The 54,561-nt window shown below is 64.6% G+C and carries 63 protein-coding genes, 1 tRNA gene and 1 pseudogene (2 of these 65 cut by a window edge); 10 read left to right on the top strand and 55 right to left on the bottom strand.

The genetic code is table 11. From position 1 onward, the window contains the following. On the top strand, positions 1 to 427 hold the 3' portion of the coding sequence (locus tag JQ573_RS28530; protein ID WP_212314558.1) for a Na/Pi cotransporter family protein. The gene continues 1,256 nt to the left of window position 1, outside the view; the window shows 427 of its 1,683 coding nt (coding positions 1,257–1,683); its start codon lies beyond the left edge, outside the window; its stop codon occupies positions 425 to 427. A gap of 19 nt (positions 428 to 446) precedes the next feature. Here JQ573_RS28530 and JQ573_RS28525 read toward each other — a convergent pair whose 3' ends face one another. The 7 genes from JQ573_RS28525 to JQ573_RS28495 form a co-directional block, all read right to left on the bottom strand. Next, complete coding sequence (locus JQ573_RS28525) at positions 447 to 2,189, bottom strand: M23 family metallopeptidase (protein ID WP_212314560.1); 1,743 nt, start codon at positions 2,187 to 2,189, stop codon at positions 447 to 449. A 261-nt stretch (positions 2,190 to 2,450) separates the two neighbouring features. Further along, positions 2,451 to 2,789: a lipid-A-disaccharide synthase N-terminal domain-containing protein gene (locus JQ573_RS28520; RefSeq protein WP_212314562.1), complete on the bottom strand. Its 339-nt coding sequence runs from the start codon at positions 2,787 to 2,789 to the stop codon at positions 2,451 to 2,453. Continuing rightward, positions 2,789 to 3,565, bottom strand: coding sequence for a glycosyltransferase family 2 protein (locus JQ573_RS28515; protein ID WP_376711618.1), 777 nt, complete (start codon positions 3,563 to 3,565; stop codon positions 2,789 to 2,791). The genes JQ573_RS28520 and JQ573_RS28515 overlap by 1 nt, the downstream gene beginning before the upstream one ends. 66 nt (positions 3,566 to 3,631) lie before the next feature. Beyond that, positions 3,632 to 4,477, bottom strand: a complete 846-nt coding sequence (locus JQ573_RS28510) for a phosphatase PAP2 family protein (protein ID WP_212314571.1) — start codon at positions 4,475 to 4,477, stop codon at positions 3,632 to 3,634. 1 nt (position 4,478) lies between these two features. Then, positions 4,479 to 6,224: a glycosyltransferase family 39 protein gene (locus JQ573_RS28505; protein ID WP_212314573.1), complete on the bottom strand. Its 1,746-nt coding sequence runs from the start codon at positions 6,222 to 6,224 to the stop codon at positions 4,479 to 4,481. A gap of 61 nt (positions 6,225 to 6,285) precedes the next feature. Continuing rightward, a complete protein-coding gene (gene pbpC, locus JQ573_RS28500; protein ID WP_409334706.1) occupies positions 6,286 to 8,307 on the bottom strand; it encodes a penicillin-binding protein 1C in 2,022 nt (673 codons plus the stop codon). Positions 8,308 to 8,492: 185 nt separating this feature from the next. Beyond that, a complete protein-coding gene (locus JQ573_RS28495; protein ID WP_212314575.1) occupies positions 8,493 to 13,700 on the bottom strand; it encodes an alpha-2-macroglobulin in 5,208 nt (1,735 codons plus the stop codon). Positions 13,701 to 13,991: 291 nt separating this feature from the next. On the opposite strand from JQ573_RS28495, the gene JQ573_RS28490 reads away from it, so the two are divergent. The 3 genes from JQ573_RS28490 to JQ573_RS28480 all read left to right on the top strand — a co-directional run bounded on the left by JQ573_RS28490 (position 13,992) and on the right by JQ573_RS28480 (position 15,054). Next, positions 13,992 to 14,068: transfer RNA gene (locus JQ573_RS28490), tRNA-Arg, on the top strand. A gap of 192 nt (positions 14,069 to 14,260) precedes the next feature. Next, positions 14,261 to 14,710: a hypothetical protein gene (locus JQ573_RS28485; RefSeq protein WP_212314577.1), complete on the top strand. Its 450-nt coding sequence runs from the start codon at positions 14,261 to 14,263 to the stop codon at positions 14,708 to 14,710. Beyond that, the gene (locus tag JQ573_RS28480) at positions 14,707 to 15,054 is read left to right on the top strand and encodes a hypothetical protein (RefSeq protein ID WP_212314579.1); all 348 of its coding nucleotides are present in this window, start codon (positions 14,707 to 14,709) and stop codon (positions 15,052 to 15,054) included. The genes JQ573_RS28485 and JQ573_RS28480 overlap by 4 nt, the downstream gene beginning before the upstream one ends. A gap of 55 nt (positions 15,055 to 15,109) precedes the next feature. Here the strand turns inward: JQ573_RS28480 and JQ573_RS28475 are convergent, their stop codons facing one another. The 3 genes from JQ573_RS28475 to JQ573_RS28465 are packed head-to-tail and all read right to left on the bottom strand — an operon-like array spanning position 15,110 to position 17,544. Then, complete coding sequence (locus JQ573_RS28475) at positions 15,110 to 16,213, bottom strand: MBL fold metallo-hydrolase (protein ID WP_249132409.1); 1,104 nt, start codon at positions 16,211 to 16,213, stop codon at positions 15,110 to 15,112. A 9-nt stretch (positions 16,214 to 16,222) separates the two neighbouring features. Continuing rightward, positions 16,223 to 16,846: a hypothetical protein gene (locus JQ573_RS28470; RefSeq protein WP_212314584.1), complete on the bottom strand. Its 624-nt coding sequence runs from the start codon at positions 16,844 to 16,846 to the stop codon at positions 16,223 to 16,225. Then, positions 16,843 to 17,544: a hypothetical protein gene (locus tag JQ573_RS28465; protein WP_212314586.1), complete on the bottom strand. Its 702-nt coding sequence runs from the start codon at positions 17,542 to 17,544 to the stop codon at positions 16,843 to 16,845. The genes JQ573_RS28470 and JQ573_RS28465 overlap by 4 nt, the downstream gene beginning before the upstream one ends. A gap of 474 nt (positions 17,545 to 18,018) precedes the next feature. Between JQ573_RS28465 and JQ573_RS28460 the strand changes: the two genes are divergently transcribed. Further along, positions 18,019 to 18,258: a hypothetical protein gene (locus JQ573_RS28460; RefSeq protein ID WP_212314588.1), complete on the top strand. Its 240-nt coding sequence runs from the start codon at positions 18,019 to 18,021 to the stop codon at positions 18,256 to 18,258. A 105-nt stretch (positions 18,259 to 18,363) separates the two neighbouring features. On the opposite strand, the gene JQ573_RS28455 is transcribed toward JQ573_RS28460, so the two are convergent. From JQ573_RS28455 to JQ573_RS28235, 45 genes are all read right to left on the bottom strand, one after another. Further along, complete coding sequence (locus tag JQ573_RS28455) at positions 18,364 to 18,783, bottom strand: hypothetical protein (RefSeq protein ID WP_212314590.1); 420 nt, start codon at positions 18,781 to 18,783, stop codon at positions 18,364 to 18,366. Beyond that, the gene (locus tag JQ573_RS28450) at positions 18,780 to 19,043 is read right to left on the bottom strand and encodes a hypothetical protein (protein ID WP_212408760.1); all 264 of its coding nucleotides are present in this window, start codon (positions 19,041 to 19,043) and stop codon (positions 18,780 to 18,782) included. Before JQ573_RS28450 ends, JQ573_RS28455 begins: the two co-directional genes overlap by 4 nt. Positions 19,044 to 19,092: 49 nt before the next feature. Then, positions 19,093 to 19,494, bottom strand: a complete 402-nt coding sequence (locus tag JQ573_RS28445; RefSeq protein WP_212314594.1) for a hypothetical protein — start codon at positions 19,492 to 19,494, stop codon at positions 19,093 to 19,095. Next, on the bottom strand, positions 19,491 to 20,744 hold the full coding sequence (locus JQ573_RS28440; RefSeq protein WP_212314596.1) for a peptidoglycan-binding protein: 1,254 nt from the start codon (positions 20,742 to 20,744) through the stop codon (positions 19,491 to 19,493). The genes JQ573_RS28445 and JQ573_RS28440 overlap by 4 nt, the downstream gene beginning before the upstream one ends. A 42-nt stretch (positions 20,745 to 20,786) precedes the next feature. Beyond that, positions 20,787 to 21,077, bottom strand: a complete 291-nt coding sequence (locus JQ573_RS28435) for a hypothetical protein (protein ID WP_212314598.1) — start codon at positions 21,075 to 21,077, stop codon at positions 20,787 to 20,789. 77 nt (positions 21,078 to 21,154) lie between these two features. Next, positions 21,155 to 23,014: a hypothetical protein gene (locus tag JQ573_RS28430; protein WP_212314599.1), complete on the bottom strand. Its 1,860-nt coding sequence runs from the start codon at positions 23,012 to 23,014 to the stop codon at positions 21,155 to 21,157. Positions 23,015 to 23,032: 18 nt separating this feature from the next. Continuing rightward, the gene (locus JQ573_RS28425; RefSeq protein WP_212314601.1) at positions 23,033 to 23,515 is read right to left on the bottom strand and encodes a phage tail assembly chaperone; all 483 of its coding nucleotides are present in this window, start codon (positions 23,513 to 23,515) and stop codon (positions 23,033 to 23,035) included. Next, entirely contained in the window at positions 23,512 to 27,399 is a 3,888-nt protein-coding gene (locus JQ573_RS28420) for a host specificity factor TipJ family phage tail protein (RefSeq protein ID WP_212314603.1), read from the bottom strand. The genes JQ573_RS28425 and JQ573_RS28420 overlap by 4 nt, the downstream gene beginning before the upstream one ends. 1 nt (position 27,400) lies before the next feature. Further along, complete coding sequence (locus JQ573_RS28415; protein WP_212314605.1) at positions 27,401 to 27,817, bottom strand: hypothetical protein; 417 nt, start codon at positions 27,815 to 27,817, stop codon at positions 27,401 to 27,403. Positions 27,818 to 28,002: 185 nt separating this feature from the next. Next, positions 28,003 to 28,530 carry a Cache 3/Cache 2 fusion domain-containing protein gene (locus JQ573_RS28410; protein ID WP_212314607.1) on the bottom strand — a complete coding sequence of 176 codons (528 nt, stop codon included), beginning with the start codon at positions 28,528 to 28,530 and terminating at the stop codon, positions 28,003 to 28,005. A gap of 371 nt (positions 28,531 to 28,901) precedes the next feature. Beyond that, positions 28,902 to 29,393 (bottom strand): hypothetical protein, encoded by a 492-nt coding sequence (locus tag JQ573_RS28405; protein WP_212314609.1) that lies wholly within the window; start codon positions 29,391 to 29,393, stop codon positions 28,902 to 28,904. 241 nt (positions 29,394 to 29,634) lie between these two features. Further along, positions 29,635 to 30,159: a DUF1833 family protein gene (locus JQ573_RS28400; RefSeq protein ID WP_212314611.1), complete on the bottom strand. Its 525-nt coding sequence runs from the start codon at positions 30,157 to 30,159 to the stop codon at positions 29,635 to 29,637. A gap of 2 nt (positions 30,160 to 30,161) precedes the next feature. Further along, the gene (locus JQ573_RS28395; protein WP_212314612.1) at positions 30,162 to 30,533 is read right to left on the bottom strand and encodes a hypothetical protein; all 372 of its coding nucleotides are present in this window, start codon (positions 30,531 to 30,533) and stop codon (positions 30,162 to 30,164) included. A gap of 4 nt (positions 30,534 to 30,537) precedes the next feature. Beyond that, the gene (locus tag JQ573_RS28390; RefSeq protein WP_212314613.1) at positions 30,538 to 32,742 is read right to left on the bottom strand and encodes a hypothetical protein; all 2,205 of its coding nucleotides are present in this window, start codon (positions 32,740 to 32,742) and stop codon (positions 30,538 to 30,540) included. Next, positions 32,742 to 33,110, bottom strand: coding sequence for a hypothetical protein (locus JQ573_RS28385; RefSeq protein ID WP_212314614.1), 369 nt, complete (start codon positions 33,108 to 33,110; stop codon positions 32,742 to 32,744). The genes JQ573_RS28390 and JQ573_RS28385 overlap by 1 nt, the downstream gene beginning before the upstream one ends. Further along, complete coding sequence (locus JQ573_RS28380; protein WP_212314615.1) at positions 33,107 to 33,568, bottom strand: hypothetical protein; 462 nt, start codon at positions 33,566 to 33,568, stop codon at positions 33,107 to 33,109. Before JQ573_RS28380 ends, JQ573_RS28385 begins: the two co-directional genes overlap by 4 nt. Before the next feature lie 107 nt (positions 33,569 to 33,675). Then, positions 33,676 to 34,896 carry a phage tail tube protein gene (locus JQ573_RS28375; protein ID WP_212314619.1) on the bottom strand — a complete coding sequence of 407 codons (1,221 nt, stop codon included), beginning with the start codon at positions 34,894 to 34,896 and terminating at the stop codon, positions 33,676 to 33,678. A 22-nt stretch (positions 34,897 to 34,918) separates the two neighbouring features. Next, positions 34,919 to 35,374 (bottom strand): hypothetical protein, encoded by a 456-nt coding sequence (locus JQ573_RS28370; protein WP_212314621.1) that lies wholly within the window; start codon positions 35,372 to 35,374, stop codon positions 34,919 to 34,921. A gap of 12 nt (positions 35,375 to 35,386) precedes the next feature. Beyond that, on the bottom strand, positions 35,387 to 35,854 hold the full coding sequence (locus JQ573_RS28365; protein ID WP_212314623.1) for a hypothetical protein: 468 nt from the start codon (positions 35,852 to 35,854) through the stop codon (positions 35,387 to 35,389). Beyond that, positions 35,854 to 36,144 carry a hypothetical protein gene (locus JQ573_RS28360; protein WP_212314625.1) on the bottom strand — a complete coding sequence of 97 codons (291 nt, stop codon included), beginning with the start codon at positions 36,142 to 36,144 and terminating at the stop codon, positions 35,854 to 35,856. Before JQ573_RS28360 ends, JQ573_RS28365 begins: the two co-directional genes overlap by 1 nt. Then, complete coding sequence (locus tag JQ573_RS28355) at positions 36,144 to 36,521, bottom strand: hypothetical protein (protein ID WP_212314627.1); 378 nt, start codon at positions 36,519 to 36,521, stop codon at positions 36,144 to 36,146. The genes JQ573_RS28360 and JQ573_RS28355 overlap by 1 nt, the downstream gene beginning before the upstream one ends. After that, the gene (locus JQ573_RS28350; protein ID WP_212314630.1) at positions 36,518 to 36,910 is read right to left on the bottom strand and encodes a hypothetical protein; all 393 of its coding nucleotides are present in this window, start codon (positions 36,908 to 36,910) and stop codon (positions 36,518 to 36,520) included. Before JQ573_RS28350 ends, JQ573_RS28355 begins: the two co-directional genes overlap by 4 nt. Before the next feature lie 7 nt (positions 36,911 to 36,917). After that, the gene (locus JQ573_RS28345; RefSeq protein ID WP_212314631.1) at positions 36,918 to 37,274 is read right to left on the bottom strand and encodes a hypothetical protein; all 357 of its coding nucleotides are present in this window, start codon (positions 37,272 to 37,274) and stop codon (positions 36,918 to 36,920) included. Between the two features lies 1 nt (position 37,275). Beyond that, a complete protein-coding gene (locus JQ573_RS28340; RefSeq protein WP_212314634.1) occupies positions 37,276 to 37,983 on the bottom strand; it encodes a hypothetical protein in 708 nt (235 codons plus the stop codon). Between the two features lie 39 nt (positions 37,984 to 38,022). Next, positions 38,023 to 38,373, bottom strand: a complete 351-nt coding sequence (locus tag JQ573_RS28335; RefSeq protein ID WP_212314636.1) for a hypothetical protein — start codon at positions 38,371 to 38,373, stop codon at positions 38,023 to 38,025. A 90-nt stretch (positions 38,374 to 38,463) separates the two neighbouring features. Further along, complete coding sequence (locus tag JQ573_RS28330) at positions 38,464 to 39,708, bottom strand: phage major capsid protein (RefSeq protein ID WP_212314638.1); 1,245 nt, start codon at positions 39,706 to 39,708, stop codon at positions 38,464 to 38,466. A 78-nt stretch (positions 39,709 to 39,786) separates the two neighbouring features. Then, positions 39,787 to 40,569: a head maturation protease, ClpP-related gene (locus JQ573_RS28325; protein ID WP_212314640.1), complete on the bottom strand. Its 783-nt coding sequence runs from the start codon at positions 40,567 to 40,569 to the stop codon at positions 39,787 to 39,789. Beyond that, entirely contained in the window at positions 40,566 to 41,894 is a 1,329-nt protein-coding gene (locus JQ573_RS28320) for a phage portal protein (RefSeq protein ID WP_212314641.1), read from the bottom strand. The genes JQ573_RS28325 and JQ573_RS28320 overlap by 4 nt, the downstream gene beginning before the upstream one ends. Beyond that, positions 41,891 to 43,756: a terminase large subunit gene (locus JQ573_RS28315; RefSeq protein ID WP_249132408.1), complete on the bottom strand. Its 1,866-nt coding sequence runs from the start codon at positions 43,754 to 43,756 to the stop codon at positions 41,891 to 41,893. Before JQ573_RS28315 ends, JQ573_RS28320 begins: the two co-directional genes overlap by 4 nt. Beyond that, positions 43,680 to 45,104, bottom strand: coding sequence for a site-specific DNA-methyltransferase (locus tag JQ573_RS28310; protein WP_212314642.1), 1,425 nt, complete (start codon positions 45,102 to 45,104; stop codon positions 43,680 to 43,682). The genes JQ573_RS28315 and JQ573_RS28310 overlap by 77 nt, the downstream gene beginning before the upstream one ends. Continuing rightward, positions 45,088 to 45,558, bottom strand: a complete 471-nt coding sequence (locus tag JQ573_RS28305) for a P27 family phage terminase small subunit (protein WP_212314645.1) — start codon at positions 45,556 to 45,558, stop codon at positions 45,088 to 45,090. The genes JQ573_RS28310 and JQ573_RS28305 overlap by 17 nt, the downstream gene beginning before the upstream one ends. Before the next feature lie 98 nt (positions 45,559 to 45,656). Beyond that, positions 45,657 to 46,010 carry an HNH endonuclease gene (locus JQ573_RS28300; protein WP_212314648.1) on the bottom strand — a complete coding sequence of 118 codons (354 nt, stop codon included), beginning with the start codon at positions 46,008 to 46,010 and terminating at the stop codon, positions 45,657 to 45,659. 243 nt (positions 46,011 to 46,253) lie between these two features. Further along, positions 46,254 to 46,916 carry a transcription termination/antitermination protein NusG gene (locus JQ573_RS28295; protein WP_212314649.1) on the bottom strand — a complete coding sequence of 221 codons (663 nt, stop codon included), beginning with the start codon at positions 46,914 to 46,916 and terminating at the stop codon, positions 46,254 to 46,256. Beyond that, positions 46,850 to 48,079, bottom strand: a complete 1,230-nt coding sequence (locus tag JQ573_RS28290; protein WP_212314650.1) for a helix-turn-helix domain-containing protein — start codon at positions 48,077 to 48,079, stop codon at positions 46,850 to 46,852. Before JQ573_RS28290 ends, JQ573_RS28295 begins: the two co-directional genes overlap by 67 nt. Positions 48,080 to 48,136: 57 nt before the next feature. Next, positions 48,137 to 48,433: a hypothetical protein gene (locus JQ573_RS28285; protein ID WP_212314652.1), complete on the bottom strand. Its 297-nt coding sequence runs from the start codon at positions 48,431 to 48,433 to the stop codon at positions 48,137 to 48,139. Next, entirely contained in the window at positions 48,420 to 48,899 is a 480-nt protein-coding gene (locus tag JQ573_RS28280; protein ID WP_212314654.1) for an SANT/Myb-like DNA-binding domain-containing protein, read from the bottom strand. The genes JQ573_RS28285 and JQ573_RS28280 overlap by 14 nt, the downstream gene beginning before the upstream one ends. Then, positions 48,896 to 49,108: a cytochrome C gene (locus tag JQ573_RS28275; RefSeq protein ID WP_212314656.1), complete on the bottom strand. Its 213-nt coding sequence runs from the start codon at positions 49,106 to 49,108 to the stop codon at positions 48,896 to 48,898. Before JQ573_RS28275 ends, JQ573_RS28280 begins: the two co-directional genes overlap by 4 nt. Then, positions 49,105 to 49,287 carry a hypothetical protein gene (locus tag JQ573_RS28270; RefSeq protein WP_212314658.1) on the bottom strand — a complete coding sequence of 61 codons (183 nt, stop codon included), beginning with the start codon at positions 49,285 to 49,287 and terminating at the stop codon, positions 49,105 to 49,107. Before JQ573_RS28270 ends, JQ573_RS28275 begins: the two co-directional genes overlap by 4 nt. Then, entirely contained in the window at positions 49,284 to 49,652 is a 369-nt protein-coding gene (locus JQ573_RS28265; RefSeq protein ID WP_212314660.1) for a hypothetical protein, read from the bottom strand. The genes JQ573_RS28270 and JQ573_RS28265 overlap by 4 nt, the downstream gene beginning before the upstream one ends. Then, positions 49,649 to 49,843: a hypothetical protein gene (locus JQ573_RS28260; RefSeq protein ID WP_212314662.1), complete on the bottom strand. Its 195-nt coding sequence runs from the start codon at positions 49,841 to 49,843 to the stop codon at positions 49,649 to 49,651. Before JQ573_RS28260 ends, JQ573_RS28265 begins: the two co-directional genes overlap by 4 nt. Further along, positions 49,840 to 51,354, bottom strand: coding sequence for an MT-A70 family methyltransferase (locus tag JQ573_RS28255; protein ID WP_212314664.1), 1,515 nt, complete (start codon positions 51,352 to 51,354; stop codon positions 49,840 to 49,842). The genes JQ573_RS28260 and JQ573_RS28255 overlap by 4 nt, the downstream gene beginning before the upstream one ends. Then, positions 51,351 to 51,833 carry an HNH endonuclease gene (locus JQ573_RS28250; RefSeq protein WP_212314665.1) on the bottom strand — a complete coding sequence of 161 codons (483 nt, stop codon included), beginning with the start codon at positions 51,831 to 51,833 and terminating at the stop codon, positions 51,351 to 51,353. Before JQ573_RS28250 ends, JQ573_RS28255 begins: the two co-directional genes overlap by 4 nt. Beyond that, positions 51,833 to 52,093, bottom strand: a complete 261-nt coding sequence (locus JQ573_RS28245; protein ID WP_212314666.1) for a DUF2312 domain-containing protein — start codon at positions 52,091 to 52,093, stop codon at positions 51,833 to 51,835. Before JQ573_RS28245 ends, JQ573_RS28250 begins: the two co-directional genes overlap by 1 nt. Continuing rightward, on the bottom strand, positions 52,090 to 52,242 hold the full coding sequence (locus JQ573_RS28240) for a hypothetical protein (RefSeq protein ID WP_212408758.1): 153 nt from the start codon (positions 52,240 to 52,242) through the stop codon (positions 52,090 to 52,092). Before JQ573_RS28240 ends, JQ573_RS28245 begins: the two co-directional genes overlap by 4 nt. Continuing rightward, complete coding sequence (locus JQ573_RS28235) at positions 52,239 to 52,631, bottom strand: hypothetical protein (protein ID WP_212314667.1); 393 nt, start codon at positions 52,629 to 52,631, stop codon at positions 52,239 to 52,241. Before JQ573_RS28235 ends, JQ573_RS28240 begins: the two co-directional genes overlap by 4 nt. A 324-nt stretch (positions 52,632 to 52,955) precedes the next feature. Between JQ573_RS28235 and JQ573_RS28230 the strand changes: the two genes are divergently transcribed. From JQ573_RS28230 to JQ573_RS28215, 5 genes and pseudogenes are all read left to right on the top strand, one after another. Further along, complete coding sequence (locus tag JQ573_RS28230) at positions 52,956 to 53,633, top strand: phage repressor protein (RefSeq protein WP_212314670.1); 678 nt, start codon at positions 52,956 to 52,958, stop codon at positions 53,631 to 53,633. 214 nt (positions 53,634 to 53,847) lie between these two features. Next, positions 53,848 to 53,997 carry a hypothetical protein gene (locus JQ573_RS28225; RefSeq protein WP_212314672.1) on the top strand — a complete coding sequence of 50 codons (150 nt, stop codon included), beginning with the start codon at positions 53,848 to 53,850 and terminating at the stop codon, positions 53,995 to 53,997. Between the two features lie 20 nt (positions 53,998 to 54,017). Then, positions 54,018 to 54,221, top strand: a complete 204-nt coding sequence (locus tag JQ573_RS28220) for a hypothetical protein (RefSeq protein ID WP_212314674.1) — start codon at positions 54,018 to 54,020, stop codon at positions 54,219 to 54,221. An 80-nt stretch (positions 54,222 to 54,301) separates the two neighbouring features. Beyond that, positions 54,302 to 54,367: pseudogene (locus tag JQ573_RS40950) on the top strand (hypothetical protein); the annotation flags it as partial. Further along, on the top strand, positions 54,349 to 54,561 hold the 5' end (the start) of the coding sequence (locus tag JQ573_RS28215) for a site-specific integrase (protein WP_312011658.1). 1,083 nt of this gene lie beyond the right edge of the window; only the first 213 of its 1,296 coding nucleotides appear in the window; its start codon is at positions 54,349 to 54,351; its stop codon lies beyond the right edge, outside the window. The pseudogene JQ573_RS40950 and the gene JQ573_RS28215, both read left to right, overlap by 19 nt.

Genomic DNA, 54,561 nt, shown 5'->3' with positions numbered 1-54,561 from the left:
CGACATCATCGACAAGAATCTGAGCGAGCTCGCGACCAAGAAGATCAAGCATCGCCTGCAATTCTCGGCCGAAGGCGCCGAGGAATTGTCGGCGTTCCACAAGCGCACGATCGACTCGTTGCGGCTCGCGTTCGGCGTCTTCATGTCGGGCGACGCCGCCGAGGCGCGCAAGCTGCTCACCGAGAAGGCGGCGCTGCGCGCGGCGGAACTCGCCGCCGTCGAGCGCCATCTCGAGCGCCTGCGCGAAGGCCGGCCCGAGACCATCGAGACCACCTCGCTGCATCTCGACGTGTTGCGCGACCTTCGCCGCATCCATTCGCACATCTGCTCGGTCGCCTATCCCGTGCTGGACGCCACCGGCGAGACTGCCGCCGATCGCGAGAATGCGGTCGAGGCGGCCGAACTGCCGGCGCCCGGGCGCCCTTGATCCGACGTGCCTTCAAAGGCTACGTAGGCGGCCGGTGTTCGGAGCCCGGCGGCCGCTGCGGAGACGCGGAGGCCGCCGCGAGCTGGTCGATGTTGTCCCGCTGGCGATCGAAGGCCCCTAGCAGATCGCCTTGCAGCAGCCGGCCGCCTGACAATTTCATCCGCAGCGGATCGACGTTATGGCCGTTGATCCGCACCTCGTAATAGAGATGCGGTCCGGTCGAGAGCCCTGTCGATCCGACATAGGCAATCGTCTCACCCTGACGAACGCGGTCTCCGATCTTCAGCCCGGGCGGGAAGCTCGCAACGTGGGCGTAGGTGGTCTCATAGCCGCGATCGTGCCGCACGCGGATATATTTCCCGTAGCCGTGCTCGTAGCCTTCGGTCTCGACGACGCCGGCGCCCGCGGCCGCAATCGGTGAACCATAGGGTGCTGCAAAATCGACGCCCTCATGAAAGCGGCGGTCGCCGAGGATCGGATGGATGCGCCAGCCAAAGCCGTCGCCAAGGCGCCCGCTGACCACCGGCTTGCGCAACAGGAATTTGGTGATGGACTGACCATCCTCATCGTAAAAGTCGGAGCTGCCGTCATCCGGGGCCGTGAAGCGATAGTAGCGGCGCGCCTGCCCGCCGGCCGTCAAGTCGATGAAGACCAGCTCGGGCTGACCAATTTCGTTGGGAGCATAGATGATGTCGGCGACGTCGGCGTCGCCGAGAGGCTCGTCGAGATCGAAATCGCGGCCGCAAAGCCGCATCAGTTCTGCAACGATCCCCTCGTCGACGTGATTGGAGCGTGCAAGCTCGTTAAGTCCGTCACGTAGCGTCTCGCCGGGGACGGAGCGGGTGTCGATCGACTGACGCAACAATTTCCCGTTCGACACGACGACATCCGGCTGTTCCGGCACGATCGCCAGGTACTGGCCGCTATCGGTGCGACCGACAGCGGACACTCCTGAGTCTGGCCGTTCGATCGACACTTTCGCGACATGGCCGCGCGGCGACCCGGGGTCTCCGCCTTGTTCGATGATCGTGATCTTTTCGCCACCAGACAGCGTCTCTCGACCGCCAGGCGACGGGAAGGCGGCAAGGATCGACGGTGCGTCCTCCGCAGCCGCGGCCAACGCCCGCAGAATGGCGGACAGCGTGTCACCGCTCCTTGCGATAACGACATGTCGATGGTGACGCGACGAGGAAGGCGACTTCGGAAGATTGGTTACGTTGACAGCCTCCCCGATCGGAGAATGCAGCTGCGGCACATCTTCACTATCGGCATAGGAACTGGTGCGGCCCGGCAGCCCGCGGCGTGATGGACCCGCCCGCATGATGGCTGGTAACTCCGACAGCAGCTGCGGGCTCGCTCGCTGCTCGTCCTTGCCGTCTGCCGGTGCTTCGCGACGATGGTCCTGTTGTGGTTCGGGATCGATCTCCGCGAGCCGCGCTGACACGCGGGTAAATCGACGGACCGAGCCGGCATCGCTCAGCTGCTCGATCTTGAGCGCCGACGGACTGCCTTGCGAGCTTGGTCGCCGATCCAGACGATCGCCGCGCCGCGCCTCGTCAACCACTTGCCCGGTGAAGCGCGGAAGTGAAACGACCGGCGATGCTGCGAATCGCGTGCGATAGCCGAATGCACCGCGCAGCGCGCCACCAAGGAGCGCGACGGCCGCGGTCCCGATCAGAATCGTCCCGGCCATCCAGCGGATACTGACTGCACGCCTGTCCGGCAGGCCGCGCTCGCCGGTCAGCGGCGGCTCGTCAAGCATCGGGACATCACGGACGCTCGATGGATAACCACGCGCTCTGGTCGGTTCGCCACGGCCGGTCATCAACGCCCCTCATCCCTTGGCGCATGGTCTCGGGATGCAGCCACGCCCACGACGAAGCGTAGATGCCATACGCCTTGGGGCGATTGTTTGACCGTCGTTTTGTTTCGATCACAATGTCGAGCGGAGCCCGGTGCTGGACTTCATCGAGTTTGTCGAGGAGGCCCCGCATACCGCTCGTCGCACTGACGACCACGACGATCAGCTATCGAGCGTCTTCGACGCCTTGGCGCGGTTCTTCACGATCAACATGATGTTACGGATGTAGATCAGCGTCGCGAGGCCCTGCCCGATGATGATGACAGGCTCGCGTTTGGCGAACCCGTAGATCAGCGTCATCAAACCACCGCCCATCGAGAAGAACCAGAACGCCATCGGCACCACGCTCTGGCCGGCGCGCTCGCTGGAAATCCACTGCACCAGGAAGCGCGCGGTGAAGAACAATTGCGCGATCAGGCCGAACGCCAGCCAGAAGTCGAACTTGGCGATGAACACTTCGTAGAAATAGGCGCTGAGCGCCTGGCCGAACTGAATCAGCATCACTTCACCTCGGTCACATCAGGCACTTCAGTGCCTGTCACTTCAGTGACGACCGGCGTCGGCTTCTTGCGGCGGATCAGCCACCACACGCCACCGAGATCCATGATCCCGATCCAGAGCCGGTCGAAGAAGCCATAATTCGACACGCCGGAATGGCGCGGGCGGTCGACGACATCGACGTAGGCGATCGCCAGCCCCTCGCGGCGGACCAGCGCCGGAAGGAAACGATGCAGCCCGTCGAAATAGGGCATCGCCAGAAACACCTCGCGCGGAAACGCCTTCAGGCCGCATCCGGTGTCGCGGGTGCCGTCGCGCAGGATGATGCCGCGCACGGCGTTGGCGATCCGCGATTGCAGCTTCTTGAAGCCGGTGTCCTTGCGTCCGACACGCTGGCCCGCAGCGAGGCCAACCCGGCCATTGCCGCTCTCGATCGCCGCGATCAGGTTGGGCAGGAAGGCCGGATCGTTCTGGCCGTCCCCGTCAAGCGTTGCCACGATCGCCCCGCGCGCGGCGCGCACGCCGCTGCGCACGGCGGCTGACTGGCCCGACGAGACGGTGTGGCGGAGCTGTCGGAGATTGGACCGCTGCGCCATGATCGCGCTCAGCCGTTCGCCGGTGGCGTCGGTCGAGCCGTCATTGACGTAGACGATCTCATAGGCCCAGCGTCCGTCGAGCGCCGCCGCGATCTCGGCGATCAGCGGCGCGATATTGTCCGCCTCGTTGCGCACAGGCACGACGATGGAAACGGCGACCGGCGTCTGGTCGGAAGCAGGCAAATCGGCACTCGTGGTTGGTGTTGGCAGCGGATGGAACCGCCCGATCCGGCCATCGGGCGACCGCTTTTATGGGGCGAAGGCGTTCCTCGCAACCCTTTTAAGGCGCTCTTCCGACGGTCCTGACAGCGCCAACACGGTGCCATCGCGATCAATGGCGAAACCAAGGCGGCGGGCGGCGAACCAGTAGCGCACGGCCATTGCGCCGATCACGCCGACCAGCGCGCCGGCCACCACGTCGCTCGGATGATGGGCAAGCAGCACAAGCCGTGTCGCGATGATGATCAGCGCATAGACCAGCATCACGCCCCGTGCACGTGGCCACACAGCCGACACGGCGAAGGCCAGCGCAAATGCCGTGATCGAATGTCCCGACGGAAAGCTCGAATAGGCCTCGGTGCCGGCGAAATGCTGGAAGTTGAACGCGTTGGCCTTGCCCCCGACAAACGGCCGCCCGCGGCCGACGATCCACTTGATCAGCTCACCGACCGCCACCGACAACACGACCGACAGGAACAGGTATTGCAGCCTCGTTCCTAGCCCGAGCAAAGTCGCGCGCGGCACACCGCGCAGCGCAGGCGCAGCCAAGGCGACCGCAGTCAGCAGCAAGCCAAGCGCGCACAGCACATACTCGTCCTTGCCGAAATCGGTGAGCGTCTTCACCCACCAGAGACCCGGCGTGCCGCGTGGCGGCATCAGGCTGATCTCGGCGACATCGACCGCATACATCAGAGTGATGATCACGGCACCAGTGACGACGACGAGCAGGAGTCCATGGCGCGCGGAGCGTCGCGCCGCCTCGGACCGGCGCGAATGCGACGGGGCACGCACGAGCTGGGCAAAGGATAGCCAGACCAGCGCCAGCAATCGTCCGAAATAGTTGGCGGACTCCGCGGTGGCTGGCGGCGCCGCCATGTCACTCCGTCCCTTCGGAACGGAAGATCGCGATCGAAACGGCCTTGCCCTGCGAGATGTTGTAGCCGTCGATCCGCACCGGCGCGTTGTAGCGCAGGCCGATCGCCTCGGCGCGCTGCACGAAGGCGCGCTCGGAGCGCTGTTCGACCAGCGCGAAGCGGCAGGAGCCCTGCCCAAGGAAATCCGCGGCGCCCGATCCGTCGGTGAGCAGCGTCGACGTATCGGTCATGAACACGAGGCTCGGCTCGTGGAAGCCGGCAGCAGCCGCCCTCGGGCCGACGCAGGTCACGTTGCGCAGCGCGCGTGCGACCTCCTGGCTCGGAAACACGGTGGTGAGCCGCGGCAGCACCACGCCATAGGTGCCGCCCGCCATCAGCGCCGCGGCGATCACCGCATTGAGCAGCGAGCGCTCGGCGCGGCTATCCTCGAACATCCACCAGGCGATCAGGCCGAACACCATCGCCACCGCGAACAACGGCCAGGCCGGAAACACCGGCTGATGGATCGCCTTGATGGCGCCGACGATCACCAGCACAGCGCCGAACGCGGGGATAGCGAACCACCAGGCAGCGCCGCGCAACAGCCAAGGGGAGCGCGACAGCACACGCCGCTCCAGCGCGCCGACGGTCAGGATTGCGATCGCCGGATAGAGCGGCAGCACGTAATGCGGCAGCTTGGTCAGCACCGCCTCGAACACGATCCAGGACGGGATCAACCAGGCCAGCAGGAACTGCGCACCCGGCTCGCGCCGCGCGCGCCAGACCGCCGGCGCCGCAAGGCCTGCGAGCGGCGCGCCGGGCCAGAACGTGATCCAGAACAGCAGTAGATAGAGCCCGGGCGGCGCGCCATGGGATTCTTGTGCGCCGAGCTTGCTCAGCATGTCGCCGCCGACGGAGTCGGCAAAGAAGGTTTCGCCGGCGCGCAGGAAGATCAGCACGAACCACGGCAGCACCAGCACCAGGGTCCACATCAGACCCCAGACCGGGCGCATGCGCCAGAACCAGGCCGCTGATCGATCGAGGATCGCAAGCCCGGCCATGGCAAGGCCGACGAACATCAGGATCAGCGGGCCCTTGAGCAGGATGCCGACCGCCAGCGCCGTCCAGAAGATCGCAGGCGGCGCCCATGATGGATGCGCCGGGTCCTCGCCGCGTTGCCAGGACAGATACACCCGCGCCATCGCGCCCATCGCCGCGGTGACCGTCAGCAGCAGCATGGCGTCGGTCTTGGCGAGCCGTGCTTCAACGCCAAGCAGCACGCAGCTTGCCATCATCAAGGCAGCCAACACCGCCCCTTGTCGCGTCACGAAGGCAAGCGCCGTCCAATAGGTCAGCAAAACGGCGCCGATGGCGCCGATCAGAGACGGCAGGCGGTAGACCCAGATCCGGACCTGGGCACGCGGCACCCCGAGCGCGGAGATCGTCTTCAGCGCCGCCGCCTGCATCCAGTAGATGCCGACCGGCTTCTTGTAGCGGACGTCGTCCTGGAAGCGGATATCGACGAAATCGCCGCTCTCGACCATCTGCTTGGTCGCCTGGGCAAAGCGAACCTCGTCACGGTCGATCGGCGGGATGGTGAAGAAGCCCGGCAGGAGCAGCACCAGGCAGGTCAGCGTCAGGAACAGGATCGAACGCCATTGGCTGGCCGTCGCGAACTCGAACGCCATGAACAGCCTGCGGCTCGAATGCGCAGGTTTTACAGACTGTTGCCCTGCTCCGAAGCGCCGGGGTTGGAGGCTATCCACCATGGGTTTCGCATACGATGAAACCGCAGCGCAAACAACCGTGCTGTTCCGCTTTCCCGCGCGATCATTGCACGCGGATCACAACGGTATCCGCTGCCCCCGTGGCGTCGATCACGGTGAGCCGCGCGAAGCCCGGCCCCGGCGGGTCGATCATGCGCTGGCGCCGGCTGTCGATGTCCCCGGCTGAGACACCATTCACCAGCACGGTCAGCGGCAGCACCCCGCCGGCGACCTTGACCGGCATCGCCGCATGACCGCCCTCGGATTGATCGACGTCGATGCGTGAGCCGTTCAGCGGAAACTGGATGTGCGGCGCCTGGTCGTTGCCGCTGCGCACCAGTTCGCCGAGCGGCCGGAACCGGCGCAGCGGCGGCGGCAGTTTTGCGTTGGAGGCGACCAGCACGCCGCGCGGCGGCTTCGGCAACGCCGCCGGGATTTTGCCGGTGCGCGCAAAGGCGTCGAACAGGATCGGCGCCGCCGCCGTGCGCCCAACCAGGCCCGGCACCGGCGCGCCATCCGGACGGCCGACCCAGACACCGATGGTGATGCGGCCGTCGAAGCCGACCGACCAGGCATCGCGATAGCCGTAGCTGGTGCCGGTCTTGAACGCGATCCGGTTGTGCACGCCGTTCTCCGGCGGTGGCGTGCCGAGCAGGACATTGCCCACCTGCCACGCCGCGGCCTGATCCATCAGCCGCATCGTGTCGCGGCCGTCATGCGGCCGCACGATCTCGCGCAGCGGCTTGGTCGCACCGAGCCGCGCCAAGCCCGAATAGAGCTGGGCGAGATCCTGCAGCGTGATGCCGACGCCGCCGAGCCCCATCGCAAGGCCCGGTGCCTCGTCCTTCGGCAGCACGAGGTTGGTGCCAGCCTGCTTCAGCCGCGACGACAGCCGGCTGGCGCCGACGCGGTCGAGCAGCGCGATCGCCGGCACGTTCAGCGACAATTGCAGCGCCTTGCGGATCGGCACCGTGCCCTGGAACGTCATGTCGAAATTTTCCGGCGCATAGGTGCCGAACCGGATCGGCCGATCCTCGATCAGGCTGTCGGGATGAACAAAGCCATCCTCGAAGGCGAGGCCATAGATGAACGGCTTCAGCGTCGAGCCCGGCGAGCGCACCGCGCGCGTCATGTCGACCTGCCCGGCCCGCCGCTCGTCGAAATAATCCGCGGAGCCGACACGCGCGAGCACGTCGCCCGTCTCGTTGTCGACCACGACGATCGCAACCGAGACGTCGGGTCCCTGCGCGATGGCGCGATCGCGCGCAAGCGCCTCCAGGTTCCGTTGCAGCGTGGCGTCCAACGTCAGCTTGATGACGGGCGCATCCTTTATCGTCGCGATCGCCTGATCGGATGAATGCGGCGCCAGGATCGGGATCTGCTTGCGCAGCTTCGGTACTGGCGTAGCCCGGGCCTGCGCGGCGTCGTCCTTCGACACCACGCCGTCCTCGACCATGCGGTCGAGGACGCGGTCGCGCGCGGCGTGGGCGGCTTCTGGGAAACGATCGAGCCGCCGCCGCTCCGGCGATTGCGGCAGCGCCACCAGCAATGCGGCTTCGGCGAGCGAGAGCCGCTTCGGCTCTTTGCCGAAATAGGCGATCGAGGCGGCGCGCACGCCCTCGAGATTGCCGCCAAACGGCGCCAGCGCGAGATAGAGATCGAGAATCTGGTCCTTGGAGAGCTGCCGCTCCAGTTCAACCGCGCGCACCATCTGCCGCAGTTTTGCGTAGACCGAGCGCTGGTGCCGCGGCTCGATCAGCCGCGCCAGCTGCATCGTGATCGTCGAGCCGCCCGAGACGATATGGCCGCTTGTGAGCAGCTGGAATCCGGCGCGCGACAGCGCCAGCGGATCGATGCCGTGATGCGCGTAGAACCGCTTGTCCTCATAGGCGAACAACAGCTTCAGATAGCCGGGATCGACCGAACTCTTCGTGTCGACCGGCAGCCGCCAGCGCCCGTCCGCCATCGCATAGGCGCGCAACAGTTTTCCGTTTCGGTCGATGACCGTGGTCGAGACCTGCCGCGCCTGCGCAAGCGGCAGCGGCCCGAGCGAGACCACCCAGGCTGCGAAGGCCGCAGCAACCATGACGAGCACGATCGCGACAGCGCCGGCGATGCGAAGCACCAACCGTCCGCTACGCTTGGCATGCCCGGGCTTGGCTCGGGCATCCACGTCGTTCGTTCGCGAGGACGCGTCGCTGGATGGCCGGGTCGAGCCCGGCCATGACGAGAAGAGTTTTGGACGCGCGTCCTTGCTCATTCCACGATCGCTCATTTCGCCGGCTTGACCTCAACCGCACCGGTGCCGCTGCGGCCGTAGCGCGAGGGATTGTACATGTCCTCGACATAGGCCTGCGGCAGCACGTATTTGCCCGGCGACACCGCGCGCACGACATAGGCGACCGTGAACACCGACTTGTCGTTGGCGCCCCGGTCGATCGCCGCGGTGAAGCGGTCATCGCGGAACTCGGTGTTCTTCGGTTCGACGCCGTCCTCGATCCACTCGAGCGTGCCGGAATCGCCCGACGACACCAGGTTCGGGTTGTCGATCTCGAGCCCGGCCGGCAGATAGTCGGCCACCATGATGTGACCGAACTCCGGCTTCGCCTCCGTCACCTTCAGGACAACCGCGAAGCGGTCATTCTGTTTCGCCTTGCTGACGTCGGCCGGCTTGCCATCGAGCGTGAAATAGCTGCGCTCGATCTTGAAGCCGTTCGAGGCCGCCGGCTCCGGCGTGACCGGCGAGCCCGACACCGAGATCACCGCTTGCACCGGTGCGTCGCCGGTATTGGTGATCTTGAGCGGCTGGCCCGTCATCTCCTCGGCCTTGTAGCTGCGATAGACCGCGGTCTTGACCGGCTGGCCGTTGATGTCGAGCGCCATCGTCTCCCTGGCGAGCGCGCGTGCCGCCAGCACCATCCACGCATTCTCCTGCGTCGAGGTATAGGGCGACAGCCCGCGTGCCGCTTCGACCCGCAGCACGGCCTGGGTCAGCGTCGTGCGGGGCGCATTGCCCTCGCCTGCGAGCGAAACCAGCGCCGCCGCATCGCGCAGCGCCGAGCCGTAATCGACCCGGCCGAACTCGATCACCGGTTTGGGGTTCAGCGCATCGAGCGCGGCACCATAGACCCGCTCCGCCCGCGCCTTGTCGCCGACCAGTGCTAGCGCCGCGGCAAGCTGCGCCTTGGAGATCGGCGTCGCCAGATTGTTCAGCTTGGTGTCGGCGAGATAGCGCAGGTCGCCGATCGGCGCGGCGCCGTTGCGCGCGAGCACGTAGAGCCCGTAGGTCAGATCGCGGCCGCCGTCCTTCTCCGGCTCGTTGGCATTGACCACCGAATTCCTGACGCGGTCGAGTGCGTTCTTGAACAGCACGTCCGGCACCGCAAAGCCCTTTTCACGGGCCCGGGTCAGGAAGTCGGTGACGTAGGCGTCGAGCCAGGCGTCGTCGCCGCCTGCCGACCACAGGCCGAACGAGCCATTTGATCCTTGTCGCGCCAGCAGTCGCTCGATCGCATCGCGGATGCGCTGGTCGACCGCGGTGTCCATCGCAAGATGGGCGCCGGCGGCGAGATCGTTGACATAGAGCAGCGGCAACGCGCGGCTGGTGATCTGCTCGGAGCAACCATAAGGGTAGCGGTCGAGCGCCTTCAGAATGCTCGCCGCATCGAGCGCGGTCGACAGGCTCGCCGAGACCGAGACGCTGCCGGTGCCCGGCACCAGATCGGAGAACATGTCGGAGGTCAGCGTCAGGCTCTCTCCCTTCGCCAGCGTGCGGATCGAGCGGCGCGCCAGCACCTGGGTCGCCGGCTTGACGTCGAGCGCATAGTGCCGCGCCAACGTCATCCCGTTCGGCCCGGAAATGTCGACGTCGAAATCGGCACGACCCGCGCCGCCGGCCTCGAGGCCGAGCGACAGCGAGGTGCGCTGCTTCGCGGCGAGCTTCACCGTCGTGGTCGGATTGCCCGAAGCCTTGATCGGGCCGCTCGCCTTGACGCTGACGGCATAATCGCCGGCGGCACCTTCGACATTGTCGATATCCATGCTGATGGTGCCCTTGTCACCGGTCAGCAGGAAACGCGGCAATGTCGCCGTCACCACCACGGGATCGCGCACGATCACATCAACATTGGCGCGACCGAGCTTGGTGGCACTCCACGCCACCGCCATCACCCGCGCCGTGCCGGCGAATTCGGGGATGTCGAAGCTCACCTCGGCAGTGCCGTCGGGGCCGACCGTGACGATACCGGAATAGAGCGCAAGCGGCTTCTGTGTCGGCGGCGAGCCCTGTAGCTCGGCACCGGCGGCGTCACCGCCGCTGCGGATCTGGCCCTGGGTGCCCTGCATGCCGTCGATCAGTTGGCCGTAGAGGTCGCGGATCTCGGCGGTCAGGCGGCGCTGGCCGAGATAATAGTCATCCGGCGCCGGCGGCTTGTAATTGGTCAGGTTGAGAATGCCGACATCGACCGCGGCCAGCACCACCTTGGCGTCCTCGCCGGGATTGAGCCCGCCGAGCTTGACCGGGATCTTCAGCGTCGTGCCCGGCCGCACCAATGCGGGCGGCGACAGCGCGACGGCCAGCGTGCGCGTCTTCTTGTCGATGCCGAACCATTTCAGCCCGATCGCGCGGCCCGGCATGCGCCCGGCGGCGGCATCGAGCGGGCGGCGCAGCGTCGTCATCACGTAGGCACCGGTGCCCCAGTCCTTGCCGACCGGAAGCTTGACCTGCTGGGTGCCCTCCTTGACGTCGACGCTTTGGGTCGTCAACAGGCGGTCGCCCAGCACGTAGACCGTGAGCTTGCCTGATGTGCGCGCGTTGACCGACACGGTCATGGTGTCGCCGGACTGGTATTCCGGCTTGTCGATCGAGGTTTCGAGCAGATCGGGCGTGTCGGCGCTGCCGTCGGAATACCAACCGACATCGAACTGCACCGAGGTCACCGGACCGTCTGCATCGGTCGATTTCACATCAAGCCGGTAGCGGCCGGGCTGCGGCTGGAAGGTCAGGCGCATCGGCTTGTCGGCCGCGAGGTTGACGTCGCCGTCGGCGACGCGGCGGGTCGATTTGACCGGTTCATACTGCCAGGACGAATTCTGCCGGTACCATTGGTAACGCGACTCCAGCTTCAACAGCTCGTAGCGCAGCCCGTTGCGCGACAGCTGCTTGCCGTCGGGCGCGACGAACACGACGTCGAACTCGGCCTTGTCACCCTCGGCCACGCTCTTGTCGCCGAACAGCGGCTTGACGCCGATCAGCGAGGCCGCAGGCGCTACCGGCAGCACGATCTTGCGCTCGACCGAACGGCCGCCGGTCTCCGCCATACGGATGAAGATCTGGGCCTCCTGCGGCCGGGTCGAGGCCGGGACCTTGTCGAGCTTGACCGGGAAGCTCGCCGCGCCGTTGGCATCGGCCTCCGGCAGGTCCTCGATCGGGGTCCGCTCGTTGCTCGCGGTCTGCTCGTCGTCGACGCCGAACTGGTAGCCGGCATAGCCGGGCCGGCCGGCTGCTGCTGGTGCGACCAGCATGTCGCCTTCGAGCTGCAGGCCCGAGGCCGGCGCGCCATAGAGAAAGTGGCCGGAAACCTGAAGTTCCACTGGAACTTCAGCTTTGATCACCTTCTCCTTGCTGGTCAGGTCGAATTCGATCCGCTCGGGGATGTAGTCCTCGACCATGAAGGTGGTCTCGCCGACCGACGAGCCCTTGGGATCGGTAAAGACACGCGCCCGCCAGGTCCCCGTAGGCACCGCGGAGTTCAGCGCCACCGCCAGCATGCGGCCGCCGGCGCCCTGGTCGGGCAGCACGGTGCGGCGGAATTCGACGCCGTCGGGCCGCTCGATCACCATGGTCAGCGGCGTCCCGGTCAGGGCGTTGCCCTGTCCGTCGCGCAGCAGCGCGGTCAAATAGACGGTCTCGTTGGAGCGATATACGCCGCGCTCGGCGTAGACGAAGGCGTCCGCACCGGCCGGGATCGCCCGCCCTGCGACGCCGCGGTCGGTGAGGTCGAAGGCGTTGGTCTTCAGGCTGAGGAAGGCGTAGTCGGCCTTCTCGCCCGTCACCGTCAGCAGCGCCGGCGACAATCCGCCCTCGCCGCGCGCCAGCCCCTGCTCGAACAGCACATGGCCCGCTGCATCGGCCTTGCGGGTGGCCAGGATCTCGTTGTTGCGGGCGACCAGCTTTACCTCGGCATTGGCGACCGATTCGGTGGAGGCCAGCGAATTGACGAAGACGTGGATACCGTCGTTGCCGGAGAACGCCGACAGGCCCATGTCGGAAACGATGAACCATTGCGTCGCCAGCGTGCCGTCGTCGTCACTGCCCGGCCCCTTGGCCGCAGCGGTCATGACGTAGACACCCGGCTGCAGGTCGCCGAGCGCCTGGTCGACCGGAAATGCGGTGACGACGTCCTGGTTCAGCGTGGTGGCGGTGGCAAGCTCGCCGGACCATACCTTGACGCCGCGCTGGTCGCCGAGATCGGAGAGCTGATAGCGGCTCAGCGTGCTCTGGAAGTCGCTGTCGATCACGGTGTTGATCAAGTTGCGGTCGCCGATCCGGAACACGTTGACCGTGACCGCCGGCGTGTTGACGCTGACCACCGGGATACCGCGCTGGCCGGTCCGCGGCAGCACATAGGCGCGCCCGGTGAACCGCACGAACGGCTTGCGGTCGCGGATATAGATGTTGAACTCGGCCGATTTCGGCAGGGTCTCCTTGACGGTCGACGGCAGGCCGGCACGCAGATTGATGTTGTAGCGCTCGCCGTGCTTCAGCCCGTCGACGCAGAGCTGCTGGCCTTCCGCCGACAAAGCCGGCTTGTCGGTGCCGGCCAGTGCGAGATACGGCGCGAAGTCGACGCGCTTGGCCAATTCCTCGGAGAACTGGAAGCAGGCCCGCGGCGAGGCGGCGTCGGAATCGACGGTATAATCGAGCAGCCGGAAGCCGTGCTCGTCGCGCATCTTCTCATACTGGCCCCGCACATCGGCGACCTCGCGCTGATCCAGCGACAGCCGCAGCGCGTCGAGCGCAGGACGCCACAGCTTGCGCTCGGCGAGCGCCTTGCCCAGCACGGCCAGCGAATCCGCCTCCTCGCCCGCATTGCCGGCACGCTGATAGGCGATGTAGGCGGCGGTGGAGGCGCGCTCCATCAGAAAGGTCTGTTCGCTGGAGCTGGCCGAGCGGATCTGGAAGACGGTTTTGGCAAGCCGTAGCCAGTTGGCGCCGTCCTCGGGCGCGGTTGCCGCGATCTGGCCGAGGATCGTGAGCCCGCCGCGGAAATCATTGCGCTTGAAGGCTGCGTCCGCGTCGGTGCGCAAGGTCGCGGCCGACTTGTTGACCGCGCCCGCCTCGCTCTTGATCTGGGCCTCCAGTTTGATCGCGGAATCCGCGAGATCGTCGCGCTTGAAGGCCTTGTCCGCAGCCTGGGCGCTCACCAGGCCGAGCGCCAGCGTGGCGCAAAGTGCGGCCGCACGAACCAATCCGATCATGATGGAGCTCCTGAACGCCCCGCGGTCGAACGCCGCGTTGGGGCTAAAAAATGCGCGAAAAGGTGACGGAGTGAAGGCGCCGACATGAACGGACGAAAACGTCGCAGATCGCATTGTCGACATTCCTTCGACCGGCCCCCGGCGGCAGCGTCATGCCGGCTCGGCAGGCTGGTCTGACCAACACAGGGCGGGACCCCCTGCTCGCCTTTGTCGTCCGACCACAAAAATCGGTTCGGACGGACTTGGCGGAAAGGCGGATTTTTCATATTGCGGATGCTACAAGGCGGCCACGGTCCCGTAGCTCAACTGGATAGAGTAGCGGATTTCTACTCCGCGGGTTGCAGGTTCGAATCCTGCCGGGATCGCCAACAAAAAAGCCTATGCATCAAAGGGATTGCAGCTTTCGCCGGTGGAAATTGAGCGTTCTCCTGCGAGAACATTTGCGGGACAATGATGGAATTTGCCGACGTTGGTGGCACCGAATCCCCGGAGAAATCCCCGGAGCGATTTCGCTGTGCGGAACGTTTGCATCTCAACAATAGAAGCGCTCTCATGAGCGCATGGCCCCGAAACATCACCCGACGCCCCTCTCCGGCGGCGACCGCAAGGCGCTGACGAAAGAGCTTGCGCGCGCCCGAGCGGTGACCACGATCCTCGCCGCCCGCGCAGCCGAGAAGCGCGCGGCCGGCGAGGCGCTGATCCGCGAAGCCGATGACCTCGCCTGCCAGAGTTGGAACGAACGGATGTGGGCCGATGGCGGGCCGGTCGACCCGTCGCCCTCGATCGAACGGGCGATCAACGCCGGCTTCACGTGGCTGGAGATCCGCTGCTCGAGGTGCAAGACGCCGCGCGCGGTCGACCTCGCCGTGCTCCCTCGCGTCGCCACGACCTGCATCCATGATCTTTGCGGCCGGCTCCGCTGTGAGAAATGCCGCAAGGCGGGCAAGCGGCCGCCGGCCGAGCTGCTGCAGCTCGCACAACGCGGCCCGGCGACGACCGACCTGCCGTGACCGAGCTGCTGTTGCTTCGTCGCACCGTGATTGGCGGCGAGACCGCCGAGGGCGACTACGTCGTGATCTGGGATGAGATCCGGATCGGGCGCATCCATCAGCAGACTGGCTTGCCGGCCGGCCGGTCAAGCGTCGCATGGGGCGTCGCGTTTCCGGGAAGGCCGCAGCTACCGTCGCACCGGGGCCTTGCCAAGGACCAGGCGGAAGCCAAGCAGATGGTCAAGCTGATCTGGAGCGCCATCCGTCCGACCCTGACCGATGACGAGATCCGCGAGGCCCGCGAACGCCAAGAGTATAACGACCACGGGCGCCCCTGGAACCGACCGAAGCACTGGCGGGACTGATTCGACTCTGGGCCTCCGCTGAGCCAGCGGAGCGATTTCCGCTCTTCGGCGAACGTTACGCTGCCCGCCAGTCTTTCAGCGAGCAAGCTTCAGAGCTGAGCTCGAGAGACCACGTAGTCGGATTTCTAACACCGCCATTCCTTAGACGAACCCACCCCGTGCGCTGTTGGGTCGATCTGATATTTCCGACGGTCTCTTTGATTTGCTTCTCCACTGAATAGGGGCGATGTCGCTTACCCGATGCGCTGGTAGAGCTTGTGCAAAATGCAGCATTCGTCAGCCCGCAAATTCGGGTCACATCCTCTTTCTGCGGGAGGCCATTGTTACGATTCCAAGGTGTCACAATCGACAAAGCATCTTTCACTAGCATCTGCTGCCAGACTCCATCGCTGTGCCCGTTCTGCGAGCCGTGATGTGGAACCTTGAAGATCTGCGCTTTTTGTGTGGGCCTTTCGGGCGTCAAGACGATGGCTGCCCAACCTAGTTCTGCATCCCCGTGCTCTTCCAAGTCCGCGCCCAATAGGATCGCTTGATCTCCAATTGCTACATGCATTGCTATCGAGAGATTGTTGGGCGATTGATCCGGCACCCTCGTCCGCGTCTGGAGCGGCGCGGGAAGGAGCGCCGCAATCTGCAACAAAAACAGGTCAAGCTGCTTGTCTGATGGCGAAAGCGTACGAACCACCCGCTCGGGCAGCTGGGGGGTTCCGGCCAAAGTCATGAGCTGTCTGCCAGGAAAAGCTTTAATGGGTGACGACTTGCCAGATCTGCTTCGCAGCACCTCGAGCACTTCAGTCAGTTCGGAAGCACCCGACCCACCCGCGATGTTATGGCGCTGCTCGTATGCAACGACGGAGGCGAGGAATTCCTTGTTCGTCAAAGCCGACGAGCTACAGAACCGAGCTTTCGAAAAGGCTTTCAGCTGTGCGGCCATTCCCCGCACATGGTCGTCGTGCCAATGAGTTGCTACGACCAGCTGCACACTCGATGGGTCGACCCCGATCGATTCCAGATATTCTAGCGAAACGGGCCTCTTGCTCGCGGTATTGATGCAGGAATCGACAACGAGCCACACTCCATCTCCCAGATGAAGAACGCAGCACTCCCCATAACCGGGCCCAAAAACTGAGATCTCAATCTGATCCGACGCGGGCCCCAAGCTTTCGCCTTAATCCCACTCAATTGACTGGGCTAGGCTCTCAGCCCTTCGAGAGGCTTCGGCTATATCTCGCTTGGTCCATGCTGGGAGCCTACGAAATGTGATCTGTGAAACGCGCCGCTTTGTGCCACCGATTTGGCGCTGATATCCGATCACCCAACGAAACACGGCACCGGGCTTCAACAGATCGAGATCAGTTTCGGAAAGGTCTGAGATAGGGAAATCAGCCGCTTCGTCTTCGTATTTGCCGCCTGCGGTGACGTCCAGCAATCGAGCCGTGAAGGTCTCGTTTCCGACGTCTGAGACATACCCCTCCCACTCCTGCAATGGCTGCAGTGATAAAGGGGTCGGCTGGCGCGGAAGCGGAAACGCACCAGTGATTGCATCCTGGATGCGGATGCGCTTGCTCACTTGCTGAACTTCGGATTCAGCAACCGAGAGACTATCTCGGTCTTTAGGGTTTAGCGCCTCTGCAAACGCCTCATGCAAACGCCTAGCTTCAAGCGTTCGCCCCACCCGCGCACGCAGGTCGTAAGCAACGACGTCAGATTCCGGCTTCGCAGAGGGACTGTTGCTAGGTGGTTGCGGCTCGAAGGCAGTCTGCTCTGAAATCCTGAAAGCCAAGCCGTTCATAGCAATTCTTTCATAGCCATCACGATGTCGATCTTGTCTTCAGATCCGCGAATGGATCGTTCAAATCTCTCGCTCAAAATGGAAATAATCTTCTCGCACCCAATCAATTGTTCTAGCCCCCCCACCGAGTAGTGATCGTTGACACTTACAAAAATGCCAGCATTGCCGCGCAGTCTTGATGACGGCTGCACCTGAAGTTGAATATGCCCGTTTATATCGTCCTCTGCAACCTTTGGCTGCACCATCGTTAGATTTGTGCAGCCACTGCGCGCCCCTGGCCCCTGATTTTCGATTTCGCGCCCCCACTCACGCCAGGGCCCGAGGGGCGCGATCAGCCGCCCTATCCGATTTCTGGTTTCTTCGTCGCCGACCGAGAAATGAACTGAACGGTTAATTCCCATTCCGTTTATAGGCGTGTGCACTAAAAATTCACCGAAAGTCTTCACCAAAAAATCACACAACGTAATCCATGGCGCCTCGGTGGTATCGGCGGAAAGCCGCAGCTGTTCCACCTGGAGCCGCATTTTCCCAATTCGAAAAGCGGAGATCTCGGGGTGAATAACCGATACTTCGGCGGAATTTGCTTCCTCGTCCGAAACGATCCCGTTCTTCGCAAACCAAGCGGGAGAAAAAATCAGCGGATTGAAATGGCCCACAAGAACGATGCCGCAGCCGCCGAGCTCTGGCTCTATTCGCATCGATGCTGACCTACGCCCGTTTCATGGGGTGAGTTAACGCTTGACGTGAACTTTTGCAACCTATCCAAATGGGAGGGCATACCGCGAGGCGTCGTGGCTTGGCAGCGATTGGACCAAGCGTGAATATGCCCTGAACTCCCGATTCGCGGTAGGGGTGAGGACCGACGCCCCAACATGTGGTAGTTCGGCGCCGATCGCGAATACTCCCATCCAGCCGTGCGACCGCCGCCCTCGTCGGGCCAACCGTGTCGAGTTGTCCTCACAGCGCGACTATTGATCCCGCCGGACTGCTGGACGGTCCGCAAAGCTGCGGCGGCGCCGGGCCGCCCTGCAGTCAAGCCGGGTGACGGATCGATACGGCGATTAGCAAAGAATGGTCGCTCAGGGACACAAAGAGACTGGCTCATTCTATCCTGACACCTATATCGCAAGTGGCATGCTCGACCCACCGCAATTAGTAGGAACAGTAATCGCATGACAGAAGCCCAGGAACTAAACAAACTTGTTGAGATGACGAAGGCAAACACGGTCGCAACGCTCGCCGCCGCCATCATTACTGCCGCAGGACGCCCCTTCTCTGTCCAACAGGCGCTGGATCTCAGCCGCGATATCCAGTTCGCGATGTACCCGGCGAACGGGTTCGGCGCCTATGAAGAATGGAAAAAGACGAGCAGCGAAAAGCTCGCAAAGGTCTACGGCCCCACGGGCAACTGAGCCCAGCGCCGGCCGGGCGCGCGCCGGGCGTGGCCGCGCCTCGGCCGCCGAGCTCGCGACGATCAGCGCGAGCGCGGCGGCGACAATGATGCAGAACATTTGAAGCTAGTGCGGCGCGCCGGTCTTGATAGTCTCGATCCGATCGGTCATGCGATCGAGCCGGCCGCCAATGTCGCTCTTCAGCTCGCCGAACCCCGCCTCGAGCCGCCGGATCACATTCTCAAAGCTTGTCTTGCGGACGAATTCGTCCCGCGCCCAGATCTCGACCTGGTAGAGCTTTGCGGCGAGCGTGCGGGCCTCCTCGGCTGCTTGCTGCACCTCACGCCTGGCGTCGACGATCGCGATCTCGGCCGCGCGCTTAACCTCGGCTGCCGCGGCGCCCGCCCCTGCCGCCGCCGTTGCTGCGGCCGCCGCTGCAGCCTCGGCTTTGGTGATGCGGTCGGAATACCGAGTCCAGAAACCAATGATCGTCAGCAGCAAGCCGACCGCTGCGGCGATCGCTCCCCATGTCACCGCGTCGCTCATTGCGCCTTCTTTCGCTTCAACAGGCTGAAACCGTCCGCCGGCTTTCCCGCCGGCGCCGTGCTCTCGCAGGCGACGCCCTCGACGCGGCCGATGCCCTCGCGGACGTCCTGGTATTGGCAGACGGCGCGCCGCAGGCAGGCATTGACCTTTGCCAGCGCCGCGCGGTCGGTTTTCCAGAGCCGCTCGATCTCGCCGGCGTCGAGCTCGCGGTCCGGCGTATCGACTGGCGCGCGCTCGCAGGCCGCGACGTCCGCCGGCATCGCCGGGATGTTCGGCGCGTCCGGAGGCGGAGGCTGCAGCCGCTCCTGGCTACCGAACCCCGCGCACCCGGCGAGAAGCGGCACGATCAAAACACTGAGTAGGATTAGCCGGCGTTGCATCGATTGCCCCCTGGTTAGACTGGATCTGCGCCTCGGCCGCGGCGGCGCGCTTGGCGTCGCGCTGCTGCAGGGCGTTTGCGAAAACGAGCTGCCGGTCCTTCTCGGCAAGGCGCGCCTGCAATTGCGCATTCTGCTCGGCGACCTTCGCCGCCTCGCATTTGGTCTCGGCCGAGCTGAAGCCGGCGTTGTAGAGATGCGCGCCGCCGGCGATCGCGGCGCCGCCGGCGACGACGGCCAGGCCGCCGGCGAACAACGAGCCGGCGGCAAACGGCGAGAGGCTGACGCCGGCGAGGCCCGCCAGGCGCATGACGATTGCGACGATCCAGCTCATGCGTGTTTCCCCGCGCGATAATCAGCCAGGCGGCGCCGCTCGAGCTGGTCGGCGACAAACCAGACCAGCACGCCGACGCCGGCGACGACGACCAGGGCGGCGACAGCGATCGCGATCGCCTGGATCGCGCCGGCCGTCAGGCCGAGGCCGCCGATCGCCTCCTTTGCGGTCGAGACCTGCGTCGCGCGATCGGTCAGCCAGGCCAGCATGCCGCCGCTGCCGAGGCCGGTCGCGCCGCCAAAAATCTTGCCGGCCCAGCGCTTGGCCTGGTCGGTCAGCGCGATTGTCTGCGAGCCCTCGTCGCGAAGATCCTCGACGGTCGCGCTCGCCCGCGTCTCGGCGACCGGCCGCGGCGCCTGCGGCTTGCCGAGCTCGGCGATCAGCTGGTCGTCGATCGCCGGCGTCAGCGGCAGGCCGCGCGCGTTGCGATAGGCCAGGATCATTCCCTCGGTCCGGCCCTGCGGCGATTGCTCGCCGTCGACCTGGCCGACGTCGAAATAGCCGAGCTCTCGCAGCCGCCCCTGCACATAAGCGACGGCCTCCGGATCGACCGGCGCCGGCGTCGTCGCGAGCTTGGCATGCTCCTGCGGATGCGACGTTGCGAGGCCGCGCTCGAACAGCGCCGCCTCGTCGTCGCGGCGAATGCGCAGGCCCTTGCTGTCAGGCCAGAGCCGTTTCATCGATCGGATCAGGCCAGGGATCTTGGCGAGGTCGCCGCTGCCGATCGCCGCCTTGATCTGCCGCATTTCCGACCAGCGCGGTCCCGGCTTGTTGAAGCCGCCGGCGTCGCGGTTAAAGGCGATCGATAGGATGACGCCTTTGCAATCCGGCGAGAGCTCATCGAAGCCAGGCAGCAGCCGCCGGCAGATCGCCAGGTAACGCGGAATGTCATGGTTCGAGAAAACCTCGAGCGCGACGTCCCAAGGGATATCGACGACGCCGCGCAGCTTGCGCGCCAGCTTTTCCGCCGCCGGCCCCGTGACGCCGCAGCACTTCGCGAGCGCCTTCAACATCGCATCCGGGATCTTGCCCGACCAATCGGCCAGGAACTGTTGCCGCGTCGTCTGGCCGACGTCATAGCCGCAGCCGATCGTCACGCCGGACTGTTCGCCAGGCCAGGTCGCGCCGCTCAGATGCCTTGAATACCAGGCCGGGCTGGTGACCTCGGCGCTGACGATCAGGTCGAAGGTCGCGCGGGAGATGATCCCATGCAAATCGATAGCGCTCGCAGAAATGACTGCGCTGGTCATCGTGATAGTCCTTTTGTGATGGAACGGAGGCGCGCGGCCCGGTCAGACCAGGGCGTTGGCGCGAATAAGAAGCTGGTCGACTTGCGCGCCGGTGAGGCCGACGATCGTAATCATGTGCTGAACCAGAGGATCAGCGCGCCGGATCTCGGTCGCAAGATCCCACTCCTCCTGGGCGTTCGCGTCGGCCGCGATCGCGGCCTTGACCGCAGCCCAGGTGCCGAGTTCGTCAAAGGCGCGCTTCAGGCCGAGCTTGGTGCAGGAAGCCGGCACCGGCGCCGGCGGGTTCAAAAACGCCAAGACGGCCGGGTCATCATCCGCGACCTGCTCGGTCACGATCGGCGCCGGCTGCTGGCAAGCAAACCATCCAACGATGGCGCCCTCGCTGTTTCGCTCTACGAATCCCATTGTCATCACTCCAGTGGATCGAACCATCCGCGCGTAAAGCAGCGATATGACGTGCCGGCCGCGGACGATCGCGCGCACACTTGCGCCGACGTGTCGGTCCACACGCGCAGATCGGACGCGTTGCCGGAGGTCGCGGTCGAGGCCTCCAAGCCGTTTGCACCGACCGAGTAGCTCGGAGCGTTGTCGGTAAGTCCGGTTTCGTGTGTCCACCAAGTCGTGTTTTGAGTGGCATTCCAAGCAATGATGTTCAGCAAAGCCTGCACCCTGACGCCGGCCGGACAACTGGCGAGCGCGAACGTCTGCAGCGTCGTTCCGATCGTCGTGCTCAAATCCAGCGCCGAGCCGGGCCAGAAAAACTCCCTGCCGCGCTGCAAGAGCGCGGAGAAATTGACACCGCTGTTGAACCACACAACGCCGATGCGGCGGAACAACGTGTATCCGGCCGGCATCGTCGGCGCAGTTGCGCTCTTGGACATCAGCACGTCGACAACCGACGTCGTCGGATTTTTGATCACGAAGACGTGGTAAAAGCCGTTCGCCAGCGCACCCGTGTCGAGACAACCGTTATTGTTGCCGGCCGCCCAAGCCGAACTTGATTTCGTCAGCGCAGCACTGAGCACGATCATGTCGCCCGCGCTTCGATCGCAGGCAACGCCGGCACTGACGCTGAAGGTCGAAACACCACCAGGCGACGTGATTTTCAATCCAGAGAGATAGCCACTAAGGACGCCCGGAATGCCGAGATTGATCCGCGCGAGCGCCGTGTTTCCTGCGTACTCAGACAGACAGTTTGTTGAGGAAACGTCGCCGGCGCCCGGCTGGCCGACGCGGCTGAATGCCCAATCCGTATATGTTCCTGCCCCGCTGGATTTATCGCGGAAAAGGATCAGTTGCCCGTTCGCGGGATTGTAGGTGCACTGACCCTCTACCCAGTTGCCGATTGAACCGCTCGATGCCGCGCGCAGACGCGCGCCATTCAGGTACGATAGATCAATCTGAGTTTGAAAGAGAACGCTGCCGATACCGATCGACTGCGACGACGTGCTTGTTCCTTCGGTCAAACCCTGAGCGATTAGCAGCCATTTGCCTGCCGCCCGATCGGCCTCGAACGTGGTCGACAGATGCGGGACGATGCACTGGTAGATGTTCTTGTTAAGCGTATACACGACGATCGACGCTGGCGCCGCCGCGACATAGTTCTGGCCGGTCGCCCACGACACCGTCTGCTGCCATGGCACCGGCCCGGTCGCGCCTGTATCGCCCTTGGCCGCCAGCACCTGCCAGTAGGTCGCATCGGGCGGCGCATGCCCTGAACCGGGCGTCGTGTTGCTCCAGACGAACGACGAACCGTTCAACGTCGTCACGTCATTGAGAGCGTATGTATGCGCGGGATCATAGGGCGCCGGCTGTCCGAGCGCCTTGTTGACGCCCTGGTAAACCCACACGCCGCCGGTCTTCAGCCACTCCTTGCCGGTCGCCGGCTGCCGCGCATATTGTCCCTCGTCGCCCTTCGACGGATCGGGCTCCGTGCGATCGGAACGCACGAACACAAAGAAGCCGTCAGTCTCGAGTGCGCCGGTCAAGCGGATGACCTCGGCCGAGTTTTGCGCGCCATTGAAGCGCAGCGGACTGGTCTGCAGAATCTGGTACACGGTCCCGGCCGGCACCGCTGCAAAGGGCCATTTGGCGATGACGAGATGCGTATCATCGGTCACGCCAAGGATGTCGACGCCGGCGAAGCCGTCGACGATCAGTTTGTCGAACTGTTGAACGTTCGACGCCCAGAGCGGGCCGCCGGCGCCGGCAACAGAAACCGCGCCGGCGCCGATGGCTACGGTGCCGGTCGCATAGATCAGGTTCGGCATAGGATGGTCTCTCCGAAATCAGCTTTGTGCGAGCGCGTCGATCCGTGCCATCAGGTCGAGGATCTGCGCCGGTGCGGCCCCAGCGTCCGGCCGAGCCGGCCAATTGCGCGCCATCGTCGGCGCGTCAGGCAGACGGGACAGAGCGCGAAGCGCCTGCCGGAACGTCGTCCATGCTTCGCGGTTCGCGACCGGCCGATCTGGAACCATGTATTGATCTGATGATGCCAGCTCGGCGGAGACCGCGAGCACGATGGCGAGCGCGAGCCGCTCGATCAGAAGCACGCGCTTTTCAACAGCGGGTCGCGCGACAATCGCGTCCTCCGGCCTCTGAAACGGACCGACCAGGGCGACGTCGACCATATCCTCGAGCGGGTCGATGTCGCGATCGTCGGCGGTCCGCAGAATGCAGTGATCGGGGAAATTGCTCGTGCCGTCGATCGGCTCGGCGTTTCCCCAGGAGCGGATGTAACCCGTCGCGCTGCAGAAGTGGATGATCGTCATCGCTTTGCCGCCATCACAAACATCGAACCGGACGCGACGCCCCAGAAGCCTGGATTGCTAATGGTCACGCTGACAGGGATCGACATCACGCCGCCCGTTGCCGCGATCTGGACTGAACCCGAAAGCGTCGGGGTGAAGGAGACGTTCTGGCCGGAAAACGCATACTGCGAGACCACCGTGCCGTTTAGCGAAGCGGTGAACGTGCAAGAGGATGCGATATTGCCCGACTCATAGACCACAAGCGGACAATTCAAGTAGAGCGTCATCGTCTTGCCGGCCAACCCGGTTGTGTCGAGCGAGAGCGTGGTCCCGACGATGACCGTCGTTGAGCCGCCCACGTTGATCGCACTGATGGCCTGCACGATCGGCGTAATGATCGCGTTGTCGCCGATGCTGAGGCTCTTGACGCTGAGCGCGCCGATGACGCCGCTGTCGGACGTGATCGTGCCTGTCTGGATATTGACGGCCGTCACCTGACCGGCGCCGATCATGCGGGTGAAGATGCTGCCGTCGAGATAGACATTCGCGGCGACGCCGACCGCCGGCAAGCCATTGATGGTGCCGACCGTAAACACCGGGATCGCCGCGCTGCCGTTATAGCCAGGGAGCTGGACCTGGAACTTGTCGGACTGCACGATGAAGGCGGACCAGTTGGCGCCGCCGTCGAGGCGGATGCTTCCGGTCACAACGCCGTTGACATTGATGCTGACGCCCCAGCTCGCGCCGACGATGCCGTCGAGCGTCGCGATCGCGGTCGCCTGCTCTGTCACGGAGGCGTTGAGGTCGCCGAACTGCGCTGCGACCGTGAGCTTGTAATCGGCGAACGCCGTCTTGGTGTCATAGGCGACGGTGCGGACGTCGTCGATCGACGCATTGATGCCGTCAGCCGTCACCTGGATCAGGTTCTCGACCTGCTGCAGCTGGTCCCACGCCTGCTGGTTGCCCGCCTGCTTGGCGAGTGTGATCCGCGCCGCGACCTGGCGCATCTGGTCGGACATCGCCGTCTCGAGATCCGCGATGTCCTGCGCGTGCTGCTGCTGCAGCGTCGTGACGGCGTATTTGATGCCCTCCTGCAGAGACTTCAGCGCGACCGCGCCGTCCGAAATGACGATGGTCGGTGCCTCGAGGTCGACCGTCGAGTAAGGGCCGCGGAGCGCCGAGTTGACCGCCTGCACGCGCAGGCGGAGCGCCGCGTTCTGCACGACCTGGTCGAACTGGTTGGCCGCGCCCTCATAAACCTGCGCCCAGGACGCGCCGGCGTCATAGGAGACATCGGCGATGTAGTAGAGCGCGCCGGCGGCCGGGAACCAGCTTGCCGACAGCATCGGCTCGGCCGTGCCCTGCCCGAAGCTGGCATTGAGGCCGGCAATCAGCGGCACCTTGTCGTTGCTCGGAAACTGCGGGCTCGGCAGCACCGGCGGATTGCCGAGATCGGTGGCATGGACGCGCTGATCGTCGACGACCAGGCCCAGCGTGCACTGATCGCCGTTCGGCGCGCCGTTGAGCACGACGCAAAGCCGGGACTGGTTGTCGCCGCTGCCGATCTCGAAGGACGGATCTTCGCCGCCGTCCTCGCGGGCCAGGACAGCCGCGAGCGTCGTCGCCTGCGCGCTCTGCGCCGCGGCCAGGCTGCCGGCGTCGAGCACGGCCTGCGACGCGTCCGCGCCCTCGGTGCACAGGATCGGGCCGAACGATTTGCCGTTGGCCTGCCGCAAGCGGATATAGGTCGGGCCGCCGTCCCAGACAGGCGCGGGATTGAGCGTCAGCGTGCGGCCGGCGACAGCCACAACGGCGCCGCCATAGCCATAAGCCATCGGTAGCGCGGATTGCACCCGCACCACCGAGCCATAGGTGATCGCCCGGCCCTCGTATTCGACGTCAAGCTGCACCGTCTCGCGCCGGTAGATCGATTGCAGGTAGTAGAAGGCACATTCGCGGAACGCCTGGTCGCGGTTCACGATGCCGTCGACGCGCTTGGTCTCGGCGGATGTCGCAGTGAAACCAATGGCGTTCGGCGGATACTGGACCTGCGCCGGCAGCCAGGTTTCCTCGTCGAGATATTCGACGATGACGGCGTCGGGATCTTCCTCGCCCAGCATCTGGAACGAGACCTGCATCGAATCCCGCACGATCTCGCGATCGCTGAGCATCATGGTCGGGACGTCGCGCCATTCGTCGCGCACGATCGAGATCGTGTCGCCAAGCCAGAAGTGCCGCGCCCTGGACGGCGTCAGGATCTTGTCGAGCGCATCCGGCACCGCGACCGCGGTCGTAAAGCGATAATCGAACGTGTCGCCGCGGTTGGCGCAGCCGAGCGCGTGGTTCATGACCGCGTTGAAGTCGACCTTTGAAATCGGCTGACCGGAGCCATATTGCGCGCTGGTCGCGGCGTCGAGAAACGCCCATGCCGGGTTGCGCGTCGCCTGCAGCACGAAATTAGAGCCGTTCCACACCAGCAACTTGCGGGTGCCCAGCACGCCGAACTTGTAAGCGCCCTGCGTGGACTGCGAGGCCAGGAGGCGGATCGCGACGGTCGAGACGTCGGGAAACGAATTTTTGCCTTGCAGGAACGATCGCAGCCCGGCCCATACAACCTGGTTGGAGCCGAGATCCGTGCTGAAGGCCGCGTCATCGCGGCGAAAGCGCACGGCATAGCGGCCCGCCGGGACGTCGACCTTGCGACTGTCGCGGACCGGGCTGGTGCTGCCGTACAGGAATACGCCGGAGAACAGCGTCTGGAACGCGCCGATCTGCGCGCCGGCGTCGTTGATCGGGCAATATTCCGCGGTCAGCGGAATGCGGGCGTAGCCGATCTTTGCGCCGTTAGCGCCCTGGTTGAAGGTGGCGCAGCCGCCCGGCAGGACGAAGTCGACCGCGATCGACTGCGCCAGCGTGCCAGGCGGATTGGCCGCGAACGGGCCGAGCCAGGCACCGGATGTCGTGGCGCTCGGCGCCACGAAGAAGCCGCCGGCCGTGCCGCTGCCATCGGGCAGCTGCTGGCCGGAAACCTCGGAGGACTGGTCGACATTGGTCGGGAACAGCGTGACCGTCGCGCCCGGCTCATAGAACGCAATCTGCGCGCCTGGAAAGGACGCCGAGATCCCGTTGGTCGAATCCCACAGGACCGTGTCGTCGACATAGATCGCCTCATATTCTATGCTGCCCATGGTCGGTGACAGCAGCACGTTGAGGTATTGGTCATTGCCGACGAATTCGCCCCATGGCGTCGCGGCGAAATCTGGATAGTCCTTCACGCGGCCGTACCAGACCGGTAGCGGCTGGCCGAGCTTGGCGACGTTGCCCTGCGCTGCAACCGAATAGATCTGGTCCTGGGTCGCCGACGGCGTATTGGTCGCGCCGGCTTTCGGCGCAACCAGGGCGTTGACGAGCAGCGAGCCGCCGACGCCGATCGCCGCCGTCGTGGCATAGGCGCCAAACGTTCCAGCTCCGAACAGCGCCGGGCCGGCCCAGATGGCGAACGCCGAGACCGCCACCAGCGCGACCAGGCCGATGACCTGCTTGACGGCGTTGCCGCCGCCATTTCCGCCGAGCGGATAAGACATGAAGCGAACCACGTCGGCCGGTCCGATGCGGCGCGACCGCCAATCCCTGCGCAGCACGGGCTCGCCATTGATCTCGAGGACGGTCGGAAGCCCTATCTTGAACTGCCAGCCGAATTCCCGATCGCGCACAGCCCAGCCGGTACGCCGCAGGAAAGCCGTGACGGTTTCCCGCGCGCGCAGCTCGGCGCGCGCGACCTCGAGGCCGGGCATCACCAGGTGCAGCACCGGCTTGCGCGCGGCATCAGGGCGCCTCGCACGGCGAGCGCGCGGCCGCGGCGCGCCGATCTGCGGCGCCCGCAATCGTTTGACAGCTCTGTGCATGTTACCTTGGCTCGAAGAAAGAGAGTTTTTTCCAGCCCATCTGGCGCAGCGCCAGGACAGTCTCAAAGGCGACGCCGGTCTTTCCGTCGCAGTGAATGACGCGCGCCTCGGGCTGCATCCAGACGCCGATATGCGCGGGAAAGCGCAGGCGCGCCATCAGGACCAGGGCGCCGTCAGCGGCCGTGACCAGGCCGCCCGGTCCTTCCAGCGCCTCGCGCCAAAGCGCGCGCTCCGGATGCCCCGCGATCGCCTCGAGCACCCAGCGCTCGGAGAAGCCGTCCGGTACCGCAACGCGCGGCAGCTCGCGGCCGAACAGCTCGCGCTGCACATGGCAGGCGAAATCCCAGCAATTGCGGGACTGCCAGGTCCATGGCTCGCCGATCAGGGGCGACAGGAATGACGAACGGTTAATGGACAAGAGCCGGCTGCCTTCCAAACGGCTTGGCAGGTAACCTGACGGTAGGTCAGCTCATTGAGAAAGAGCGGACGTCGGTCGGCTTGACCGCCATGGGCGGCTTTTGACCCAATTTGGACCGCGACAGGCGGCTACAACCGCAGCGGCTGCGCGTCCAGTGTTGCCAGACGATTTCTAATGACTCTCAACTACTTCTTATAGCCCACGTAATAGATGCCGATTTCGGCGCCCGTACTGTCCTTGATCGGTTCATATCCTGTTATATAGGGCGTACCCAGTATAGGCACCTCGCCGAAATAGCTTTTCCCCGCCTTGATCGATTCAAGCGCTGGCCCGGCCAAGACGGTGCCAACTGCTCGGCCGCTTCCATCGGGTTTCGGCACACTTGTGGATACTCGGACGTATTCGCCTCCGTCTTTTGCAAACAGCGTGGCCGTCATCCCCTTGCCGTCCTCTCTTCCAACCGCGTCGACGATGTCAAAGTTGTTATTGATCTTAGTCGTGCCGAAATATAGAGCGGGTGCGTCTTTACCCCCAACAGCGTCCCTTCCTTCGAGCTTGGGGGCTCCTAATTTCGCCGTCATGGCTTTTAATCCTTCCAGCGATTTCGTTACTCTCGGATCCGCTTGGGCGTGCCCGGTGCCCGGCATTAGTGTAGAGGTTGCAACAAGGCATGCGGCGGCCATAATGCCGACCAGAAAGGTTTTCCGATCCATTGTGAGCTCCTGATGTGAAATACGGCATACTCCTTCACGCGCACCTCACGCGGTGTGCACGTCATTCGCGCCTCGGTTTTGACTGCGATTAAACAGACCAGAGATTACAGGTCTAGGAATTTGCCCGCCGACGGCATCAGCGCTGCCGCTAAGATAATTGGCGAATACGGAACTGTCGGCACGTCCTCATGGCAGCTCGCAAGAGAAGTACACCACTTCTGCCTTGCCGCAAAGCCGGTCGTGGCCCGCGCGTTGGCACACGGTTCACTCTTCTTCAAGGTCCTGCGTTAGAATTGCTTGTGCGCCAACACACGATCGCGCCAAAGCCGCCGCTGAAAGAGGATCAGCGGCGGCCAATTCTCATTGCGGTCTTACTTTAGCTTATACGTGCCGGTCTGATGATTGCAGTCCTGAAACGTTCCGGCCTTCACGACAGGAAACGGACCCAACGGTTGGACAGTGCCGCTTGCCACCATGCCTTCGTATTTTCCGGTGCCTGTGATGTTTTCTCGGGTCACCTTTCCATCGCTGCCGAGCGAGAAATATGCCAAGCGTTTGTCGCCATCCGTATCCGTTGCCTCGCACACGGTGGATCCAGTGCTCTTCCCGTCAAGCGAGGCATTCATCCCGACGCAGTGGAAGGTATTCTTATCAAACATCCCGCCGGAAGGATTGCTGCGGGTGGTGCCCGTCATTTCGTAACTGGCCGCGGTGTGGGTCTTGGAAAAAGTGATCACGTTGTTAACGCCGGACCAACAGGCAGTGTAGTCGTAGCTACCCTCCTTTGGCAGCTCGGCTGCGAATGCAGCAGGCGCAGCAGTCAAGATGAGTAGACCTAAAACATACCTCGATGCTTTCTTCATATCTGCGCTCCCTTTTCTACAATAATCTCCTTTGCAATAAGCAGCTGACCAAGATGCGAACGCGATAGCCGCCGCCGATAAATAATGACACGATCCGTGCGGTACGGAAAGGGACAACTCCGCGTTGACCGGTCCTCTGGGGCGCGCAGAGGCTCTATTGGCCAAACTCTGACACTGCCCAACTCTGTTGTAAGGTCGCCTTTCGGAGGAGGAGCCGACCTTTTTGCCGGACGTCCCGCCACTAGGGCAACAGGCTCGGAAACTGGACATAGTCGTAATTCTTGGTCAGGCGCGGAAACCGCTTGTTCTGCAGGTTTTTGACCATGACCGTTCCGGTCAGCGACGCTCCGACCATCTGCACGCTGCGCAGCTCGAACTCGATCGGCCCATAGGCCGGCTCGGTCAGGTCGCTGCCGAGGTACTCGCGATAGAGCACCTGGATATATTCGCGCGCTCCCTGCGCCGCGCGGATCTTCGGCACCAGCTCGCGGTTGACGTTGTCGATCTTGATCGTTGTCGACGGCGGCTGGCCTTCCTTCTGCTCGGGATAGCCAGCCTGGAACGGACAGGCGATGAATGTCACGGTCTCGCCGGCGTCGCGCGGCGCGCCGACCTCGAGCCCAAAGGCCATATCATCGCCGACATTGGCGACAACCCGCGCCGGCTGGTCGAACGACGACTGCCAGAGCTCGAGCGTGTAATAGATCCGCGCGCTAGGCGGACAGGAGGCATAGGCCTCGAGCAGCGCTTCATTGTGCGTCGGCATGGCTAGACGTCGTAAACCCGCAGCGTCATGCGGACGTCGACCGTCCCCGGATTCGGCCAGCTGGCGATCAGCGACGAGCCAGGCTTGATAAACTGACAGACCTTGTTCGCCAGCGACGTTCCGAGCCAGACGTCGATGGTAAAGCGCGCCGTTCCGAGGTTGAGCGTCGTCTTAACCCACTCGACGAACGTGTCATAATCGGCCGCATAGAAGCGAACCGTCTGCGTCACCGTGCCGACGTTGTCGCCAGGCCGCGCACGCTGGCGCGTGTTGCCCTGCTCCATATCGGTCGCGATCGGATCGCGCATGCGCTGCAGACCGAAACCCTCCTTGAGGATGACGGCGTTTGCGATCGGGAATGCCGGCAATGCCATGTGATTATTGCCCCGTGAACGGTTTGACGCCGTACTGGTCGCCGAGCACGCGCCGGCCAGTGCCGGTCGACAGCGAGTCCCCGACCGCGCCGTCGACCATCTTGCGCAGCGTCACCGTGATGTCGCCGTTCGGCGCCTGCTCGACCGCCGGCGTCGCATCCGTGTAATTGTTGATGGTGACCTGCGGCGATCGGCCTCCGCCGGCGCCGGCGCCGAGGGCAGCCATCTGGCCCGGCGTAAAGACGCCCTCGCCCCGTTGCGCGATGATCGGAACCTCGTTTCCAGCGATGCCGCCAGTGTGGAAGCGCGGCGCGTCGTCGAAATAGGCGCCGTGGATGTAACGCATCGACGTCGCCTCCGCGCCGATGATGCCGCCCGTGTGGTAGAGACCGCCGAGGCCGCCGACGCCGGCGGCGCCGGTCGACGCTGCGCCGCCGCCCGAGCCGCCGAACGAGAACAGGCCGAGGCCGCCGGCCGCCGACTGCAGCGACCGCATCAGCGGCTCGACGATCGTAATCTTGATAATCATCTGCTCGATCGCCTTGACGATCGCATTCGACATGTCGGTGAAGCCCTGGCCGGCCGACTTGGCGCCCGTCGTGATGTCGGTCAGGCCGTTGACCAGGTCGCCCTCGATCGAGGACGAGATCCCCTTAAAGGCATTGTTGGTGCGGATCGCAGCTGCATACGTGCTGTCCAGCGCCGCCGGCACGTCGTTTCCATAGATCCCCTTGAGCTGCGAGGCGATCGCGACGTCGTCGGACGACAGGAACGCCGTCTTGCTGCTGAAATCGATCTGCGAGCTCACCTTGGCCCGCGCCAGGGCGTCGGCAGCAGCAGCCGCGCGATCGCGCAGCTCGGCGAACTTGGCGGCCTGCGCCGCCGTTTCCTTGCCGTTGTTGGCCTGCACTGCAGACGTCTCAGCGGCCGTTGCGCGGAACGACGCGAGCGCGGCATCGCCGAGCCCGACCGCCTTGGTATCGGCCTCCTGCGTCTCCGTATGCTTGCGCAGCGAGTTGATAGCGCGGTCGACAGGATCGAGGGCTGCGTCGCCCCTCGCCGCCACATTGGACGGCCGGCCGAACTGCAGGCCGGTCAGGCCGGCCTGCATTGACTTGAGCGACGCGGCCTGACCTTGCCAGGCAAATTCGTTCTGCGCGTTGCTGGTGTCGGTAATCGACGCGCCGCTCCCGGCGTACCACTTGATATCCTCCGGCCTGATGCGCTCGACCGACGAGCTCAGGATACGGCCGGCCGATTCCCAGAAATCGAGCGAGAACACCGTCGCATTCTTGAAATCAGACAGCGCTCGCTCGGTCTCCGGCGTGATCCCGATCTTGATGCCGACCGTCTGGTTTGTGCCAGGGCCGCCGACCGCCCCGGACAGGGCGTCGAGTTGCTCGTTTGCGGCCTTCTCGATCGCGTCCCGGTCGATCGACTTGATGAATTTGGCCGCGCGCTCGATCAGGTCATCCAGGAACGGCAGCACATCCGCAAAGGCCGCCTTCATGTAGAGCGACCATTGGATCGAGCTCTTGCGCCACTCGGCATCGAAATCGGAGGCGCGCTTGATCGTCTCGTCGTCGATGACGGCGCCGGCGGATTGCGCCTGGTTGCCGAGATCCCGCATCGCGCCGGCGCCCTGCTGCAACAGCGGCACCCATTCCTTGGTAAAGCCGAGCATCTGCGCGATCGCGGTCGCGTCCTGCGGACTGCGCGCGCGGCTGACCAGGTCGGCCGCGATCTGCAGCAGCTGGTTTTGGCTAATCAGCTGCCCGTTCGCGTTGCGCAGGCTGACGCCGTTGGCATCGAATTCTTTCGAGAGCGAGTTAGCATTGCGCTGCGCGTCATTGAGCAGCTGCGCCGATTTTTCCAGCCCCGCATTGATCTGGCTTTCCGTCAGCCCGGCGATCTGGCCGCCGAACTGGATACCCTGCAGATCCTTGAGCGACAGGCCGACGCGGTCGGCGAGCGAGGACAGGTCGGCCAGCGATTTGTTGAAACTGACGATATAGTCCAGCGCCTTGTTGACCGTGGCCGCCGCCGCGATCGCGCCGGCGCCGAGCGCAACCAGGCCGACGTTAAAGCCGGTCGCCGCGTCCGTGCCACGCTGCGCGGCGCCGGCGGCGCCATCCATCGCCCGCTCGTAGTCGGCCGCGCCTTGCGTATTCGCGTCGATAACGAGCTCGGTCACGACCTGGTCGGCCATCAATCCCCCTCCGTCTGCAGCTTCGAGTAATCGACCAGATAGAGATCATCGAGCGTTTCGAGGATCTCGAGCTCCCATGGAGCCAGGTCGGTTTGTGTCCGACGCAGGAAAGCGTCGATGTCCTGCCATTCGATCGGCGACAACGCGAAGCCGTTGCCGCCCTTGCGCCGGCGCAGCCGGTCATAGATGCGCCACAGGTAAGTCAGCGCCCGCGGGATAGGCGGGACCGTCAGGATCGCTTCCCGTTCGGCCTTGCGCTTTGGATCTCGCGTTCGGAGGACGAGGCCCTCGAGGACCTGGCGGTAGGTCTCGCCGGCGTCGCCGGCCCTCGAGGACAGCAGAAAGCTGCGCTCGGCGAATGCCCTCAAGTCTGACTTGAGGGCCTCGTAAAAGCCCGCTCGCTCGTCAGGTAATCAGTCACCTGGACGAAGAAGCTGCCGAGCTCCGGCCGCAGGAACAGGTCGACGGCATTCTCGATCGTGAACGGGATAGGATCTGGCGAAACCGTCTTGAAGGTCGGATTTGGCGACCATCCGACGATGCGCCGGCAGACCTTTGTCACGTTCTGCCGGCGCCGATCGGCGACCGTCTCATCCTCGGTTTTCCATTTACGCCCGTTGACCTGCGCGAACTCGATCGCCTTCTCCTTTTCGATCGCGTCGCGGGTCGATTCATTATTGAGCGCGATCGTCTGCGCATGCGCCGGACCGGCGAGCTCGATCACCCAGCCGAGCGGCGTATCCGTGCCAGGCCTGCGGATCTGCAGCCGGAACGTGTCGACCGGCAAATGCGCGGAGAGATCGAGGATTGCGGTTGATTCAGTCATGTCGGGTGCCTTTTGTCGGAAAGGTTGGCCGCAGGGTCCGACAACCCTGCGGCCGGTTCTCGCGAGAACATTCCATCGGCCAATGGTCGGCGCCGATCACTCAAACGCTACGCTGCAGTGGTCTGGAACGAGATCATGCTGTTATTGCCGGTCGCCGAGGTATCGATACCGACCAGCGCCGGCGGGATCGTGATCGTCTGCGTGCGACCGCCGCCCTGCTTGGAGAACGCCGAGGGATCGACGCCGCCGAGCGTGAAATTCGGCACCGTGATCGACAGGAAATCTTTCGGCTCGGCGGAAAGGTCGACGGCCAGGATGTTGAGCGAATACTGCGTTTCGCCAACGAAATCGGCCAGCAGCTGCAGATCCTTCCGCAGCATGGTCAGGTTGATCGAAACCCGCAGCGGACCCGTGAACACGTCCGGCGCGTATTTGATGTTGCCGGAACCGAACGCATCCGGCGCGCTCGGCTGGATGTCGAGCGACAGATCGAACGAGGTCAGCTCGACCAGGTCAACGCCGTTGAGGCGGATGGTTGCGTCGACGACGGCGAACGGCGTCCCGGTCGTCGCGGCCGGGTTGGTGAAGTATGGCACGCCAGCAGTCAACGGCCGGATCTTGCCGGTCCCGATGCCGCCCGGATCGAACATGATGATCCCGTTCGGCGCCATCGAAAACTTGCCAGTGCCCCAGACGAAGTCGTCGAGGACGGTCGATTTGCCGATATCGCTCTCGAATTCCTCGAGCCCGAAATAGCGATGGATCAGCGCCGCCGGGTTGGTCAACCGTTTGCCTGGCCGCGTGATCGTGCAATTCGTATCCGGCGCAGCGTTGACGATCAGCGTCTCCGGCACCGTGATCTTGTTGGCCGAGAGCGCCGAGATCCGCAGGTTGCGGCCATTATTGCCGGCGTCCGGCAAATTCGACGCGCGGATGATGTCGCCGACCTTGAAACCCATGTCGATCGGCGATCCGTTGCCGAACACGATTCCGTCCGCGACCGTGGTCAATGACGTGAAATCGGCCTGTGTCTTGCTGAGAGCCGCCGCATCCCACGTTCCGCGCATGATCGCCTCGAGGATCGCGTCATGCGAGCCGAGCGAGATTTCCGAATTGTAGTTTGACGACGTTTTCTGCGTGCCGTGCCGGCCGCGCGTCGACATGCCGTCGTTGCGAACCTCCTGCGACTCGGTCGCCGCCTTGGAGAGTTTGACGCCGGCGCCGCCGGAGATCCGCAGCTGCGAGGCGCCGGCGCCGCCGGCCGCCACCTGGCCGAGGCCAGCCTGCGCCTTGTAGGCGACGCGGCCGGCGGAATTGCTTTGATACATGCGATCAGTCTCCTGTTTGGCATCAGTCGATGAAAAAGAACTGGAAAGGAATCACGACGACGAGGCCGAACCAGTTGCCGTCGTCAGAGGCGCTGTCGCCGCCCTGGACGGTCGGCCCCTCGCCGTTCTCACCCCAGCAGCGCACGCAGGCGCTTGGCTCGGCGTTGTAGAACGTCGCATCCTTGAACAGGTCGCCGGCCTGGCCGGCGAGCGCGAGATGCGCGGCGAACCCGTAACCCTTCGGCACAAACACATGCACGAAGATGTTGCCGGTTATCAGCCAGGTCTGATTGCCAGGCGTGCCGACGCCGCGCTTTCGCCGCAACGTCTCGACGACCTCGAAATAGCACCAGGGCTGCCCCTGCGGCGGCCAGGGCGTCTGCAGAGGATCTTCATTCTGGAACGAGGTCGGCGCCGCCTTGAACCCGTCCTCATAGCGCGCGCGCATCGCTGCGACGGCGCCGGCGTAATCAGCCATGGGATTTGACCTCTAACGTGCGCGGATCTCGAGGGCCGGCTGACGAACCAGCCAGGCCTGCCGGGCCTTGTCGGACATGCGACGCCGGCCACCCTTGATCTGCCTGGAAAATGCGGCATAGGCCGCGATGTCGCCGAACCGGACCGGCATGAACGTGAATTTCACTGCTGCGCGATTGCCGAACCGCGCGGCGACGATCAGCGCGGTCTCCTGGTAGATCTTCGGCGCGACCTTCATTTTCATCCGGCCTATCTCGATCTTGCGCGCGTAAGGGACCGGGTTGGAAATGTTGATCTGGTCATCGCGCCGGAACGCGGACACGTCGCTGACGACGCGACCATTTAGAAAAACCGTGTGATTGTCCCGGTAGAGACCGGGATGCGGATCTCCGACCGAACCGACCGGCGACCGCTGCCGCAACGTCTCGAGCGCGAAGTCGACGACGTCCTGCATCGCCAGATAGCGAAAGATGATCCGCATCAGCCGTCGACCGAGACGATCTCATCATGCGAGCCGTTGAGGACCTCCTCGACCTCGGTCGGAACGAGATCGTTCAAGGCGTGGTCCGCCTCCTCCTGCCGGATGCGGTCGAGCATCTTTTTGCGGGCTTTGCGCAAGGCGAGCTCTTTCGCGTCCTGGAACGCCTTTTTGGCGTTCAGGCCGGCCAGGTCGCCGGTAATGACGAATTTCGCTTCCTCGCCGATCGAGATGCTATTGCGGACGGCATCGAGCCGGCGCTCATAGTCATCGCCGTCAAATACCTTGCCCATCAGCCCCGGACCTGCAGCTCGAAGGCGATGACCTGCCCCTGAATCCGCCTGGTCGCATCGTCGACGCCCTTGATGCTGACCTCGGCGCCGGCGATCACCAGAAAATCGCGATCGGTCAGCGGCAGCATGGTCGACAGGGCCACCTTGCCGGCCGGCACGCCCGCCGAGGGATCATTCAACAGGATGACGTGACGATCGCCCTGGCGGATTTCGCCGACGAGCTCGGCCGGCTGATAGCCCTTGACCCTCGCCAGGACGGCCGCCTCTTTAGCGACCGCACGCGCCGGTCCGACGCCGGCGTAACGCCGGACCAGGACGGTCTCGCCGATCTCCTCGAGCGAGCGCCGATGCTGATCGAGGGACTCGTCCGGCGTCACTGGCCGTCAACCTTGCTGGTGATGACCTGGCCCACCTCGGAGCCGTTCGAGCCGGGCTCGCCATCGTTTGGGCCGCCGTTGTCTCCGGCGCCGGCCATGCCCTCGATCATCGACCGCAGCTCCTCGGCGTGGTGCTCGAGCTGGCCGACATGCCCCAGCGCGACACCGTGCAGCTCGTCGATGCGATCGAGAGCCTGGTCGAAACGGCGGCCGGTCACCGAGATGTCAGCCTCCTGCTTTTTGGCCCGCGCCAGGCGACTTTTGAGGCCGGCGAGTTCCATCGGTCGGCGGATTTCCATGTCTACCTCCAACAGTTGCGGATGCCGCTCGAGCAGCTCGAGCCGCAGTTTCAAGTGCGCGATTGCGACCAGCGCCGTGACGCGGTCCATCGCGGGCTTATTTCGCGCGGACGCGCAGCTTGACGGCCTGCTCCATGACGCGGCCGGCCTTGGTCTTGATCCGGTTGACAACCGAATAGGACATGCCGTCGACGCCACCGGACAGCCAGGCGCCGGCGACGGTCGCCGAATTGCTGGCCCGATCGGCGATAAGGCCAGGCGGCAGCGTGAAGGTGGATTCGGCGACCGTATCGGCCGGCACCACGGCCTCGCCGGCCTTCAGCCTGGCGAGCTCGGCTGCCGTGCACAGACGCCGCGTCCAATCCAGGCCATAGTCCAGGATCTCGTCCGGGCTCTTGGACGGCCAGCGCGCGCGGCCGGCGCCAGGCTGCAGCTCGACAACGCGATCGGCCATGTCAGTCGACCCTGAGATTTGCGAGCAGCGAGCCGATCGCGGACTGTACGACCGCCGCCAGCTGCGGGTTGTTCTGGTAGCGCTTGGTGCTGACGCCCTCGACGCGGTCCTCGAGCAGCATCTGATCCCGCGTCAGCAGCGGCAGCAGATCCCGCACCGCAAGGCAGAGCGCGCTCTTGAGCTGCCGCGGCATCACGTTGACGTCCTCGTCATAGCCGCAGTTGAAGCGGATGCGCACCGAAGCGTCATCAAGGCGCGCGACCGGCCAGGACTTGCCGAGCGGCGGCGCAATCTCCTGCTGTCCGAGCGGCTGGCCCATGCCGAGCACGCGAAAATCAGTGCCCAGAACCATTGTCTGGTCGACGCCATTGGCATCGAAATACTTCACGCTGACGATGTCGATCAGCGGAGGATAAGGCAGCGGGATCGCCAACGGATTGTTTCGCGGCAGCACCTTGCGGCGCCGGTCATCGAAGCTGCGGAGCTGCAGCTCCCAGGTCTGCTCGCGGAGCGCGCGGCCGAGCGACCCGCCCGAGGCCGGATCGAGGTTGGCCACCGCGGTCTCGAGCGCTACGGTCAGGACCAGGTCCTGGCTACCGCCGCTGATGCCGAGCGCGGCCTTGACGTCCGCGAGCGCGATGACCTCATCGGTTGGCCCCTCAATCAGGACCGCACGGCCGCCATCGCTGATGTCGTTATTGCGAAACATGACGATACCCCCAGCGATGACGGCGCGCGCGTTGCGGCTTTACTTCTGGCCGCCGGCGGCGCCGGCTTCCTGTTCAGCCTTCTCGGCCGCGGCGATGATCGCCGCGACAATGTCGGCCTTCTTGGTCGCGCCCTGCAGCTCGATCCCGCGCTGCGCAGCGCCGGCCTTCAGCTCGTCGACGGTCATACCGTCGAGCTGCAGCCGGAAGGCCGCCTTCGCCTTCTCGCGGTCAAGCGCATCGAGGCGCCCCTCATCCTCGGGCGTGATATGGCGCGCACCACCCACAGCGACCAGGCGGCGTGCCTCGGCCTCCTCGAACTCGTGGTGATCGCCAGGCTGCAACGCCGGACCATCCGGCAAGGTGTGAAACGACTTCATGATTACCCGCATCGGTCTCTCCTCGATTTGAAAAATGCCCCTTACATAAAAAGGCCGGAGCAACCGCCCCGGCCTTTCGCTCTCTTCGCGATCGCCGCCAGATTAGGTCGCGGCGTTCACGAACGTCTTCACCGCGCCGCCGACGTCGACGAGGTTGCCACCCGAGCGCATCCAGGCGAGGAAGCCGACCTGGCCGAGCTTGGTGTAGGCGGAGTCGGTGAAGCGGAACATGGTCACGTCCATCACGTCGCGGATCTTGTAGTAGGAGAAATCGCCGTAAGCGATCGACTTGGCGCTCGCCGCCATCGGCGCGACGTCCTGGTTGACCTGGATCGGATCGCCGAGGATCGAATCCGGAACGCCCTTCGGAGAGCCGACTTCGTACCCAGGCACGAAGATCGGCCGCCCCTGCAAATCTTTGATCTTGCGGACCACCTTCACGGACAGGTCATGCATCATGAACTTGCAGTTGCCGCCGGCGCGATAGGCCGGGTCCACCGAATGCTGCAGGTCGACCAAGCTGTCATAGACAATCGCGGTCACCTGGGAGGAGGCGTTCGCCGCGGTAACGCCGACCGGCGCAGCGGTGATGACACCATTCGGCTCATTGGAGGTATCGCCGGCGCCGACCGTGAACTTGGTGTTGGTGATGCGTCCAAGGCGCGTGGTCAGCCGCTTCAGGACGAACGCCTCGACGTCGACCGAGGAATCCTGCAGCAGCTCGAACGGCACCGCGACCGACTTGGACGAGAACTTATAGACGTTGAGCGAGAGCGTGCCGAACGTGATGTCCTGACCATTCGCCGGCGTGTTCTGGCCGACGATTTCGCCGGTCTCGTTCGTGCCATCCGACGTCGGATAGTTCAGCGGGTTGCCCTGCGCGGTCTGGAACACGTCCGCGACGGCCCGCATGCCACCGTAAGCCTTGAGCGCATCAAGCACGACCTTGGCGACGTCGGTCTGCACGGTATAACCACCCTGGGAGCCCGTGGTGGTCGACATCGTATTGGTGATGCCCTTCTGGTACGTCACCCAGTCCTCGGCCGTCAGCGCCTGGTCGCCGCCGCGGAGCCACTTCGCGAACAGCAGCACCGCCGGAGACTTCTTGTCGTGCGCAACACGCTCCGCGACGCCCGCGATCGCGTCACGCTCGAGCCGCTCCGCCGTAACCGCGTTCATCGTATTGATGCGCGAGATCGCGGCGTCGACGTCGCCGAGTTCGGCGAGCAGCTTGTCCCACTCGGGACCGTCGACATCCCTATTCCACTTGTCGGTCGGCTTGTCGGTCAGCGCGCGCATCTTGGCCGCGATCGCGCCACGCTGTTCTCGGAGTTGCTGAAGGCTCATGTCTTTCCTCGTGTTGACATGGTTGGAGATCGCCGCAGCCCGAACGGCCACGGCGGCAGATCTGCTTGGCGCGGCGCGCTAGGCAGCAGTGACGAGCAGCTGCATCAGGCGTCTGCGCTGTGCATGCTCGGATTCGGCGACCGCGGCGGCGACGGCCGCTGCCTGGGCAGCTGCGACCTCGGCAGCGTCCGGCTGTTTGGCCGGCGGCGCAGGCGCGTGCTTGTAAGCAGAGACGTCCCAACGCGACCGCGCCTCGGTCGAGGCCTTTTCCTTTTCGGGAGCGATCTCGTCGCAAAGACCAGCGTCGATCGCTTCCTGCGGCGCGAACCAAGTCTCAGCCGCCATCATATCGGCGAACTCAGCCTGCGAGGCTCTGCCATTGGCACGGGCCGTGTAGCGCTCGGCAATCTGCCCGTCGACCTTCTCGAGCAGTTCCGCCGTCGCCAGGAAGTCGCCCGCGTTGCCGTAGCTGAAGGTCGAGGCTTGGTGGATCATCATGAGCGAGCCCGGCGCCATAACGACCTTGTCCGCCGCGATCGCGATGATCGACGCAATTGACGCCGCGTAACCATCGACGTGGGCGATGATCTCGCCGGAATACTCGCGCATGTACTGCGCCATCGCGACACCCGCGAAGACATCGCCGCCGGGCGAATTGATGCGCAGATGAACCGTGCCCGTCATCCCGCGGAGCGCCCGCGCGAACGCCTCCATCGATACGCCGCCGAACCACGACGCCTCCTCGTCCGACGAGCAAATGACGTCATAGAGCTCGATCGAGTTGGTGGACGCATCGGCGCGGAAACTGCCGCGCTTGGCGTTGGCCGAAAGCAGATTGAATAAGCGATTGCGCGGCTTCATTTTGCGGGGTCCTCGTTGCTGGTTTGGTCGGCAGGCTTGGCCGGCGCGGCGGCGCCGGCGTTGACGCCGAGCTTGCCGGCGTCGCCCTTCATGGCCTTGAGCCGGAGACGCGCCCGCGCCTCGTCCGGCGTCATGATCCGCGGCTCACCGGCTCGGCCAACGGCCGACCGCAGCGACTCGTACAGCGTCTTGGTGTCGGCCTGCTCGAGATCGGACGTGTCGAATTCGACGATGCGCGACGCCGTGCGGAACAGCTTGCGGTTCAGCTCGACCTGGAAACGGTTCAGATGCGGCCGCAGCGTGTAGCGGACAAAGCCGATCGACATCGCCTCGACGCCGGAACCCCAGGACGTCGTCTTTTCGTTGTGGCCGATCATGAACGGCGGCACGCCATAGGCGCGTGCGATTTCCTCGACCTGAAACTGACGCTGCGAGAGCAGCTGCATGTCCGCCTGTGAGACCTGCAGCGTGGTCATCTTCAGGCCGGAGTGCAGCAGCATCGGCCGATGCGCGTTCTCGACCGAGCGATGCCGCTCGTCGATGCGGTCCTGGATCTCCTGGATTTTCTTGTCGGCCAGCGCCTGGTCCGTCGAGAGCGCATAATCCGGCCGCGCGCCGTTGACAAAAAACCGGCCGGCGAATTCCTGCGCGGCCAGGGCGATGCCGCCGGCGTTGCGCAGCGAGTAGCGCAGCGGCGACATGCCGCGGAGGCCATTGAACCCGAAACCAGGCACATGGACGATGTCGTCCTGGTCGTAGATTTCGGTCTCGCCGACGACCGACCCATCCGGCAGATATTGCGGCGAGATCCGATAGACCATCCGCTTCGTCGCCGGCACGATCGTGTTTTGCACGCGCAGCGGATGAACAGGCTCGAGCCCGATCGGCCGATAGTTGTTCGCCCTGTCGCGCTTGATGATGGCGATCGCGTCGCCTTCGTACAGCATCGAGCCGACCAGGAATTCCCAACCGACCGACGCCGGCCAGAGCGGCGACATCTCCTCGTTGAGCACCCAGCGCAGCTCGTCCGTCATCAGCGGCGACCGCTCGCCGGTCGGGATATCGACGCCCATGATCGACGCCGGCAGCGTCGCTGTTACGCCAGAGATCAGGTTGACGCAGGCGGTAATCGACGTGACAGACCTCGCCGCGTACTCGGTGAGCGGCGGCAGGCCGTTCGTCGGTCCGAAGAACTCCTGCCAGGCAGGACTGCCGTGGCGGAATTCCGTCAGCGGCGTCTGGCCAAGGTTCTTCGGCGGCTCGAAGTTCTCCGGCACGACGACGGCCGGTGCGGATGCGCCGAGGATCGAGTCAAGCCAGCTCATAACAACACCAGCGAGGCTTCGGGCTTGGCCTTGGTGGTGGTGGCGCCGCCAATGCTCATGGCCTGCGACACCATCCCGTCGATACGCGTTGTCGCCTTCGACTTATCGAACATGCGATGACCGGACCTGTTCTGTTCGTAAACGACGCCGCCGGCGCACATGCGCATGACCGGCGACGGGGCGATGGTGATGCGCTGCTCGAGGAGCGCGGCTTCCAGTTTGTTGATGCTGTCCGGCATCCACAGGACGATGTCCTCGGCGCCGGTTTCCTTCTGCGCTTCCTCAGCGCGCTCGCCGACGATGCGGCGCTGGAAGCCTTGCGGGTGAACCTCGGTCGGGAGGGACTCGTTGATCGCGCCGAGCGCTTCGTTGAGCTGCTCGAGGCCGTACTGGTCGGCGCAGATCATCACCGGATGATAGCGGGCGTTCAGCGCCAGGAGCGCCGCCGCAAGCCAGGAATATTTGATCCGCTTGCCGGGCACCGCCTCGAGATGCCCCTGATCGACCCACACGTCGTAAGGCGCACGGTCCGACTTGGCGCGCTCCTTCAGCGTGTCCTTCGGCGTCCAGAACCAGGTCTTGCTGGCGAACTTCTCCTGGTCCTTTGTCGCGTCGAGCACCCAGGTCAACGTGAACGCCGTGAGGTCGCGCGTTTTCGAGAGGTCGAGGCCGCCGAAGCACGGATAGCCGGCCTCGGTCAGCTTGTCGGGATCGACCTCGCCTTCGCAGGCCGCCCAGGTCGCGCGCGGGATCGCCGAGTTTTCACTTTCGGTCCACTGGCAGAAGTGCAGGCGCCGGACGAGGCCCTCCTTCGAGGGCATGCCGCGGGCTTCCTGCACCTGCTCGCGGATGAATGGCGGCTGGATCGACACGCCGAGGTTCGGATTGGCCTTGATCCAGCAGCTCTCGTCCTCGAACGGGTCGTCGGCCTCGTCGAGGCACGCGACATAGGCGAACCAGGCATCGTTGTCGAATTCGCCATTAACGATGCGCGCCGACAGGTCGTGCTCCTGGCCGCAAACGGTCTTTTTGTCGAAACCGGAATTGGTGATCTCGAACAGCAGCGCTTCTTGGTTGCCCTTGGTGCCGGCGCGCATCATCTCGATCACGGAATTATCCGGGTGCTCGTGCACCTCGTCGATCAGCGCGCAGTAAGGACGAATGCCGGACTTGCCCTTCTTGTCGGACGAAATCGGCTTGAAGAAAGAGTTGACGCCAGGACGGCTGGTGTGGAGCTCCCAGACCGGGTTCGCACCCTTCGGCTTGAGACGCCGGCGCAGCGCCGGCGAGCGCTCCCACATAGCCACGGCGTCGCGAAACAGGATTGCGGCCTGGTCCTTGTCGGTCGCGGCGGAATAGACCTCAGCGCGCAATTTCCGGCACCCTAACAGCATGTAGTGGCCGATGCCGGCCGCGAGCGGAGATTTGCCGTTGCCCTTGCCGATCTCGACATAGGCGCGCCGGAAGCGGCGGAAGCCCAGCGCATTTCGCCAGCCGAACAGCGAGCCGATGATGAACGCTTGCCAAGCCTGCAGATCGAACGGCGCCGCAAAGGTCGAGACCTCGCCGAACTCGTCCTTTTCCTCGACCTCAACCGTGAGGATGTCGCGGAAGAAGCCGATGGCGCGCTCGGCCGCGGCAACGTCGAACGACAACCCACGATCGGCACCATGCGCGAGATCTTGCAGGTGCCGCCGGCAAGCGGCACGGACCAGCGGGCCGGCCACGATGGCGCCGTCGACAACCGCACGGGCATATGCCGTGACCTCGTCATCACCAGCCGCCTCAAGCGGCGGCTGTATCGGCAGCTGCGCGCCGCTCGGCGGCGCGGGCTGCGGCCACATCGTCGAAAGATCGACCATCGGATTCCAGGGTGGCCAGCAGGCCTGTGAAGTTTTGCCAGCGCTTCACGGCGACATCGACGTAAAGCGGATTGAGCTCGATCGCGTGTGCGCGGCGGCCGGTCATTTCGGCCGCAATGATGGTGGTGCCGGAGCCGGAGAACGGCTCGTAGATCGCCTCGCCCGGCTGCGAGTTGTTCTCGATCGGCCGCTTCATCGCCTCGACCGGCTTCTGGGTGCCATGCCCGGTCTCGGACTTGACGTGCTCGATGTTCCAGACGGTCGACTGCTTGCGGCCGCCCTCATAGTGCCCGCGCTCGCCCTCGCGGACCGTGTAGGTCGCGATCTCGTGCTCGGGCACGAAGCGCCACTGCTCCTCGGCGCCCTCCTTTACAGCGTAGAAGCAAGGCTCGTGCTGGAAGTGATAGTCGCCGCGGCCGAACACCTGGCGCGGCTTCACCCAGACGATGTGGGCGCGAACCTTGAAGCGGCAGGCCTCGAGCGAATTCGCAACCGCGCCGCAGAAGCTGCCGGCGTGCCAGATGTACGCCACATCGCCAGGAAACAGCTCCCAGGCCTCGCGCCAGTCGGCGCGGTCATCATTGAGCACCTGGCCGAGCGCCTGGCCTTCGCTGCCGTGTCCGGCGCGGACGCGCCAGGCCGGGTCATACTTCACGCCATACGGCGGATCGGTGACCATCAGGTGCGGCCGGCGGCCGGCCAGGACGCGGGTGACATCCTCGGGATTGGTCGAATCCCCACAGGTGATCCTGTGACGGCCGCCGAGCAGCCAGACATCGCCGCGCACCGATGTCGGCACCGGCGGAGGCTCCGGCGCCTCGTCGGGATCTGTGAGGCCCGCGGAAGGCTCGTGCAGCAGACCGGCGATCCGACCAGGCTCAAAGCCCAGCTGGTCCAGCTCAACGCCGAGCGCGCCCAGCTCGAGCACCTCGCCCTTGAGCAACTTTTCGTCCCAGCCGGTCGACATGGTGAGCTGGTTGTCGGCCAGGCGGAATTTGCGCTTCTCCGTCTCCGACCAGCCGATCGCGACCAGGACGCGGACCTCGGCGAACTGCTCCTGCTTGAGGGCCTCCCATCGGCCATGGCCGGCGATGAGCTGCTCATCCTCCGCGTCGACCAGGACGCGGTGCACCTGGCCGAACTGGCGCAGCGACGCGCGGATCGCATCGATCTGCGCCTGGTCGTGCTTTTTTGCGTTGCGCGCGTAGGGCTTGATCCGGTCGATCGGCCAGGTCTCCTCGCGGACGCGGACCTCGGCGCGCGGGCCGACAGGCTCGTGCACAACGGCCGGCGCCGCGAGCTCCGCGCCCTTCTTGCGGCGCGGTTTTTTGTCAGTCGAAGTAGCCATCGTTCTCGTCGAAGAAATCGCCCTGACCGGGCAGGAGGTTGCGCTCGTCGGTTGGTGAGAGGCCAAGCATGGCGACTAGAGAGCGCCACTTGCGCCACTCCTCGTTTACCTGCGCCACATACGGGTGGCTTTTGACCTGGTCGCCGTTCCGCGTTTTGACGCGGTAGATCTCGTGGGCGAGCGTCGGCATCGCCGATCGCAGACTGTTGAGCCGCTGCGTGCTGCGGCAATATTCGACGATGGTGTCGAGGAAGCGCGGCTTCAGCCGATCGACTGAGGGCTCCGACAGGATCTCGGCGACGCGCCGGTACTCCTTCAGCAGCTCGGGTGATAGGCCCTTCGGCTTCAGCTTGTTGATCAGGCGCAGCTGCGCCGAGCGGCGCCGCTTCGCAGCATCCTGGTCATCCGGACGCATCGGGACGACGTTGCGCAATTTCGGTTTAGCGCCGCGCATTGCAGGTGGCTTTTTGTATTTAATTCCGAAATTTTGCGTATGAAGGTTGGGAGCCGGTCGGCGGGAGCGCGACCTAGACTTTTACCCCCTACCCCCGGTCAACTGCTCGGCCAGCCATCGACGCCGACCACGTGGCGCTCGCGCTTGGTAACCGCGATCGCGGCACTCGAGTTGAGCCAGAGATCCGCCTCGGTCAGAGCGCCCTTGCCATAGCGGTGCTCGAGCTGCTGCTTCACCACGTCGTGGTGCCACTTGCAGGACGGCTGCCAGCGGGACTGATCCCAGAACAGGTCGCGGTCGCCCTTGTGCGGAACGACGTGATCGACAACCTCAACGGCGGCGACCAGGCCGACCGCCTCGCACCCGAGGCACAGCGGATGCTGCAGCTTGAACAGGCCGGCGGCCCGCTCCCATTGCCTGTCGTAGCCGCGATCGTGGGAATTGGCGCGCATCTCACAAAAAGAAAGGCCGCTCGCGCGGATGCACAAGCGGCCCAAGTCTAGGGAGGAAACGCCCAAGGAGGGCAGCGATAGCGCGAGGCGATACCGCACAACCTATGTAGATACGACAAAGCCCGGCGCTAGGCCGGGCTTGTTGGGGCTGTCGAGGCGCGCGGCGCGCGTCTACCTGGAATCAGGTTCTGCGGCTTCCGGGCTTGAGACCCGTTCGTCGTGCCGTCCTAGTCGCGTGGCGATCTAGACTGCCGGCTCGACCTGCGTCTCGTTCAACCGAACCGAGACGCCGCGCTTGATGGCGTCGATAAAGACTTTGAGTCGGCCCTTTGAGTCAAGGCGCTCGATCTTGCCGACGAAGTGCGCGAGCGGGCCGTCGACAATGCGCACCATTTCGCCGAGCAGATATTTGCGCTGACCACGCGGCACATTCATCGCGGCCTCAACCGAGCGCAGTTGCTCCATGTCCTCGTTCGAGAGCGATGGAGTGAACTCGCCGAACCGCAGCAAACCCTCGACGCCCGCGCCGATCGACTTCATCGTCGCAATCGCCCGAAACACGTCGTAGTCGGGCACAAAGACCAGTCCAGGCAACATCGGTTTGACAATGCGGCGACCAAGATGCGGCTTGCGCGCTGCGCCGCCATGCCGGCGATCGATGACAGTCACGACGACAGGCGAGTAGCCCGAGAGCTTCCAATCCTTTAGCCGCGCAATCACCTTGGCGTCGCGACCCGGCATCACCTGGAGCATGAACCAGCGCTCAGCCGCCGGCGGCACCACAGGCTCGATATCGACAGCGACAAAGCCGACAAACTGCCCCTTGACGTACTGCATCGTCATTCGCTCTCCCCTGCGTCGTCGCTCGATGGTGATGCAATCGTTCCGTCCTTGCGCGGCGGCCACGGCCACGGCGCCATAAAGCCGCGACGCGGAGCGCCGTCGATGGTGCGCACGCTGGCGAGCTCCGGCCGACGCACCGCGATGTGCGCCGACAGGAAGGCCGACCAGGCGGCGAGCTGCCCCGGCGCATCGACCCATTGCCACGCGTTCTCCGGCGGCAGCTCGGCGAACGCCAGCACGCGCGCCGTCATCGGCAGCGAATAATTCACACGACCGCGGGCCTCGAACAGCGACGTCCTCGCCAGACCGTGCAACGCCTTGAGCGCCCGACCCTCGCGACCCGCCACGTCGTAGCTGGTAGACGTTTGCGCGGTCGGCGAGCTCGTCTCCTCGAGCATCGCGGTCGGGAATTCGTTGAAGCCGCCGGTCCTAATCCAGATGTGGAAATTCGGGAACTTGTCCTGCTTCAAGTGAACTTTCATCCGAACGAAGTGCGGGATCGCAGCACGGCAAAGCCGACGCTGCACCTCGCCCAGCTTTCGGAACTCTTCGAGCGCCAGATCCCGCCGCATCACCTCGTGGCCGGGGTACGACTTCCACGCCTCGGCGAAGTGTTCCGGTTCGATTTCTCGAGCGCTTGGCGCGATCGCACCTCCGCCCCCATCGGGGGCTTTGGGGGTCTCAGGTTCAGGGTCAGGTTCAGGTTCAGAGATTAGGCCCTCGCCACAGTGCGAGGGTCGGACGAGTCCCGACCGAGTGTCGGAAGGAGGCCCAGACGGAGGGTCACCCTGTGAATTTGACCCTAGCAACTTGCTAGGGTCAGATGCTGTTGAAATCGTGTCGGTTTCTGCTTCAACGATTTCGCCGGCCGCGCGCGCCTCGATGGCATCGACGTCGGCCTCGAATAGCAGGCGGATCTTGTCGGTCGTCCGCCTACCGCGCTGCTCGCCATTGCGCACGCCGTACTCGTCGACCCACTGCGGCTGCCGCGATATCGCGCCGACCATCTCGAGCCAGGTGAGCCGCCGGCGGATCGTGTCCGGCGACATCTCTAGATCCTCGGCCAGAGACGGAATGCCGACCCAGCAATAGCCCTCGCCGTCCACGTACAGCGTCAGGTTTTTCAGCACATCCTTGGCCGAAGGGTTTCGCAGGCGCAGATGGCGCGCCCAGCTATGCGCCTCGTCGGCAGCGATGCGGCGAGCCCGCCGTTTCGCGGTCGTCATGGTTTCACGTCCTAAGCAAGATTTCGGGAGACGCTGACGCAACAAAAACTGAGAATTTCACCGTCGCGGCTGCAGCAGCCGATCGACAATGTCGCGCGCCGGCAGCCGCGAGAACGCATCGGCCGCGATCGCATCGGAGAGCCGGCCGAGCCATTCGCGCCGGAAGCCGCGGCGCGTGAGCCGAGGAGGATCGACAGCGCCGGCCGCAATCGCATCGCGGTCCGGGATCTCGTATTCCTCGAGCTCGCCGAGCTCAGCGCCCTTCACGACGAGCAGGCAGATGACTTCGGCCAGAACCATGGCAGGCGCACCGCCGGCGGCCAGGCAACGCACGATCGCGTTAGCCCGCGCCATCGACGCCTCCGCCCGAGCGCCGCTGGTCGAGCGCGCTGCGGCCAGGAGGCGGATCGCCGAGCACGCCGCCCGTGAGCCCGCGCTCGGCGATCCTGGCGAGGAGCTCGGCATAGTCGCGCAAGCCGCCCAGCGGCGCGCTCCCGCCCCTGTCCAGGACGATGACCGGCTTAGGCGGCGCCGGCGCGATCGGCGGCGCAAATACCTCGACGAGCGCCCTGACGATCCCCGGCACGACCGGCTTAGGCGGCACCGCCACCCGTCGCCCTTTCGCCTTCCAGTTCCGTCGCGTCGCCTGGTTGTCGGCTTGCAGGTCGGTGTAATAGCGCCGCACGCAGCCGCCGCGCGACCGGCCCGGCATATGCTGCTCGATCTTGTCCCAAGGCACGCGCAGCACGTCGCGCGCATGCAACAGCTTCGCGTCCTCGAGATCCGTCCAGACCGGATTGCGCTTGCGTTTCTCCGTCATGCCGCGACCGCCTCGCAGCGCGCGTCGCAGGGCGGCGTCGCGTCGGAATAGATCCGCTCCTCGTCGCGCCAGTATTCGTCCCAATAGCGGTCCCGCCCGGCCTCGGTTTCGCGGCGGCCAACCTTGACCATTTCGCAGCGGGAGCATTGCCGCTCGGTCTTGTACGCGAAACGAATCTTCTCGCCCCACTTGTGCCGGGTCGAGGTCATCCCGCCCTCCGCGCGCGGATCTCCAGATCATCGCGAAGACGATCGACCGCGTCCGGCGACGACACGTCAGCGATGGCACGGCCCAGCCGTGACCCGCGCTGCATCCAGCCGAGCGAGTATCCGAACACGAAAAGAGCGAACAGCAGGACGAGCGAGCCGGCGATCTCGAGCTGCGTCATGGCGCGACCTCGGCGAGTGATCGACGCTCAACCGGAATGTTCAGGAACCACGCCAGGTTCATCCCAGCTTCCATGCCGGAGGAAATTCCGCGGTCGGTGTAGACGACGACGGCATCGGCCAGGTGCATCCAGGCGTGCCCGGCGTTGATACCGTGAGCGCGCTCGTTGCGGTCGGTGTCGTCGAGGATTCCGGCTTGCGTATAGAGCAGATGCGAAGCCAGCGGCGCCTCGCCGCGGAGCAGCGAGTCCCGCACGCAGGCACGCGCATACGCGATGTTGTGCTCGACCTCGCCGGCATACGGCGACTCCAGAATCACGCGCCGCATGTCGCTCGGCCGTAAGGTGTGATGCCTCTCAATCTTCATTGCCCCAATGCTCCCTTAATTCGGGCCTCGTTCTGCTGCAGCCAGCGCAGCGTGTTCGCGGCGGCCTCGAGGCCGTCGCGCTGATATTGAACCTGCGATGTGCTGAGCTTGGCGCGCGCGCCGCTGCGCCGATCGGTGAGCTCGGTCTCGACCGCGGAGATCTGCCGCGACAGCGAGATTTTGCCGGTCATGTGCGCGCCTCGAGCGGCTTCGGCGTCCGCCGCAGGAATGCTGGGATATCGAGGCCGTCGTCTTGAATTTCGCGCCCAGGTCGGTTCGCCGGCGGCTCGGCTGTATCGGCGCGGCCGGCAACGGCGACGCTCGAAACGACTTCCCCGATCGGCTGCGAGGCAACTTCGGCCGAAGGGGCTGGGCGATCGCCGGCGTGAGCTCCGGCGTCCACAAACTTTGAGGCCGCAACGCTATGGCTACCCATTGCGGCCTCGTCCGATGACCGACCATCGGCAGTCCGATCGCGCGGCGGTTCTACACCCGCCGGCACCCCGTCAGGTGCCGAGCTCGCGCCCGCGATCGCTGGGGAATTGATTTCGTTTGTTGCGGCCTGGTTGCCCCATGCATCCCAGCCAGCCGGCAGCGGATGATCCGCATCGACGCGCGCGAACAGCTCGAGCGCCGGCACGCCACCGCTCATCGCGGCAATCATCCGCCGGTAATGCTCAGGCTTGCGCGAGTGACCGAGCGGACGCGATCGCTCGCGATGGTTGGAGCCGAACTTCTCGCCGCCCGCCGGCTTCGGCAGGCCGTTGCCACGCTTGAACAGCAGCAGGAGCTCGTCCTGGTCGCGCACCAGGACGGCGCCGCCGGCCTCGTCCGGATGATCGTCGTCGTTTTTCGTCCAGACGAAGGCCGTTGAGTAGGAGTCGAAGCCCCAAGACAGCGCGACCGCCGAGGCCAGCGGCATCTGCGCACGGACCTTGATGACCTCGCCGGTCCGCAGATCGGTCGCCTCGACCTCGGCCTCATGCCAGGCGAGCAGATGCGCGCGCGGAATCCAGAGAAACAGCCAGGCGTCCGGCAGGACCATGTCCTTGACGGGCAGGTCGCAGATCTCCGACCAGGCCATCGTCGGATAGTGGTTTTCATAGGAGCGGCTGGTCACGCCCTGGTTTCGATGCCAGGGCGGGTCGGCATAGATGACGGGATACTTGCGGCCGGTCGGCTGCAGCGCGGAAGCGTCCGAGAGCGCCTGCGCCAGGTTGCGGCGGTTTTCCCTGCCCTTTTCCTCGGCAGCGACCTTCGTCAGATCCATCGCGATGCGACCGGCGCCCCCGCGCATCTCCTGCTCGTGGCGCCCGAGCGCGGCCTCGAATTCAGCCGCGTCCATCGCCGCCAGGCGCTGCGCTTTAGACGATAGCTTGCGATCGATCCCTGCCTCGGCCAACGTAGGCCGATCGTCGGATTTAGGCTGTTCCTGATCGGAACTGCCTAACCGCGGCCGGCCGGCGCCAGCACGGCCACGGTTCAGGCCAACCGTTTCCTTCTGGGCTTTGATGAGCTCGCCGAGACGGCGCTCGGCCCGAAACCGGATGTTGCCAGCCTGCACCTCGAGATCGAGGTTCTTCGCGACCTTGCTCGCGAGCCGCAACGCCTCGGCCTGGTCGCGGATCGTCATGACCTCGTCGGCAGCAACGGCCTCGGCCAGCGCGCGGCAAGCCGCTTCATATCGAACGAGCTCGGTCAAAACGGGATCTCCGCGAGTTGCGGCCGCGACGGCAGGGCAGCGACGAGCCCGCGGACGATGTCCTCGAGCGCCGGCGCCGAGCCACGCCTGCGGCGGTTGGCAGCGTTTTCTTGCTTGGTCGCCCAGCGCAGATTTGCGCGGCGGTTGTCGAGCGTCTGGCCGTTGATGTGGTCGACGAAATGCGCGCGCATGTAGGCTTCGTCGCGCGGCTCGGCCATGATCATGACCTCGCGATGCATGCGGACGGTAGCCCGCGAGACATCGACGTTGCGCTTGGCGTAGCGCATCCAATCGCCGCGGCCGGCGTGCCAGACATTCCAGACGTTTTCCGAGAGCCAGGCGTAATCGACCGCGTCGACCAGCGTCCAAATCGGCTCGCGCGTCGACAGCCAGATCCGCCGCCAGGGCGTTTCCGACAGATCGATCAGATCGGCGGAGACCTCGAGCCGCTCGCGCGCCTGGGCGAAAGAGCCGTGCATCACAGCATCCCCAACGCCTGCATATAGGTATCGACGATCGCCTCATGGGCTTCGCGGTCGATCGGATCCTGCTGGCGGATTTTCAGGATCGCGCGTAGCGCCTTGGCATCAAATCCGTTGCCCTTCGCTTCAGCGAAAACATCGCGGATATCGTCCGAGATCGATTTTTTTTCCTCGGTCAAACGCTCCACGCGCTCGATGATTGCTTTCAGTTGATCCTTAGCGATCGTCTGCGCGCGGGTTTCTGCTGCTGGGCTCATCGCTTCACCCAGCGAAAGCCAACGCCAGCATCGCGCGGCCGATCGGCGAACGGTCGCGCGATAAGCAGGATCAGGGCGGCCAGCGCGGCGCCGAGAAATGCCGCCATCAACGCATAGAATTGCGGATCTGAAAGATGGTCTGTAATCACGGCTCAATTCCTCGCTCGGCCTCGGCAAGACGCCGCGTCGCGGCCTCCACCTCGGCGCGTGCCTTTGCCAATTGCTCGATGCGCAGATGCCGCTTGACCCAGACCTGGCCGGAGCCGGCGGTCAGAGCGCGGATGACGAGGTCGCCGTGCTTGGAGGCGATCAGGCGAGCGAGAGCCTCTCCGTTCGGCGCGCGGCGGCCGGAGAGCCACAGCTCGGCCGGGCGAACCTTCTTTAGGCCGGCCAGGTCAGCAAGAACCTCGGCTGTCTTGGCCGGAAAATTCTCGCGAAAGGCCAACGCGATAGGCAGAAACCACCGATCAACTGATCGGTGTCCGCCGATCCGTTGATCGGTGGGCTTTTTTGACGATCTCGCGCGGATCGGGCTCATGAAGACACCCGCACGGGACGCGCAACGCCCTTCGGCCAAACCGCCCCCTGGGGCCAGTTTTCGGAGAACCACAACAAGGTCCGCTCGCAGCGGCGAACTTGAATGTCCGCCCCCGCTTCAATGGCCGAGAGTTTTTTTGTGTCGCCCAGTGCACGCCAGCTGACGGTCGAGAGGTCGACCTGCGCAGCCCCGGCGTATGCCCTGGCTACAGCGAGTAGCGAATCGAGCATGCCCATAGATGGACTGAGCGGTAATATTACCTCTATAGTCAACGGTAATGTTACCGTTTCACACACTCAGCCGAGCCAGCCACAGTCCCGGGGCATGGACAGCCTCAAAAAGATCGTCAGCCGTATCGAGAAGCGCCTTAAAGCGCTTGACCTCAAGGCGGCCACGGCGTCGCGCAAAGCGGGCCTGAGCGCGAGCGCCATCCGGAATTTGCAGCGCGGCGCCAAGGGAGAAATCGCAACCAAGGGAGCAAACGCGGCAACGATGTCCGCCCTTGCCCCCGTTTTGAAGACCAGCGCGGGCTGGCTGCTGGATGGCGCAGGGCCGGAGTTGGTCGAGCCAGATCCGCACATCGAAAGCAGCGCAGTCTTGCGGGATGCTTCCAGGCAAGGCCGTTTTGTGCGTTTAATAGGCTACGTCGGCGCCGGCAGCGAGGCGCACTACTACGCAATTGCTCAAGAGGATTTCCAGGAAGTGGAAGCTCCGCCTTTTTCTACCGACCAGACAGTCGCGGTCGAGATCCGCGGAAAGAGTTTCGGACCGCTCCTGGACTCCTGGCTGGTATTTTACGATGACGTCCGCTCACCGATCACGGACGACATGCTAAACCAGACTTGCGTTGTTGGCCTGGCCGACGACCGCATTCTGATCAAGCACGTCCGCCGTGAGCGAGATGGGTCATTTACCCTGATTTCCAACTCCAACGAGCCGCCGATCCAGGACGCCAAGATCGAATGGGCGGCGCGGGTCATCGGTATGCGACCACGTCGCTGAGCGGTAATACTACCGCTTTTTTCTTGACGCAGTAATTTTACCGATTTATGGATACCCTGCGAAACAAACAGGGAACTCTTTTATGCGTCGCACTTCCTGCAACCACCTCCCGGCCCTGAGCCGCTCCCAAGCCCAGCCCTCCGTCCCCCATTACATCGATACCGCGCTGGTTAGACCACGCGCGGATTTATCGCCGACCGAGACCATTAAGCGGATGGCCGACGACATGCGCTCGGCCGGTTACCGCGAAGGCGGTATCACCGAAGGCGACCTGGAGCGGCTCGGCTTCACCCGGGGGCAGATCAAGACGCATGCGGCCGACGCCCGCGCGCTGGCGCAGCGGCTGGCCGGCGCAAGCCTGTAGCCGTTCCTAGAGGCCCGCTGATGCAGCGACTGCAACGCAACCACTACATCGCACTCCAGCTGCTCGAATACGGCCCATTCGAGCGGCACCCGAGCGGCGGCTGGCGCTTTGGCGCCAGGAAGATCAGGCCGGAGATGGTTGAGCGGCTGGTGGCCAGCGGTCGTGCCCAAATCGTGGATGGCAAATTGCGCCCGGTCCACCGGGTCCCGGAGGGCGGACTGTGACCGCCCTTTCCCCTGCCCTCGAGTCCCACTTCGCCAGCTTCGCGACCATCAGCGTCCCGGAGCTGGCCCGGCTCTATCCGATGGATCGGGAGACCATAAAACGGCATATTGACGCCCAGCGCCTGCCGTGTCGGATCAAAGGCGAAGGCCGCGCCAGGCCACGGCGCGTTTTCACCCGCGCCGATATAGAGGCCTTCCTGACGTCAACGGGGGAAACGACGCCATGTCCGTCTACCGGGACAAGCGGTCGCAATACTGGCAATACGAATTCCAGATCAAAGGTCATCGATTTTACGGCTCGACTCGGTCCGACAATGAACGTGAGGCCCGCGCGATCGAG

Origin of the sequence: Bradyrhizobium sp. AUGA SZCCT0105 (genome assembly GCF_018129565.1) — a bacterium.
In the GTDB taxonomy this organism is placed as follows: Bacteria; Pseudomonadota; Alphaproteobacteria; order Rhizobiales; family Xanthobacteraceae; genus Bradyrhizobium.
Note: the sequence above shows the minus strand (reverse complement) of the source record. Positions and strands in the feature narration are given on the sequence as shown.

Coding starts and splice junctions, on each gene's coding strand:
- JQ573_RS28525 (WP_212314560.1), bottom strand. CDS start 2,189: ATGCTTGACGAGCCGCCGCTGACCGGCGAGCGCGGCCTGCCGGACAGG.
- JQ573_RS28520 (WP_212314562.1), bottom strand. CDS start 2,789: ATGCTGATTCAGTTCGGCCAGGCGCTCAGCGCCTATTTCTACGAAGTG.
- JQ573_RS28510 (WP_212314571.1), bottom strand. CDS start 4,477: ATGGCGGCGCCGCCAGCCACCGCGGAGTCCGCCAACTATTTCGGACGA.
- JQ573_RS28505 (WP_212314573.1), bottom strand. CDS start 6,224: ATGGTGGATAGCCTCCAACCCCGGCGCTTCGGAGCAGGGCAACAGTCT.
- pbpC (WP_409334706.1), bottom strand. CDS start 8,307: ATGGTTGCTGCGGCCTTCGCAGCCTGGGTGGTCTCGCTCGGGCCGCTG.
- JQ573_RS28495 (WP_212314575.1), bottom strand. CDS start 13,700: ATGATCGGATTGGTTCGTGCGGCCGCACTTTGCGCCACGCTGGCGCTC.
- JQ573_RS28485 (WP_212314577.1), top strand. CDS start 14,261: ATGGCCCCGAAACATCACCCGACGCCCCTCTCCGGCGGCGACCGCAAG.
- JQ573_RS28470 (WP_212314584.1), bottom strand. CDS start 16,846: ATGAACGGCTTGGCTTTCAGGATTTCAGAGCAGACTGCCTTCGAGCCG.
- JQ573_RS28465 (WP_212314586.1), bottom strand. CDS start 17,544: ATGCGAATAGAGCCAGAGCTCGGCGGCTGCGGCATCGTTCTTGTGGGC.
- JQ573_RS28460 (WP_212314588.1), top strand. CDS start 18,019: ATGACAGAAGCCCAGGAACTAAACAAACTTGTTGAGATGACGAAGGCA.
- JQ573_RS28455 (WP_212314590.1), bottom strand. CDS start 18,783: ATGAGCGACGCGGTGACATGGGGAGCGATCGCCGCAGCGGTCGGCTTG.
- JQ573_RS28450 (WP_212408760.1), bottom strand. CDS start 19,043: ATGCCGGCGGACGTCGCGGCCTGCGAGCGCGCGCCAGTCGATACGCCG.
- JQ573_RS28445 (WP_212314594.1), bottom strand. CDS start 19,494: ATGAGCTGGATCGTCGCAATCGTCATGCGCCTGGCGGGCCTCGCCGGC.
- JQ573_RS28440 (WP_212314596.1), bottom strand. CDS start 20,744: ATGACCAGCGCAGTCATTTCTGCGAGCGCTATCGATTTGCATGGGATC.
- JQ573_RS28430 (WP_212314599.1), bottom strand. CDS start 23,014: ATGCCGAACCTGATCTATGCGACCGGCACCGTAGCCATCGGCGCCGGC.
- JQ573_RS28425 (WP_212314601.1), bottom strand. CDS start 23,515: ATGACGATCATCCACTTCTGCAGCGCGACGGGTTACATCCGCTCCTGG.
- JQ573_RS28420 (WP_212314603.1), bottom strand. CDS start 27,399: ATGCACAGAGCTGTCAAACGATTGCGGGCGCCGCAGATCGGCGCGCCG.
- JQ573_RS28410 (WP_212314607.1), bottom strand. CDS start 28,530: ATGGATCGGAAAACCTTTCTGGTCGGCATTATGGCCGCCGCATGCCTT.
- JQ573_RS28405 (WP_212314609.1), bottom strand. CDS start 29,393: ATGAAGAAAGCATCGAGGTATGTTTTAGGTCTACTCATCTTGACTGCT.
- JQ573_RS28400 (WP_212314611.1), bottom strand. CDS start 30,159: ATGCCGACGCACAATGAAGCGCTGCTCGAGGCCTATGCCTCCTGTCCG.
- JQ573_RS28395 (WP_212314612.1), bottom strand. CDS start 30,533: ATGGCATTGCCGGCATTCCCGATCGCAAACGCCGTCATCCTCAAGGAG.
- JQ573_RS28390 (WP_212314613.1), bottom strand. CDS start 32,742: ATGGCCGACCAGGTCGTGACCGAGCTCGTTATCGACGCGAATACGCAA.
- JQ573_RS28380 (WP_212314615.1), bottom strand. CDS start 33,568: ATGACTGAATCAACCGCAATCCTCGATCTCTCCGCGCATTTGCCGGTC.
- JQ573_RS28375 (WP_212314619.1), bottom strand. CDS start 34,896: ATGTATCAAAGCAATTCCGCCGGCCGCGTCGCCTACAAGGCGCAGGCT.
- JQ573_RS28370 (WP_212314621.1), bottom strand. CDS start 35,374: ATGGCTGATTACGCCGGCGCCGTCGCAGCGATGCGCGCGCGCTATGAG.
- JQ573_RS28365 (WP_212314623.1), bottom strand. CDS start 35,854: ATGCGGATCATCTTTCGCTATCTGGCGATGCAGGACGTCGTCGACTTC.
- JQ573_RS28360 (WP_212314625.1), bottom strand. CDS start 36,144: ATGGGCAAGGTATTTGACGGCGATGACTATGAGCGCCGGCTCGATGCC.
- JQ573_RS28350 (WP_212314630.1), bottom strand. CDS start 36,910: ATGGACCGCGTCACGGCGCTGGTCGCAATCGCGCACTTGAAACTGCGG.
- JQ573_RS28345 (WP_212314631.1), bottom strand. CDS start 37,274: ATGGCCGATCGCGTTGTCGAGCTGCAGCCTGGCGCCGGCCGCGCGCGC.
- JQ573_RS28340 (WP_212314634.1), bottom strand. CDS start 37,983: ATGTTTCGCAATAACGACATCAGCGATGGCGGCCGTGCGGTCCTGATT.
- JQ573_RS28335 (WP_212314636.1), bottom strand. CDS start 38,373: ATGCGGGTAATCATGAAGTCGTTTCACACCTTGCCGGATGGTCCGGCG.
- JQ573_RS28330 (WP_212314638.1), bottom strand. CDS start 39,708: ATGAGCCTTCAGCAACTCCGAGAACAGCGTGGCGCGATCGCGGCCAAG.
- JQ573_RS28325 (WP_212314640.1), bottom strand. CDS start 40,569: ATGAAGCCGCGCAATCGCTTATTCAATCTGCTTTCGGCCAACGCCAAG.
- JQ573_RS28320 (WP_212314641.1), bottom strand. CDS start 41,894: ATGAGCTGGCTTGACTCGATCCTCGGCGCATCCGCACCGGCCGTCGTC.
- JQ573_RS28315 (WP_249132408.1), bottom strand. CDS start 43,756: ATGGTCGATCTTTCGACGATGTGGCCGCAGCCCGCGCCGCCGAGCGGC.
- JQ573_RS28310 (WP_212314642.1), bottom strand. CDS start 45,104: ATGGCTACTTCGACTGACAAAAAACCGCGCCGCAAGAAGGGCGCGGAG.
- JQ573_RS28305 (WP_212314645.1), bottom strand. CDS start 45,558: ATGCGCGGCGCTAAACCGAAATTGCGCAACGTCGTCCCGATGCGTCCG.
- JQ573_RS28300 (WP_212314648.1), bottom strand. CDS start 46,010: ATGCGCGCCAATTCCCACGATCGCGGCTACGACAGGCAATGGGAGCGG.
- JQ573_RS28290 (WP_212314650.1), bottom strand. CDS start 48,079: ATGACGACCGCGAAACGGCGGGCTCGCCGCATCGCTGCCGACGAGGCG.
- JQ573_RS28285 (WP_212314652.1), bottom strand. CDS start 48,433: ATGGCGCGGGCTAACGCGATCGTGCGTTGCCTGGCCGCCGGCGGTGCG.
- JQ573_RS28280 (WP_212314654.1), bottom strand. CDS start 48,899: ATGACGGAGAAACGCAAGCGCAATCCGGTCTGGACGGATCTCGAGGAC.
- JQ573_RS28275 (WP_212314656.1), bottom strand. CDS start 49,108: ATGACCTCGACCCGGCACAAGTGGGGCGAGAAGATTCGTTTCGCGTAC.
- JQ573_RS28270 (WP_212314658.1), bottom strand. CDS start 49,287: ATGACGCAGCTCGAGATCGCCGGCTCGCTCGTCCTGCTGTTCGCTCTT.
- JQ573_RS28265 (WP_212314660.1), bottom strand. CDS start 49,652: ATGAAGATTGAGAGGCATCACACCTTACGGCCGAGCGACATGCGGCGC.
- JQ573_RS28260 (WP_212314662.1), bottom strand. CDS start 49,843: ATGACCGGCAAAATCTCGCTGTCGCGGCAGATCTCCGCGGTCGAGACC.
- JQ573_RS28250 (WP_212314665.1), bottom strand. CDS start 51,833: ATGCACGGCTCTTTCGCCCAGGCGCGCGAGCGGCTCGAGGTCTCCGCC.
- JQ573_RS28245 (WP_212314666.1), bottom strand. CDS start 52,093: ATGAGCCCAGCAGCAGAAACCCGCGCGCAGACGATCGCTAAGGATCAA.
- JQ573_RS28235 (WP_212314667.1), bottom strand. CDS start 52,631: ATGAGCCCGATCCGCGCGAGATCGTCAAAAAAGCCCACCGATCAACGG.
- JQ573_RS28230 (WP_212314670.1), top strand. CDS start 52,956: ATGGACAGCCTCAAAAAGATCGTCAGCCGTATCGAGAAGCGCCTTAAA.
- JQ573_RS28225 (WP_212314672.1), top strand. CDS start 53,848: ATGGCCGACGACATGCGCTCGGCCGGTTACCGCGAAGGCGGTATCACC.
- JQ573_RS28220 (WP_212314674.1), top strand. CDS start 54,018: ATGCAGCGACTGCAACGCAACCACTACATCGCACTCCAGCTGCTCGAA.